A 57,671-nucleotide genomic window follows, 5' to 3' on the forward strand; every position below is an offset into this window, starting at 1 on the left:
TAATTATAGTATAAAAAAAACCGGACAATAAGGTCCGTTTTTTGGCTATCGACCTTGTGCTTGAGTGACACTCCGGCCGCTTCCTTTCCACCGGGTATTCGGAAGATCCTCGGTGAATTTCATGACCGGCGTGGTCTCTACCTGCTCACTGTTCGCACTGACGTTTTTAGTTTACAACCTTTTGCTTTGTTGTAAAATCATCTACTTTCTAAAAAAAGCAGGGAGCCAAATGCTCCTCTGCTTTTCTCATATAATCTGCTTATTTCGTCAGTTCTTCGGTAAGCACCGGTACAATCTGCTTTTTGCGGGAAACAACACCTTTGAGTGTGGCTACGTTGTTGTCCAGTGTTACCTTGAAAGCTGATTCGGCCGCTGTCGCTGCCTTGCCGAGGATCAATGCGGCGGAATCACTGGTCAGAATATTAGTTACTGCAAGAACAAACAAATCAAGATTCTTTGCATCGATTTCTTTGTTGATTGCCGTTTCGAGTTCAACCTGGCGGGAGAGCGCGTCGTCTGTATCCACAACATTGACTTGAGCGATCTCTACAGCATATTTGCCCATTTTGAACGGCTTCACATCGATGGAAATCAATTCTTCGGCTGATTTGTCTGCGATGTTAGTACCGGCTTTAAGCATATCCAATCCGTAAGTTTGCGCATCAATACCGGAAATCGTTTCGAGTTCCTTTGCTGCTTTCACATCTTCTTCTGTGCAGGTCGGAGATTTGAACAGCAGCGTATCGGAAATGATTGACGACAGCATAATTCCGGCAATTGTTTTTGCTACAGGCACCCCGGCTTCTTTGTACAGCTTGTTGATGATTGTCGCCGTACAGCCTACCGGTTCCGCACGATAATAAAGCGGTGCTTTCGTTTCAAAATTAGCTATTCTGTGATGATCGACAACAGAGAGCACATCCACGTTTTCAATGTCGTCAGCGCTTTGTGCGCGTTCGTTATGATCAATCAAATAAACGGCCGGCACTTCATTGGCAACGGTTTTTACCAAGCGTGGTGCTTCAATCTGAAAATGCTTCAGCACATAATCCGTCTCGCCATTCAAATCACCAAGACGGACAGCTTCTACATCTTCACCAAGTTTGTTCTTCAGATCAGCGAACGCGATTGCCGAGCAAATCGCGTCGGTATCAGGACTCTTATGCCCGAAAACAAGCACTTTTCCCATTTTTTCGACCCCTTATAGTTACGTATATTGGCTACTCACAGATATCCCGTTTATAGTCTCTCAACAAAACCATACCTTAACTATCTGAGAATTTCAATAGTCTTCAGGTACACATTGATTTGATCAACGGACAACGAATTCTTTGTAAAGGAACGTCATTTTTACTCACGCCTAAGCATTTTTGTATTGGCAATATACAGGGCGGCGACCAGCACCAGAATGGCGATTGCATACAGCAGAACCGAATGTGGGTTTTCATGACTGACAATGATTAATCGGACAATCGCCGTAACACCGATATAAACAAAGTAACGAAGCGGAAAATGGTAATGTGCCTGAAAGTATTTGATGATCAGCGCGATAAATTCAAAATAGAGAAAGAACACGAGAATACCTTCTAGCAAATGATAGTAGGAGGCGTTCTCACTTAAAAACAGATAAGTGAAAAACTGATAGGTTTCTTTGATTAATGCGACACTTAAAACAGCAGCCAGTGCAAGAAGAACAAGATTTAATGTCCACTGAAGCACCGTTGTAATGATCCAGTCAATTTTTTCCCGATTCAAACGATCACGACCTCCCTTTGAAAAATAGTTACAAATAAATTTTCCTGATCTTTAGATAATATACCGTTATTTGAATTAATGGAATCATGAGTACAACGAAAATCGGATAGATAGGAAAATTTTCTTCAAATAGCGGATAGAAACACATTGCACCGGCACAGACCGGTGCTACTGCCCATATAGCGAGAAAAGCAGCATGCGAGGCCTTAGCCGTAATGGCTCGCTCTCGTTCGTCATCTGATGGCATGATGAGCGGATAGATCCAGAATGACGACTTGTTCTTTCGTTTATTCCATAAATAATCAGCAGCTTCAATAAGTCCTAATACCATTATTGGAAGAAAAAAGATCATGTTCAGCTCGACTGTATAACTGTCCTCATTTCTGCGAATCAGATCCGCCAGCCCGTTTGTCAGTTGAATGAACGGAACCATTGCCAGTCCGAATGAAATAATAGTACAGAATGACATAATTAGGGAAAACCACAGACGTTTCATTCTTCATCCGCTCCTCTCTTCAGTTCGAAAACATCTTCCATGCGAAGCTTAAATACATGACAAATTTGCAGACCGAGAAGGAGTGAAGGGACATAATCTCCTTTTTCTATAGAAGCAATGGTCTGCCGCGTCACGCCGACCTTTTCGCCCAGATCCGACTGTGTCCAATCATAGCGTGCTCTCAATTCCCTGACTCGATTTGATAAATACATAGCATGCGACCCACCCAATGTTTAATTAGCTAAACATAATGTTAATTTTATTTAACATTATAAACAAAGAAAAAACGGCAGTCAAACGTAATGAACCGCATTCGTCTGTGCCGACCGCTTTATTAGTTTTTCTTCAGTTTTCTCGCAATGATATTGCCCAGTGATTGGATAATCTGAACAATAATAATCAAGATAATGATTACTGCATACATTACATCCGGCTGGAACCGTACATAACCGAACTGATAGGCTAAGTCGCCGAGGCCGCCGGCACCGACAAAACCAGCCATCGCCGTTTCACCGATCAATCCGATCACGGCAATCGTCAGACCGAGAATGATTGAAGAACGCGCCTCACGAATGATCACATGCCAAATGATTTTCGGAGTCGAAATACCCATGGACTGATACGCTTCAATAATGCCTTTGCTGACCTCCAGCATGGCAGTCTCCAAAAGTCGGGCAATGTATGGCGCGCAGGCAACTACGAGTGGAACGATAACACCTTTCACGCCAATTGTCGTGCCAACCAGCGTCTTTGTGAACGGGAGCAGGAAAAAGAGCAGGATAATAAACGGAATTGATCGAATGATATTAATTAATGAGTTTACGATTGTAAAAACCGCAGCATTGTCCCATTGCCCACCCTTCCGTGTCAGAACAAGCAGCACACCGAGCGGAAGCCCGATCAAGATTGAAAAGGCAAGTGAGATCAGCGTCATCTGTGTGGTCTGGATAAATCCTTCCCAAATTGCGCTGCCCCATTCATTGATAAAGTCCGCCATTAGTCCTTCACCTCTTCCACAAGTACATCTTGATCATGAAGGAAACCGACCGCTATCTCAACTTGGGTTTTATCGCCCTTCAGATGAACAAGAAGCTTGCCGACCGATTGATTCTTCAATTGATCAATGCCGCCGGCAATAATGCTCGGCAACACATCGTACTGTTTGGCCAGCGTCGCCAGTATGGGATCCTTTGACGATTCTCCAAGGAAGGTCAATTTGACCAGTCTGCCGGATTTAAGCAAATCATCTTTGACTGTGGACGGAATCTGAAACTTGGATTCCGTGCTGATGAACCGCTTGGTCATCGGCTGCTGCGGTCGTGTAAACACATCGACAACAGAACCTTGTTCCACAATTCGTCCGTTCTCCATAACAGCGACACGATCACAAATACGCTGAATAACATTCAACTCGTGTGTAATTAAGAAAATAGTGATTCCAAGCTCCTTATTAACCCTCAGAAGCAATTCAAGAATTGCATCGGTTGTATTCGGATCAAGCGCACTGGTTGCTTCATCACTCAGCAGGACTTCCGGCTCGTGCGCAAGCGCACGGGCAATGGCCACACGCTGCTTCTGGCCGCCGGAAAGCTGACTCGGATATGCGCTCTTGCGATCCGTCAAGCCGACAATTTCTAAGTACTTTTCGGTACGCGCCTTAATTTCTTCATTCGGCACGCCTTCCAGTTTGAGCGGTGTTGCGACATTGTCATAAACATTCGCAGTCTCCAGCAAGTTATATCCTTGAAAAATCATACCGATTTTACGGCGCATCTGTCGCAGTGCTTTTTTTTTCAGTTTCAGAACATCATGCCCGTCGACGAAGACTTCCCCACTGGTTGGGCGTTCAAGCAAATTCACGCAGCGGATCAATGTGCTCTTCCCGGCACCGCTGAAGCCAATGACACCAAAAATTTCACCTTTGTTTACCTCAAGAGAAACATCCTTTAAGGCTTCAATCTTGTTCTTCCCGACGCGAAATGTTTTTGACACATGCTGCAATTTAATCAAAATGTCCCCCTCCTCACCAAGCAGGAACTACAGAACCGCCGAACTGTTTCTTAATGTATGCTTTAACTTCCTTCGACTGATAATATTTCTTCAACTGCTTTACTACTTTGTCATTCTTATTATCAGTACGAACAACAAAATAGTTGGGATATGGATTGTTTACAAGTGGTTCGTGATAAATAGAATCCTTCAATACCGTCAATCCGGCGCCCATTGCAAAATTCGTGTTGATAGCTGATGCTGCCACTTCACCGAGCTGTGCCGGAAGCTGTGCCGCATCCAATTCAACGATCTTCAAATTTTTCGGATTGCTGACGACATCGCGTTTCGTTGCCGTGACGCCGGAACCTTTTTTCAGTTTAATTACACCTGCTTTTTCAAACAGCTGCAGACCTCGAAGTTCGTTTGCCGGATCGTTCGGCACTGCAATTTTATCACCGTTTTTCAAATCTTTAAGACCCTTGATTTTTTTCGAGTAGATCCCCATCGGGAAAGCAACGGTTTTGAAGACATCGGTAATTTTATAGTTTTTGTTTTTAATCTGATCCTTGAGAAATGGGAGTGTCTGATAGCTGTTGGCATCCAGGTCTTTATCGTTCAACGCAATATTCGGTTGGTTATAATCGTTGAATACCTTCAGCTTAATGGTCAGACCATCTTTTTTCGCCAGCTTTGCGACTTGTTCCATGACTTGTTGATGCGGGCCGCCGGTCACGCCGACTGTAATTTCCTTTTCACTCAATTCATTAGAAGATCCGTTGCCGCAGGCGGCCAAAACAAAAACCAAAGAAAATGCAAGTAATGCTGAGATAAATGCAGTAACCTTTTTCACTGATTTTTCCTCCTGTTTGTATATAAGAATACTATGGTTTCTAACCGAAGGCTTTTCCGATCATCCAGTTTCCTAATCTTATTGAAGAAATCGGGAATAATAAAGGCTTCCCTCGAGAAGAGAGAAGCCTGATTCGTCCGTATCTTCTCTTATCTCTCAAAATCCGAATGGATTCTGCAGGAATTGGCACCTAAGCCTTCGCTTGGTTGCCGGGTTTCATCGGGCCAGTCCCTCCGCCGCTCTGGATAAGAACTATTCAATTGGTTAGTGATATGATTGTACCGCGAAATTGTGAATGTGTCAAAGCCCTGTCGTTAAATTCTATATATTTCCATAAGCAGATTGATGTTCTTAATTATTTAGTAAGATCAAACGATAATGATGTTTTTTGGCCCATTTACCGTCAAATTGACGAATGCTGGAGGTGAAAGCAATCCTTCACACGCCAATTCATCAAATCGACAAACCTTTCAGCAAGTCGAAAAATGTAAAAGTCGGCACCTTTTACGCCTGAGCCAATAAATAGTATGAACAACATAATTTTTTAATAAAGTTTATTACTTGGCTGATTCGGCCGTTGTCGCGTAACCTCTTGGGTGACTGCGGTGCCAAGCCCATGCATCCGCAAGTATTTCAGGAATGTTCGTATGCTTTGGGTTCCATCCGAGCACGCGCTTTGCCTTTTCCGGGGAAGCAATCAGTGTGCTCGGATCTCCGGCACGCCGCGGCGCCAATTCGGCCGGGATGGTTTTGCCGGTAACTTTTCTTGCCGCCTCAATAATTTCCTTAACTGAGAATCCTTCACTTGAACCGAGATTGAAGACATCACTTTTACCACCGTCAAAAAGGTAGCGAAGCGCCAGACGATGCGCTGCGATCAGATCCTCAATGTGCACATAATCACGCACGCAGGTGCCGTCCTTGGTCGCATAGTCATCACCGAAAATGAAAATATGATCGCGTTCGCCGGCTGCAGCCTGAAGGACAATTGGAATTAGATGTGTTTCCGGATGGTGATCTTCACCGATTGCACCGGATTTACTTGCCCCAGCAACGTTGAAATAGCGAAGCGCAACAAATCGCATGCCATACGCACGGTCACACCATTTCATCATTTTTTCCATTGTAAGTTTCGTTTCGCCGTATGGATTTGTCGGCTGTGTCGGCATGTCTTCAGTAATCGGTACAATTTCCGCTTCCCCGTAGGTTGCCGCAGTTGATGAAAATACGATGTGCTTTACATTATTATCGTTCATAGCTTCCAAAAGGATCTGCATCCCGTAAACATTATTATTGAAATACTTCAGCGGCTTTTCCACCGATTCACCGACTAAAGAATTCGCGGCGAAATGAATGACGCCCTTAATATTTTCTTTCTTAAACACAGAATCCAAGAATGCTTTGTCACGAATATCTCCTTGATAAAACTTCGCGTCCGGATGAAGCGCCTCTTTGTGACCGGTTTGCAAATTGTCAACAACAACGACATTCTCACCCGCCTCAATGAGCTGATAAACCGCATGAGAACCAATATATCCTGCTCCGCCTAATACTAAAATAGCCATAAACAACCTCTTCTCATTATCTTCTTTGTTACCATTTTCTACCTTATTGAAAAGCCTGACAAGCACTATTTATCCGCATTTCTGAATTGAATGGACACCGACGTCTTCAGCGCTCGCTCCAGATGTTTTTTATGCCTTTGTGCGGCTTGTTCTTCGAAATAAGCGTCATCGTGATAGTAGGCCGTCAACTGAAGCTGTTTTTTCTTCGTCTGTTTGACTGTCAATCGATCAACGACGTGCAATTTTGTACGGTCAAAGTCATGCGCGAGACGCAGTACAGCTCCGAGTGTCTCATACAGCTTCATCTCTTCCTTAGTCGCCATTTTCTGAAACTGTTTCGCGAAATTGCTCAGATTCGAACGATTCTTAAACGAAGCAATCAGAGCTACGGCTAAGCGGTCGCGGTGGCTGATCCCATTGATGTTCATATTAGTCAGCAAATAAAAGGTCTGCGCACTGCTTGACTCATTATTTATGAATTCGCCTAAATAGGCGAGATCTGCGCTATGTGAAAGAAGCCAGGCAATCCGCTTCTCTGAATCATTTCCTTTGAATAAATTCAGTATACCGTCAAAGATCTGAAACGCTAATTTCTTCACATACGCCGTATGGCGGCTGTCTAAATTAAAATTGCGCCGCAGCTGCCGAAGGCTTTCATTCAAGACGTAAGGGATATACTCCTCGTTCCTTTGCTTGAGCACCCATTCATAGAACACGCCCTCGCGCAGTCCCTCTCCGCTCAACATAAACCGTTCTCCGCGATTAAGCTTCACTAATAAATTGATGACTGCCGAGGCAGGCAAAATAATATCTGCCCGGTCTTTTGACAGCCCGTCCATACTTTCACGTTCCTCAAGTGTCATCGATGCCAATTTTTCTTTCAGCTGATTTAAACGCTCACGCGGAATTGTATATTGATGAAGCCCCACCAGTGGATAATGTTCCTGAATCTGGTCAATACGCGCCAGATTTCTGGCAGTTCCCCCGATACCGATAATTGGAAGCTCATTGCCGCACAGCCACTTAAGCGAGGCGAACTCTTTCTTTATATATGCCTCCAAGCGGTCTCCGGCATACGGATCATTATCTTTGTAGAAGGTCTGATACAGAGTTACAGCCCCAAATGAAAAGGAATGCGAATGAATCAACCGGCGTCCTCTGAACATGGTAACCTCTGTGCTGCCGCCGCCAATATCAATTGTGATCCCGTCCTCAACATAAGTTGAATTAATGACCGCAAAATAGCCGTAATAGGCTTCCTTCATTCCTGAAAGGAGTCGGACATTGAGGCCGGTTTCATTAAAAACACAGTTCAGAACGGCTCCGCGATTTTTCGCTTTGCGCATTGCGGCCGTGGCAAAAGCATCAACAATGCTGACATCTTTCTCGCGTTCAATGATAAACCGAAACCTTTTCAGTACATCCAAAAGTATAGACACGCCTTTCGTGCTCAGCTGATCATTTTCATCTATGTAGTTGCTCAATCGTGCTACGGTTTTAAAATTCAGCAATTCTTTCGAAAAAAAGTCCTGATCAACGCCAATAATCACAAGCCGAATCGAATTCGATCCGATGTCAATGATTGCGTGCTTTTGCAAAATGCTCAAAAACATTTCCCTCCCGCCTATCCGTCGATCCGCGCATAAATCATCTTCTTTTATAAACACACCTTTACTCAAAAGTATAACTTAAAAAAGACAAACTGCAAAAGCATGCCCTGTCGTGACAGAAACTATTTTGTTTGGTAAAAGCTAAACGATGACGCTGTGTTACAGGATCATAGATCGGAAAGTTCTTCAAGATCAACACCATTTGTCTTGAGATGATGTTCAATTGATCGAGTCATTTGCTTCAGAATGGAGATACGGGCATACCATTTGCTGTTGGCAGGGATAATATGCCAACACGCCGCGGCCGTGTCGGTTTTGTCAAACATTTCTTCAGCTGCCGTCACATAGTGATCCCATTTTTCACGATTCCGCCAATCTTCAGTCGTAATTTTCCACTTTTTTAGCGGATCGGATTCACGCTTTTTAAATCGTTTGTACTGCTCTGCTTTATCAATGTGCAGCCAGAATTTATCAATCATGTAACGATCATCAGTCAATTCTTTTTCAAATGCGTTGATTTCTTGATAAGCACGTCTCCACTCTTTAGGTTCTGCCAACTGTTCAACCCGCTCAACGAGGACACGTCCGTACCAGGATCGATCGAAAATAGCGATCTGACCGTATTGAGGAATCTTTCTCCAGAATCGCTGCATATAGTGATAACGTTTTTCATGAGGTGCAGGGGCAGCAATTGGCCAAACCCGAACACCGCGCGGATCAAGATTCGCCACGGCTCGCTTAATTGCTCCTCCTTTTCCCGCTGCATCCCAGCCTTCAAAAACAAAAATCACTCCTAATTTATGTTCCATCAAAAGATGCTGCATGGACAGCAGCTTTAATTGATATTTGACCAATTTCTTTTCATAAGTATCCCTGCTGGCGATTCCTTTTTGTAAATTCACTTCATCCAAATGGCCGCTTTTCATGTTTTATCTTCTCCTTTTTTGCAGTTGATTTAGGATATGGTAATCGTCGTCTTTATATCCTTTTTATTCGTATACCACCCGCAGGAACTGACTGAAATGATGCAAGGCATAATTATTTAAAATACGTTCACACTACTTCTTGACGGAGACGTCAAAAACCAAAAAGAAAGCTGGGAGCATCGTGAGTTTTAAAGAGGAAAAAAGCAATAAAGCTTCTAAGCAATTCAATGAAGAATTTGCCGAACCGCTTGATGAACATTCTGTAGAAGAAAGAGAACGTGCGCAACGTACCGGCGACCACGCGGATTCAAACAATCATCATGAAGGCCATGATCATAAAAACGATCAGAGCCGTAATAACAACCGCTAAGCTAAAAAAGAACGGAAACCTTTTTATCGGTTTCCGTTCTTTCTATTTTGCTGCCGTTTAAGGAAGTAGCTGTTTTCACCATTTATTTCAGCAAAATTCTAATTTTTAAAGGAATGAATCGGCGCCGGAATTCTGCCACCCCGTGCGATAAAGTCCGTTGAAGCATTGCGATTAACATCCATGACCGGTGCATACCCCAGTAAGCCGCCAAATTCGACCGTATCGCCAACCATTTTACCAGGAGCAGGAATGACACGAACCGCAGTTGTTTTATTGTTGATCACACCGATTGCCGCCTCATCGGCGATCATTGCAGAAATCGTTTCCGCAGGAGTGTCTCCAGGAATGGCAATCATATCAAGCCCAACAGAACAAACGGCTGTCATGGCTTCGAGCTTTTCTAAATTAAGTGCACCACGCTCCACTGCGTGAATCATTCCGGCATCTTCGGATACAGGAATGAATGCACCGCTCAAGCCGCCGACATGACTGCACGCCATGACGCCGCCCTTCTTCACCGCGTCGTTCAGCAGTGCCAGTGCAGCCGTCGTTCCATGCGTACCAACCGATTCAAGCCCCATTTCTTCAAGAATGTGGGCTACTGAGTCGCCGACTGCCGGTGTCGGTGCCAGAGACAGATCAACAATACCGAATGGAACACCGAGTCGAGTCGAGGCTTCATGTCCGACCAGCTGACCCATCCGTGTAATCTTGAACGCAATTTTTTTAATGGTTTCGGATACGACATCAAACGGCTGACCTTTCACTTTCTCAAGCGCACGCTTTACGACACCGGGGCCGCTTACACCAACGTTAAGCACACAATCTTCTTCACCGACACCGTGAAAAGCACCCGCCATGAATGGATTGTCCTCAACAGCATTCGCAAAAATAACCAGTTTTGCGCATCCCAGGCCTTGCTGATCCCTTGTTCGTTCTGCGGTTTCCTTGACGATACCGCCCATTTGCTTTACCGCATCCATATTGATACCGGAACGCGTTGATCCGACATTAACAGATGAACAGACAAAGTCGGTGACTGCAAGAGCTTCAGGAATAGACCGAATCAGTCTGCGATCACCGGACGTATAGCCCTTCTGAACAAGGGCGCTGAATCCGCCGACAAAATTAACGCCTGTTGTCTTTGCTGCCTTGTCCAAAGTTTGAGCAAAAGCTGTATAATTCTCATCCTGTGAAGCCCCTGCAATCAGTGATATCGGGGTAACGGAAATACGTTTGTGGATAATCGGGATACCGAACTCATCAGAGATTGCTTCCCCTGTCCGTACCAATTTTTCCGCCTGTCGTGTAATTTTATCATAGATTTTCGTTCGTGCTTTTGCTCCGTCGCTGTCAATACAATCCAAAAGCGAAATGCCCATTGTGATCGTACGGATGTCCAATTTTTCTTCCTCGATCATCCGAATTGTTTCAAGTATTTGTGTTGTTTCCATGATTTTCGATATCCTCCGCCTTATAGACTGTGCATTGATGTAAAGATTTCTTCTCGCTGAATTTTAATTTGGACGCCAAGCTCGTTTCCCTTATCGGCAAGTAATTTCTTCATCTCACCGAAACTGTCCCCTGCTTCAGATAAATCAAGAATCATCATCATGGTAAAATAGCCGTTCATAATGGTCTGTGAAACATCGAGAATATTTACATGCAGTTCAGCAAGCTTGCCGCTGACACCAGCAATAATGCCCACTCTATCCTTACCGATTACCGTTAAAATTGCCTTCACTTTTGCCACTCCCTGTTGTTTGTTTGTCTTAATTCATGTTTTTTAATCTTTTTATCAAAACAATCTGAAACATCATGTTGGCACCCATTTGATAGATGCTGGCACTGAAAGCAAGCTTCCATCCCCCGTTTCAAATAGGTGGACCTTCAGCAAACTGAAAAGCCTGTGCTTTTCACAAACGGGTCAATAATTAGTAACGAACATGATCCTTTATTAAAGCCAATATCAAAACAGAGCTTCGACCGTACTGTTTTCAGCCAAACTCTAGTTCATTATCTCAAGAAAATCATTCGATGCAAGCAAATCTTGAACATTGACAAAAAGAATCCATTCTTATAAGATAAGTTATGGTTTTTAAAGCACTTTTGCGGGTGTAGTTTAATGGTAAAATTAGAGCTTCCCAAGCTCTCGTCGTGGGTTCGATTCCCATCACCCGCTTTAACTTCATTTCGCAGCCTATTGAGATTGAGAGCGGGGAAACCGCTCTTTTTTTTTACGAAAAGGAAATCAGATACTGGTCACCTTGCCGAACTTACTTAAATGATCAATGCGATTATAATCAAGAATCTCCCACGAATCGCCGGCCGTCGCAATGTGGCTGATACATGTGTTGAACAGCTTTGTTTTACCGGTTCCGATTTTTCCGCCGGACAGCAGGGCCAGAATAACATTGATCAAGCCGCCGTGCGCGACAAGCAGTACAGGTTGACCGGGAAAGCTTTGTTTTACAGCAGATAATCCGTGAATGACACGTTTCCTGACCAGATCTATAGGCTCCATTCCGGGAATAACGCCATCCGGAAACTGTTCGTCACGTTCCGGAATTGTCAGACCAGATGCTTTTCCATACGCTTTTTCAATAAAATCGGCATTTTCAATTAGAGGCAATTTCCCTACAAATTTATTTATGATCTCGGCAGTTTGTTTTGCGCGAAGCAGCGGACTCGTCACAACAGCCGAAAACTTTACTGACTGCAGAGATTCCCCAACCATTTCTGCCTGTTTTCTTCCCCGTTCATTAAGCGGTATATCTTCGCGCCCCTGCAGTTTTCCCATTGCATTCCAATCGGTTTCCCCATGCCTGACCAGGCAGATTGTCGTCATGATCAAACCTCCAACTTGTTCTTCTGGTTTTCACTGATACAAATTTTGCTCATGCTTCTTTAAGTCTTAATTCTTATTATAGCGAAAAATTATTTCCTGTGCTTTGCGTTTTTAAATCTTTCTATCCATTTATTGGACACGGTACTAGTCAATTCTTCCAATGAAGAGAGCATACACCCTTAAGTTATTCTCATTTGATGAAGGCAGACGAAAGGATCTGCAGACGTCAAAACGGGTACACCATTGAAGAAAAGATAAAAAGACAGCCGCATCGTCAAAAAAACAACTGATGAGCTGCCTCTTTTATCACTACGAGACTATCTCTGTCCTTTTATATACGGAATGCCGTCAGCCTTTGGCGCTTCGGCCCGACCGACAAATCCGGTAAGTACAATCAGGGTCAGAACATAAGGTGCGGTCAGCATGACCACAGAAGGCAAACGATCTAAAAACGGAATTTGCTGACCAGTTATGCTGAGTGCCTGTGCAAATCCGAAGAACATCGACGCACCCATGGCTCCGATTGGATGCCATTTACCGAAAACCAGAGCCGCCAGCGCTAGGAAGCCCTGCCCGGCAATCGTTGACACATTGTAATTGGATGTGATCGTCACGAGATACACGGCACCGCCGATACCGCCGAACACACCACTCAGCGCAACACCGATGTAGCGCATTTTGCTCACACTAATACCGAGTGTGTCCGCGGCCGCAGGATGCTCACCGACCGAACGCAGACGCAAACCAAATGGCGTCTTAAAGATGATAAACCAAACCAAAAGCGAAATAAGGATGGCCAAATAAGATGTGTAGGTCACTTGCTGAAAAAAGATCGGACCAATAATCGGAATCTTAGACAGGCCGGGAATGTTAATTTTATCAATGTTGTGTGTAATATATGGGGTCTGTCCTTTTCCATCATAGATCATTTTCACAAGAAAAATAGTCAGACCGGCAGCCAGGAAATTGAGTGCCACACCGCTGACCGTCTGATCGGCACGAAATGAAATGGAAACAACTGCGTGAATCAGTGAAAAAACTCCTCCGGCAACGGCAGCAATGACAATCGCAAGCCACGGCGAAGCATCTCCTAATCCTGCATGTTCCAAACCCAAAGTAGCAATCGCCGCTGTAAAGGCGCCGACTGCCATCAGGCCTTCCAATCCGATATTGACAACCCCGGAACGTTCGGAGAATACGCCGCCCAATGATGTAAAAATCAGCGGGGCAGCTGTAAGCAGCGTCGAAGGAATAATAATCGTCAAGATTTCAAAAAAGCTCATTATTATTTATGCCCCTTTCTCGATAGACGGCCGAACGCCCACTTGATCACATAACCGGAGCCGACAAAGAAAATAATCAGAGCGATGATGATCTGAATCAGTTCAACAGGTACTCCGGCTTCCGACTGCATCGTCATGCCGCCGGTTTGAAGACCGGCGAACAACGCACCGGAAAGTACGACGCCTAACGGAGTATTCAAGCCGAGCAGCGCCACGGCTATGCCGTTGAAGCCAATACCTGTAAATGCGGAATTAATCGTCATATACTGGTAGGTTCCCAATCCTTCCATTGCCCCTCCAAGTCCGGCGAAGATTCCGGAGAACGTCAGTGAAAGCATAATGTTTCGACTAACGTTCATTCCAGCATACTTTGAGGCATCCGGGCTGAACCCGACAGCCCGCAGCTCATACCCCTTCGTTGTTTTCCACAAACCGAACCACATTGCAAATACAGCAATGATGGCAACGACAAACCCCCAATGCAGTCGTGATCCTTGAGTCAGGTCGGCAAGAAACGTCGAAGCAAGGGAAGCCGCAGCCGGAATCGTTGGTGTGCGTTCACCTTCTGTATATAAGAAATTCTTAATTAAATACGCAGTCGTATATAGGGCAATATAATTCATCATGATGGTTGAAATAACTTCATGTACCTTAAATCGTGCTTTTAGAAGTCCGGGAATAAAGCCCCACAGTGCCCCTGCCGCTCCACCGGCTGTGATCGACATCGGAAGCAAAATAACTTTCGGCAGATGGTCGAAACAGATTGCACAGGCGACTGAAGCAAACCAACCGACGAGCAGCTGTCCTTCAACGCCAATGTTAAAGAGACCGGTGCGAAAGGCAAAAGCAACAGCAATTCCGGCCAACATAAGGGGAATCATTGCCCGAATGGTTTCGCCTCCGTAATAAGGCTGAAGAAAAATAGATTCAACAATTGATTGATAAGCAAGCACGGGATTATAACCAATGATCAGCATAATCACTGCACCGCAAAGCAGCCCAAGAATAACAGAAACGACAGGAATAAGGAGTGTCATCCAATTGATCTTTTTCAATATGCGGCTCACGCCTCACTTCCTCCTTTCTTTCTCCCGGCCATTAATAAGCCGAGTTCATTCTCGTCTGTTTTTTTCGGATCAACAATATCAATAATGTGTCCTTCGTAAATAACAGCGATACGATCGCTAAGGTGAAGAATTTCGTCCAATTCAAAGGATACGAGCAAAACCGCTTTGCCTTTTTTCTTTTCTTCAATCAGCTTGCCGTGAATAAATTCAATCGCACCGATATCTAAGCCTCGGGTAGGCTGAGCCGCAATTAATAATTGCGGGCTCCGGTCTACCTCTCTTGCGACAATCACCTTCTGCTGATTGCCTCCTGACAGTGAACGGGCAAGCGTTCTCTCACTCGGAGTCCGCACATCAAATTCTTGAATTAATTGTTTCGCTTTTTTCGTGATCACTTTGTTATGCAAAATACCTGCTTGAGCGTACGGTTTCTTATAGTACGTTTGCAGCACCATATTCTCACCGACTGAGAAGTCCAGCACAAGTCCGTGCTTCTGCCGATCCTCCGGAATATAACCCAAGCCCGCTTCAATGATTTTTCTCGTTTTTTGATTGGTTACATCATCATTGTTAATTTTAATACTGCCGTCTTTAACCTTTCTCAGACCCGCAATCGCTTCAATCAATTCAGTCTGTCCATTACCGTCCACACCTGCAATACCGAGAATTTCTCCCCCATGAACAGTCAGATTCAAGTCCTTGATCACATCAACCTTTCGCGAATCAAGCACATTGAGATGTTCAATTTCCAGAACTTTTTCTTTCGGATCATAAGGCGCATCATTTACCTGAATATTGACCTTGCGCCCTACCATCATGCTGGCCAAATCATTCGGGTTCGTGTCCGTAATCGCTACCGTATCAATATTCCTCCCGCGGCGAATAACTGTACATCGATCGCAGGCTTCAAATATTTCCTTCAGTTTATGCGTAATTAAAATGATGGACTTCCCCTCACCCACAAGCCGCTTCATAATTTCAATCAGTTCCTTGATTTCAATTGGGGTCAAAACAGCAGTGGGTTCGTCAAAAATCAATATGTCTGATCCTCTGTACAGCGTCTTCAGAATTTCTACACGTTGCTGCATGCCAACTGTAATGTCTTCAACTTTCTGATTTGGATCAACGTCCAATCCGTATTTTTCAGAGAGTTTCTTGACAATCTTTACGGCCTTTGCCATATCGAGAACCCCATGCTTCTTAGGTTCTCTGCCAAGAATAATGTTTTCAGCAACAGTAAACTTGTCAATTAGCATAAAATGCTGATGAACCATGCCTATGCCGAGCCGAGCCGCATCATTGGGATCATTAATCAATTCCTTTTTCCCATGAACATAAATTTCCCCTTGGTCAGGTTGATACAACCCGAACAAAACATTCATCAGCGTCGACTTGCCGGCTCCGTTCTCACCGAACAGCGCATGAATTTCTCCTTCTTGCACCTGAAGGGTGATATCGTCATTGGCCACAATACCAGGAAATTCCTTCCTGATATTCCTCATTTCAATTGCATAGGACATGCCATAAGTCCCCCATCTCCGAATATGTAAAGAAAAACTTAGTGAAGCTAAGTTCCTGATGCCGGCTGAACTTTAGTTTTTCTTATACTAGTCACCACTCATTTCTTATCTACGTAATTTCCTATCTGTATAAAGAAAAGCTTGTTCTAAGACAGGCTTTATATGTCAAAGTCATGTTTGCCTTAATTATAATTGATGGATGAGGCATAGTAACGCCTCATCCATAAGCAATAAATCAAGTAATTACTTCAAGTTTGCAAGGTATTCCTTATATTCCTTATCTGTTGTCGGAACCGTGAGCGATCCGTCAATGATTTTCTTTTTGTAATCATTGACAGTAGAAAGTGCTTTCTTTGAAACATTATCTGTTGTTGGTGCAATACCGACACCGTTTTCTTTAAGCCCGAATTCAAGTACTTTGCCACCAGGGAATTTACCTGCCTTTGTTTGCTTCGTGACATCGTAAATAGCTTGGTCAACACGTTTTACCATGGAAGTCAGAGTTACGTTTTCCGGCATACCTTGATCATGCTGGTCTTTGTCAACACCGATGACCCATACTTTCTTGCCATTCTTCGCGCGGTTCTTCGCCTCAGTAAATACACCGTTACCTGTATTGCCTGCGGATGCGTAAATAATGTCAGCACCCTTTGTATACATCGTTTGGGCGATTGCACGTCCCTTATCCGGTGCATCAAACGCTCCAGCATATTGAGCGTAGATTTCCGCTTTCGGGTTCACCGTCTTCACACCGGCTTTAAAGCCGTTTTCGAATTTCTTAAGCAACGCGGAGTTAACACCGCCGATAAAACCGACTTTATTCGTTTTCGTTGTTAAACCTGCTACGACACCAACTAAGAACGAGCCTTGCTGTTCTTTAAAAGTAATGCTTGCTACATTTTTCAGAGGTTTGTTGTTCTTATCAACAGCTACGGCATCAATAATGCCAAGGTGCGCTTTCGGATTTTGCTGGGCAATCTTCTGGATATCGCTTTGCATCAAGAATCCGATACCATAAACGATATCATAGTTCTGATGAACCATTGTATTCAGGTTCGGTGAATAATCCGATGCCTGAGTTGATTGCAGATATTTAACACCCGATCCTTTTTTAAGACCGTTATCTTTAGCAAAGCTGGTCAAGCCTTCCCAAGCAGACTGATTAAAGGACTTGTCATCAACGCCGCCTGTGTCCGTAACCATTCCTGCTTTGAAAGCGGCCTTCTTCGTTGCACTGCTTCCGCTTGATTTGCTGTTGCCGCATCCCGCAAGAACGGAAGCCAGTACAACAACAAAGGCTACGAGCACTGCCATTCTCTTTTTAAACACTTAAAAACCCCCCGCTAAATCTTTTGAATTTAACTCACAGACTTTACTATAGCTTATATGTGTCGAAAAGGAAATAAAAAACGGAGAAAAAGCGTAAATTTTGTCACTTAATGCAATAATTGTTCGCCTTTACTAGATTATTCCTAATAAAATTTTCATGATTCATGCAATTTCTCCGTTAATTCTTGCTTTGTCCAATTCCTGACTGCATACCAGAAAATAGTATTTTATATTTATTCTAGTTCTTGTACGGAAAAAAATGACTTTTTTGTCGGATTTTCTTACACGGACATTTTCACTTGCAGGCACTTTACTGCAATCTCTTTTTTAAGTTTGTTATAATGATGTTGAAAATCTTCGCTTGGGGGTAACGCTATGGAGCACCTTTTATTCATTGAAACGGGATTCGGCACCGACGTTCACGGACAAGATGTCACAACAGCCGCAGTTCGAGCCGTACGCGATGCGATTCATAGAAATTCAATGCCAGGGATTACTCGATTTCTTCCGGAAAACGATTTAAACAACATGAAAGTCACCATCCGTTTGGCAGTTCCCAGAGATAAAGAATCGTTAGATTTCGAAAAAGTAAAAGCAGAAATTCCTTATGGAACGGTTCACATTGAAGTCATGGACGGAGGCATGGCGGCTCCGAGCGGCATCTTCTTGAAAGAACAAAATGATACGAACGATTTAATGTATATTGTCAACGCTTCGGTAGAAGTTGGTTATTGATTCTGTTTAAAAGAGGCCTGAAAATGCACTATTCCAAGCCTCTTTTTGTTAACGCTTTTTTGATTTTCTGTTGATCAGTGTCAATCCAAATGTAAGAATGGAGAGAATAAGCACAAGAAAATTAAGATCGTAAACCGGTTTAAACGTCGTTTTTTGTTTGTCAATTTCATAAACGCCCAGCGGTTTTACTGATGCATAGCCACCTCCACCACCTCCGTTCGGTCCCGCTTTTTCTCCATGTGTGCTTCCGCCGCCTCCACCGGTAATACGAACTCTGGAAACAGGCACCACCTGCTTGTCGCCTCGATCTATCGGATCGCCGTAAACAATGGACGCACCCTTTGATTTTGAGATGAGCCAAACCAACTTTTCCATAAAGGAAGCATTTTCCACATTTTCCTGTACATTGTGATTCTCTGTTCCTGATTTATCCAATTTACCTACTCCCCCATCATCAATCCGTTTATCAAGAAGTATTTTATCCGACAGAAAAACACTCATTTAACACTGCCCAGTAGAACAATACCCGAAAATCACAATAATTAATGAAAAATTTTTATCCCTGTTCTTGGTACCGTTTCGTGAGCTTACTGCGATGTGCGCTCACCACATCCTCTAAACTTAAATGATACAGATCAGCAAGAATCGCCAAATTTGAGAGCGCATCACCAATTTCTTCAGATAGATTCTGTCTGATCTCGTCCTTCGTTTCGGCAGATTCACCGGGATGATCACGTCCTATTTCATAGGCGCGAACCGCGCGAGACACCTCTCCCATCTCTTCCATTAAAAAACCGACACGTATGTATGGAGGAAGACCCTTCCATCCGCGTTTTTCGTAAAATTGTTTCTCCCATTCCTGCACTTCTTTCAAATTCATGCATTATTCCTCCATCTGTTCTTTCCGTAAAGGATCTTATACTTTTCATGAATCAATTATAGCACACGTGTTCGTTGGACAATAATGGTTATAAGCAATCAAATCAAGAACATATTTTTACGTGAATGTCAGGGCAGAACGAAGATGCAACGGATCGTTGCAAACCAAGCACCTATATATATCTTTACTTGATCAGCATCCAAGGCTAGACTACAAACTACCTAATACAGAAAGGAGCAGGATTATGGATTTGGGAAGCAGGATCAAAGAAGCACGCGAACGATCAAATTGGTCACAGGATGAGTTGGCAGAGAAGATGAATATTTCTCGACAGGCCATTTCAAAATGGGAAACGGGAAAAAGTTATCCCGACATTGAGAAAATTTTGAAGCTCTCAGACATCTTTAATCTGTCCTTGGATGAACTAGTCAAAGGCGATAAAACGTTTCAGGAAAATTTAATTAAAGAAAGCAGGATGACAATGTCAGGATTAACAATTTTAGGCTATGTTTTGGTTGCGCTGGGTGTCATTGTAAGCATTTGGGGGTCTGCTCAATTTCCGTTTAATTTTATGAATAGCGAGTTTATGTCTTTTATCGTTGGAGGATTGGTCTTAATAACCGCCGGTTTGGCAATTATTCACGGCGTCCCGACTTGGCTTTTATTAGGTGCACTATTTTTGACAGCTGTTGCGACCATTATTTATATGGTCGGCATGCATATGGAATTATTTGTGCTGTTGTCAGGAATTGTTGTTATTTTAGGCCTTGGATGGTGGCTGGCAACTCTGATTTTAAAATCATAACTTGAAAAAAATGAAAAAGTGCAGTGAAGAAAGCATCAATCTTTTTTGCACGAGAACAAAATGACTTATTCCAATAATTTTCGGTGTTTTAGAAAAATGTTTTCCACAAGTGTCTTTACACTTGTAAAGTTCGTCATTATAATGGGGACAGATTTGAATAATAAATGATGAACAGGCTCTGTTTTGCAAACACTAAGAGCTGTACTCATTATATTAGGAGGATATTATGTCACTCACGAATCACCCCTCGGAAAAAAAGCTGCTCGGCGTTGCCGGTCTTGCCTGGCTGTTTGACGCGATGGATGTCGGTATGCTGTCGTTCATCATTGCCGCTTTGGCAGCGGATTGGAAATTGAATTCGGTTCAAATGGGTTGGATTGGCAGCATTAGTTCAATCGGTATGGCGGTTGGTGCACTTATTTTTGGATTAATGGCGGACCGGATTGGGCGGAAAAACGTTCTTATTTTAACCCTGCTTTTGTTCTCTGTCGGTGCCGGTCTGTCAGCATTGGCTACGGGAATCACCATTTTTCTTATTCTGCGTTTCTTCATCGGCATGGGCCTTGGCGGCGAGCTTCCTGTCGCTTCAACCCTTGTTTCCGAAAGTGTTGCTAAGGAAAAACGCGGTCGGATTGTTGTCTTGCTCGAAAGCTTTTGGGCAGGTGGCTGGATTATCGCGGCACTGATTTCGTACTTTATTATTCCGCCATTCGGATGGCGTATTGCTTTGCTGATCGGAGCGCTTCCGGCATTCTATGCCATCTATCTCCGCTGGAATATCCATGATTCAGCAAACTATGTTGCGAAGACGATGCACGATAAACCATCGGTTCTGCATAATATCATCGAAGTCTGGTCGAAAAAATATGTGCGTCAAACCGTAATGCTTTGGGTCCTCTGGTTCTGCGTTGTGTTCTCGTATTATGGAATGTTTCTTTGGCTTCCGGGTGTCGTCGCGCTTAAAGGATTCAGTATGGTTAAAAGCTTCGGGTACGTACTGATCATGACACTCGCCCAGCTTCCCGGCTATTTCACTGCCGCATGGTTGATTGAAAAATGGGGGCGCAAGTGGGTGCTGATTGTGTATCTGCTCGGTACAGCCGTTTTCGCCTATTTCTTCGGTTACGCGACGACACTGCCGGTCATTTTGACTTCCGGCATTCTGCTTTCATTCTTTAACCTCGGTGCCTGGGGCGCGTTGTACGCCTATTCACCGGAACAATACCCGGCAGTCATCCGTGGTACCGGTACAGGCATGGCAGCAGCATTCGGACGAATCGGCGGTATTTTCGGACCGCTTCTGGTCGGCTATCTGCTCGTGCAGAAGGTATCCATCGGCGGCATCTTCACGATTTTCTGCATTTCCATTATTGTTGCTATTTTAGCCGTACTCTTTCTCGGCAAAGAGACGAAGAACAAAGAATTGGCGTAAAAAACTTTTTAGCTTTAAAAGAGGCCTCCCATGCATATGGGGAAGCCTCTTTTAATTAATTACGACTGACTTGATAAATCTTTTCCAGCCATTTCTTTCTTTTCTGTTCACTGCTTGTTCGCACGCCGAAAAAAACAAATCGGCGCACCGGCCGAATTCCGCAAAAATGGAAAATCGGCCCTTTAACCGATTGCCATTCCAGACTATGGCGGATCAGCCGCTCATAAAAGCCGGGAGAATCAAGTGTATAGATCACCGTTGCCGATTTTCCCTTCAGCAGTCCGGCCGGAATGTTCTTTTTGTATGTGTATGCAAAACCTGATGCAAACACGCGATCAATAAATCCTTTCAGTATGGCCGGCATACCAAACCACCAGATCGGATAGATAAAAATCAGATGATCTGCCTTTTTGACCAAACGGCGATATGATGCTAATTCCGGATCATTCTTCATTTCCGATCGCTTTTTCTCTTGATTATGCACAAGCACAGGATCAAAGCCTTCCTTATACAAATCAATGACATCATAAGCCTGCCCCTTATCCTTCAATCCACGTACAACCTGCTCATAAATCGCGTGATTAAAGCTTGCCGGATCCGGATGAGCATAGATGACAAGAACAGACATAAGTTTCCGCCCCCTTTTTCAACAGCATACTTGAAAAAACAGTGATGGCATACGGACTTAAGTATAGAACGAAACTACGCCTCAGGACGTATTTATTTTCAACTGTGATTATAGTTGTGCATTGGGAACCATCATCTGCAGTATCAACAGGTTCCTCATGATTGAGTCGTTGATCATAGAAGGCTGCTTGTGCGGTCGTGATATAGGGCATCAGCCACAGATTGCCTATTCCGAGGGTCAAAAGTGTAAGAAGCGCCCAGCCACTTATAACCGTCCATTAATTGGCGGCTTTCCGTGATCGCCTCATTGATCGTACACTCTGGGTGATCCTTTAAAATATAGAAAGTCTGTGAATAAGAATAGGATTTTATGATTCCCGGAACAATCAGCAGCAAAGACCAAAGCAGCGTATACAGGAAAAGCAGGAGAGCCGCACCAAAAAGTCTAACTATTTTTCTCATCGAATCCAAAGATTGGAACATCACACCGATGCCGTACGAATTCCCCCGATAGAGGTCCAGAAATTGCCAACGATACCCTGTCGAAAGCGCAATGTTAAAAATCATAAACACCAATCCTTCAATAGGATAGACCGTAAACAGAGTTGCCAGCGCAGCTGTGTCAGAACCGTGGCTCGCAATGATAATCGAAAAAAGAATAATATTCGTAATCACAATAAAAAAATAAGGTGCAGCGCCGATACACAGAAATTGTATCACTGTTGTCCCAACCGATGAGCCCCATTTTCCGCTCAATACATCTCTTGCCGATTTTCTAATTGAGGCACTAAAGCCCATAGAGAATCTCTCCCTAATTAAAATTGTCCTTGCAGACGCTCCGCATCAATCTTCATTGCTTTTTCCTTAACTTCAGCCGGAATCGTCATTTTTTCCAGTTGATTAATCTTTGAGAACTGAGAATGTATCGTCATTTTCATTGATCCTGAAGCCGTACTCTTTGGTTTAGCAGTAAAGGCAATGTCGAGCGACTTAGGCTGATAGGTCTTCTGATCGACCTCATAAGCGTAGGACATCGATGTAAAGGATAAGAGATCGAGCGAACGATTCAGTGCCTGTTTTTTTGCCTCGCTGAGACTGCTGAGCATCGCTTTCTTAATGAGTGTTTCCATAGACTTCTTATCTCCATGAAACTGAATCCGATAGTTGCTCCCTTTTTCGCTTATTTTCAAATTTTTTTCGGAATTCCTGAGAAGATCCAACTGTGTTGACGGGTCGGTTTGGTTCCAGATCGAGTCCTTAAGCGTTCTTCCCGCATCGCTGTCAAAAGGAACCGATATCCATTTTCCGTTGTCCCCACTTTTAAGATACATAGCATCATTATCTGCATATTGCTCCATATTCGTCGAATTTTTGCCGCTCCCTGTTTCATTGTTGAGCTTAGTTGTTTGATAGAGGAATGGCTGCTTCAGATAAAGCTTGGAGTCAGTCTCCATCTGCTGCGTACTTTTCTGGTCACCCTCTGCCAGTACAATCATCATATTCGTTTTCATTTCCATATTGCTTATTTTTTTCGTTTGCTTCACAACATGGACAAGCGCTGCTGTCGCCGTTCGTTCCGATTTGTGGTTTTTCTTCTCGCTGTCACCGGTTGAGGCACCACAGCCCGCAATGATTAAAAGAACAGAGAGTATTAGCGCAAGAATCACTCTTTTTTTCATATTTTCTTATCCTCCTATGTATGATTCATTGATCATGGATGAAAAAACGTGTAGTCAAATTTATAGTTGTAGGAAAAGAACTACCGATTGGAAATTACAGAACTTCTACTAGCCGACTGAGCTCTGCTCGTTTGAGGAATCTATTTATAGAATCTTACGCAGTTCTCCACGAGGTTTTATTAGAAAACTTGGCTTCACCGAGCCCCTGACAAAGGCGAAGTCTTAGTTGCATTTATACTATGTTCCGTGAATTTTTAATACTTTCTTATAGTACAAAAAAGTCCGTTGGTATGGACGTTAAACGGATTTAATATAATCTTAGTTTAAACCAAATCTTTACCAAATAAAAGAAATTCAGGTGTTTTTTCAAGATAAGCTTTAATGTCTTTTTGCTCAATCTCCGTTCTTTTTTCTTTTTGATTTTTAAATTTTATCGGCTTCTTTATTTCAATAAGCGCATCAATTTTATCTAATAGTATTTTTTTGTCAAAAACAAAAGGTTCTGTTTTTCCCCTATACCTTCCTTAATTTCTATTGTTTTGCGAATTCCATGAGTTCTCAAGTCTAAAAACCTTAATGATTCTGTCTGCTTCATTCCCTGAGACAGTTCGCCTACAGTGCTGAATGATTTACTCCCTGCACGTCCAATCGCGCCAAACGCTCCGGCAGCTTTCAGTCCAGGTACAACGCGTCTAGTACATTAAATACGCCTTCGGTGACGCGTTCTTCCTTACTGAGCTTACGTCCGGAGATTAGGCTGGTACCGGTTGCGGCTTCGGTGACCTGCATCGTCCCATAAGCAACGCCTGCCGCAATACCCGCCGGCGGGCAGACAATGCCGAGGATGATGATCCCGCCGGCTGCCGCTAGATTCACCCAGAGCTCTTTATCGATCTGTTTGTCACGGATCGATTTATAGTCGAAGCTGCGACTGTACTGGATCGCTTCCTTATATTGATTGAACGTGACCTTCTCTGCCTGCTTCGATGCGGTCATGGCTTTGAAGCGCTCGTATTCGCTTTTGATTGAAGCATCCATAAGGGCGTTGTTGCTGAAGAGGTCGTCAAGCGTGATCTCTTTCTTCAGCAGCTTTGCACCGCCGACTGATGCAATTGAGGTTCGCGGCCTGTATTGCTTCACATTGATCGTGTTCTTCGTTGTGATTTTATCGATGGAGAGCTGGGTCATCGCTTCGACATAGGCATCCATCTTCGTATAAAATCGATGATCAATGTGGCGGCTGACCGCATCACCGGCATCACCGTAAACGTGTACAGTTTCTGGTAGTCATGGTCCTAGAAAAAGTTAACAAAAACCAAGTCAACTCTACACTAATCGAAAAATTTTCAAATAAAAATCTGACTATTACTTAGTAATAGTTAAATTATTATTTACTGTTCCAGTAACTTTACTAACTTCATATCTTCTTCCCAAAAAATCATTAGCATAAAGTTTGTTATTTTTCAAACGTATCATTGTATAAACAACGTTATCTCCTAAATTTCGTTTGCCTATTTGCCATTTTATTTGTCCATCGATCGAATAACAATAAATATTATGAAAATCATCATAATCAAGTTTTTTACCATGGGGAATATCTAATAGTATATACAAATTTCCATCTTCTTCTAATAATTGATAGATATTATATTTCAATTTTATTAATACATTTTTATTAATATATACTTTATTTCCTTCATACTTAACATTCATCATTAGTTAGGTCTCCAATCTGTAAGCTTTCCAATTTCCTTAAATTCACCAATCCATTGCTGCTGCAAATCAATTTGAGTACTTCCTCCATGAAATCCAAAATTGGGATTTACTTCTCCAATTCTGACACTATCCCCAACCTTTAGGCTTACTTTCCCAATGTATTTAGGTAACCCAGGTAGCGCAAATTTTTCTTGAATCTCCTGGGCGGATAATCCTTTAATATCTTCTTCCCTCATTACCCATCCACCTTTTAATCCTGAAACATCATTATCATATACCCTAACAAAAGTTGCATCTTTAACTAATTTTACATTTAATACTGGAGTTTTGGGAGTATATGGTGGGTCTACATATCCCCTGTCTTTCCACCAAGCATTAACATCTTCTGCTGATTCAATTTTATTAATAATCACTTTATCATTTAGAGAACCTAACTGTCCCTTAAAATATTCATTACTATCGGAACTGTATTCTTTATTTAATTTGTTGAGTGTCTCCATTTTCTTGCTGCTTAATTTCTTGCCGTTCGTTATTTCATTCTTCACCCCATTAATATTAGTACCTTTCTCAACAACTTTTCGAGCGCTCCCTTTGGGTCTTACCGTCTTGCGAATTGCAGGAGTTTTCAAATCCAACAGTCTTACTTGACCACTCTGTTTCATTCCCTGAGACAGTTCGCCTACAGTGCTGAACGTCTTACTCCCCGATCGCCTGATCGCGCCAAACGCTCCGGCTGCTTTGAGGCCGGGTACCGCGTCCAGCACACCAAATACGCCTTCGGTGACGCGTTCTTCCGTACTGAGTTTTCGCCCGGAGATTAGGCTGGTTCCGGTGACGGCTTCGGTGACCTGCATCGTCCCGTAAGCAACGCCTGCCGCAATACCCGCCGGTGGACAGACGATGCCGAGAATAATGATTCCGCCGGTTGCAGCCAGATTTACCCAAAATTCTTTATCGACCTGTTTGTCACGGATCGATTTATAGTCGAAGCTGCGGCTGTACTGGATCGCTTCCTTATATTGATTGAACGTGACCTTCTCTGCCTGCTTCGATGCGGTCATGGCTTTGAAGCGCTCGTATTCGCTTTTGATTGAAGCATCCATAAGGGCGTTGTTGCTGAAGAGGTCGTCAAGCGTGATCTCTTTCTTTAGCAGCTTTGCACCGCCGACCGATGCAATTGAGGTTCGCGGCCTGTATTGCTTCACATTGATCGTGTTCTTCGTTGTGATTTTATCGATTGAGATCTGTTCCATCGCTTCGACATAGGCATCCATCTTCGTATAAAACGGATGGTCAATGTGACGGCTGACCGCATCGCCGGCATCCCCCGTAAACGTGTACAGTTTCTGGTAATCATGGCGGAGTCTGTCGAGCGATCCGTCCATGCTTTTATAGGAAAAGGAGACGCGACGATCCTCATCCAAGTCATCAACCGCGTTGCGAATATCGCGAAACGTTTGATCCATGGCGCTCATGCGATCGAGAATACCGCTGCTCCAAGCGGACACGTGACTAATCGCTTCGCCCATGTTATTCCAAGCGCCTTTTTGATACAGCACACTGCGTCCCATTACTGCATCGCCCCCTCATCGAAAGAAGCTGCCAGCGCTTTATCCTGCGCCTCCATGGTTTCGGCAATCAGCATCAGCATTTGTGCCGCACGCATGTAAAAATCACCAATATCAAGTAGCCGTTCCAAAGCTTTGTGATAGCTTGCAAACGTATCAACAGCCTCCCCATCCTCATAAAATCCCAGACCCTTTAAACGTTCAATCTGAGGTGCAACTCGGTTCTGAAAGATTTCGAAAACAGCCAGTGCCCGCTCGGCAAAATGCTGCAATTCATCGGGATTCAGCGAGACCTGCCCGCCTCCGTCTTCTTCCATCGCTCTCATTAAACATGCGCCTCTCCTCCATATGGGATGTTCAGCCAGTCAAATAATTCTTTAAAGAGATAAAACAGACTGACTTTTCGTGTCTGCTGACTGATTACGTTTGTTCGATAAAGCTCGTCGTCAATTGGTAAATAAAGAAAATGGCTGTACGGACGAAGAGACTCGGAATTCTCACGCGGCATCCATTCCATTGAAATCAAGTCTGTTTGATCCAGCGGCACCGCCGACCATACTTTTTCTTCTTCTTCACTAAGCTTCCGCAATAAAAATTTATGCTCCGTCTCAGTAGGCTTTCGTCTCAAGAAAGGATGTTCTTTAAAAAGCACAATGACAAAAATACTTTTCGGGATCAGTTCCAATCGATAGCTGCGCCATTGATCTTGTTCCGTCAACACAATCAAATCCTTACCGTCCGGCTTACGAAAAGCGATCATTTGCCGATTGATGCGCACATAAACGGCACTTTGTGCGTAGATTTTCAGTAATTCAATGAGTATATTTGCTTGTTTGGTTAGTGCCCCTGACTCAGTCAAAAGCTTTTTTTTCTGAAGACGCTGTTTTGCCTTTTCAAAAATCTGGTCGTCAAGCATGCTTAGCTGCTCCGGTTCCGGAAGACCGAAAAGATAAGTAATATCCACCGATGTACCGAGAACATAGAGTTCTGCCGGTGATAACCCATCAAGAATGAATGGTTCCTTCATCGTTACAGCCCCTTTATTTTCGATACTTCGTCGGTTTGCGAGAACGTGGCAATCTGTTTCTGCAGCGATTTGAGCGTATCGGTATGTTTGGATGTCATGGTTGTCATTTTGCGCTGATACTGCAGAACAATATCCATATAGGCAAGGAAAGCTTTTTTATTTTTTCCCGACCAGGCAGCGTTCCCAAGCAGGTCATCGTTAAGCGATTTGCCTTTTGCGAGTGCGTTTTTTAGCGCCTCATCAATCTTCTGCACGCATTGAATGGCCTCACCAAGTTCATTACCATTAATTTCAATGTGACTTTTACCCATATACACTCACCTCCTCTTTCGATCTTCCTCCGCAGCTAACTGCTTATAACGCTCATAGGCTTGCTTTGCTTCTCGCTTCGCTGTCTTTGCCTCGGCAAGTTTCTTCATTAAAAGAGTTCGTTTTGCATGAAGCCGCTCGTCAACATGCTCGCGTGATGCACTGAATTCAATTCCCGGAACCTTGGTCTTTGTCACATGTACTTCGGAGTAACTGCTGATCATTCGATTGATTTGAGAAAGGTCACGTTCAGCCTGAGAAACATACATGCTGAGCTGCTGATACAGCTGCTGATATTTACCGCGTTTTCGTTCTTTTGTTGTCACACCCACACCAAAGAAATTGCCAAGTCCATCAAGAAAAGATTCCCCCAATTGGTCGCGCCTCCTTTGCACATGCATTTAAATTTAATGAAACAATCCCAGCCGCTTCGTTTCCTTTTGCACGTTCACTTTTTTCGATTTGTCAGGTGTCAAGAATAGGATTTTAATCACTTTTTCATCCGCGTGAGACCGAACGAATGTCAAACGGCGGACTTCCGATGGTATTTTGTGGTAAGAACCGTTCACATCCGTATTAATTTCATCTGTATTAATGGTTGTGTCCTGTTGTTTAAAACGGTTAGGGGTGACGTCTACTCCGGATTCGCTTCCTCCATAACCGGAGATGAAGAGCGAAGCAGCCAGCACCAAACTTGTGAGTATCAGCCGATTACATGCTTTCCGTCTCATGTTCTTTCTCCTCTCTCACGTGCTGAATGATCGCCCGAATTCCAATTACCGCAAAAACCGGAATGAAGAGCCCGACAATTGCGAGCAAACCTTTATAAAACGGCAGATAATCTGGACCATAAGCAATCGCCATGTAGACATCGGCTGCCGGATTTTGGAACACAAAACGATCCATGCTGTTCCGAAGCAGCGGCAAGGTAAAGAGAACGATCATTGCCGTTACAATCAGCATGCCGACAAGTTCCGAAAGCTGATAGCCCTCGCGAATCCACGCAGACATCACGGCGATCAGTCCAAGGGTAAAGACGCTCCACATAATAGCTGCAGGTCCTTCAAGCCCGTACTGAACAATTCCGTAATAAATGATTGCCGAGGAGGCCACAAGCGCGAGCAATACGGAAATCAATGCATTAGCTGTGAGACTCAGCTTGCGATAGTGGTAGCTGAAAAATCCTGTCAGGACGCTCGCAATCAGAACTGTGAGCAAGGTCAGGAATGGCTGTTGCACGGGGGTCGGCTCATCGGATGCAGATTTCTGATCGGTATTTGGTATGGCCGTATTTGCCATCCCGATTCTCTGTCCCGCAAGACTAACCGGAGCAGTCAGCTGTCGATAGACATTCTGGTTGCGATTGCCTGGTTCACCCGCATTGCCCAAGGTCCGCGCGATCGCTCGGCCAAGCTGTGTGGTTGCGCTTATGTTCTGTCCCCACGAACCGGAGAGCTGATTGGCATCACTCTGCACACCGTTCACCATCGATTGGACATCCTTCGAAGACTTCAGAATAGCCGATTGACTGGCGGAGATGGATTGAAGTGCTTCGTCAATTGTATTCAACTGATCAAATGTATTGCTCTTAAACGAAAGGGCAAAACCGTTATCCACATCATCAAAGATAGGGTCTGGATCTTTTACAACAAGCGGCTTAGCAATGGACGCAACCTGCTGCTGAGCATTATTCATGTTACTTGTCAGTGTATTTTCCACTTTTCCTAGCTCAGACTTTTGATTGTTCAAGGCATCACTGTATTGTTTAATTGCTAAACTATATTTATCTTGTATGGTTTTCTTGGTGCTCGATAAAGTCTGACTCTGATCAATCGTTTGAGCAGTCGTCCGAATTCCATCTAATGATTTAACAGATGAAGTCAGCTGGCCGTTGGAAAGATCGATCCAGTTTGTGACATTGCCCAACGCTGTTTTAATGGCATCCGTGTCTGCTGGTAGAGTTAGTTCAGGGGTCACTAATTTCGGTGCCTGAAGATTAGGTTCCTCTGGTTTTTCCAACTGAAATTCAGGCTTTTCAAGGCTTGGATCGGCAGGCTTTTCAAGTTTTGGATCAACGGGTTCCTTGAGATTCGGATCAGCAGGTGCTGTTGGTTGATTAGGCAGTATCGTAACAACGGTGTGCAGTTCTTTAAGACTGCTATACGTATTGTTTAGTGCTTGTTGATAGGGCTTTAATGTGGTTTCATCATAGTTTTTTGTTGAATCTGGATTCATGAACAAAGATTTTCCATCGTAAACAGCGTCATTATTAATTTTATTTAAATTAGAATCTAACTCCTCATTGAGGTTTGCTAAGCTCCTCGCTAACCCATTGGCTCCACCAATTAATGTTTGAATTTTCCCAATATCGTTTAGAACATCAGGCTCGCCACCCCATTGAGTATTCTGATTTTCAACAGGTTTCGTTGTATGTTCAAGAGTGTCAATGTCACTAATTGTTTGGGTCACTTGACTGTTTTTAACTGTGCTATAAAAAGTATATAAAGAGTCAGATTGTTTATAGAATTTGTCAGCTTGTTGGTATAAACCATCTGCCTGGCTATAATAGTCATTCACCATATCGAATAGGCTTTTTTTATCATTCGTGGTCACATAAGCGTTCTTGTAAAGTTTATTCACCATATCATATAAGCTCGTTTTTTGATCGGTGGTTACATAGGCATTCTGATAAAGGTCATAGGCCGCATTATAGTTATCACTAGCCTGAGTGTAGTAATCATTGACCAAATTAGACAGGCTCGTTTTTTTATCTGATGTTCCGTACGCGTCTTCATAAAGATCATTTATTTGTTTCAAAAGATCTTGACCCTTCCCATAAAGATCTTGAGCCGAGTCACTAAGCGCAATCACTTGGCCAAATACATTTTCCGAATGGTTCATATTATCCGGATTGGTAATTGCACTAATGCTGTTCTTCGATGCATTTAGTTTCTTAACCAGATCCTCAACAGATGTAATCCGTTCATCCAGGTAGTCTCTTGCAATGTCGTTAAATTGATTATTTGCCGTTGTATTTATTCCCAAAAGGCTTGTATTCGCGCCATCGATCAGATTGTTTAATCCGGTTAGTTCATGACCTGAATCTAACGGATTATCAATCGTTACCTCGGTGCTCATCGGATTTTCCATGCCATTATTAAATGCGTTAATTAAATCCTTTAAATTGTTCTGGCTTTGAGCAATCGCATCATCGACAAGCTGCTTGTTTGTATTTCTTGTTTTTTCCAGTGTTTGAATCTGTTGATTCATCTGGTCGCTCAGTTTATTCAAGGCATCCAGCTGCTTGCTGACCTGATTCTTAGTCTCTGTCAGTGTGGTCTGCTGATCGCTAACATTTCCTGATGTCTGTTTTGTTTCATTAAGCAGTTCGTTGATTTGGTTAAGCTGATCATCAAAGACCTGTGCCATATTTCTTGAAGATGGCTTGTAAAAATCAGACATTGCCTGAAGGTACTGTTTATCCTTGTTCAGCACATCTGAAAAATTGCCTCTAATATAACTAAGCTGATCAGAAATAACACGCCAATAAATCTGCGAGAATTGCTGGTTGAGCGTTCCTTTCATCTTTTGAAATTCAGTTTGCACTTTGGCGGATTCTTCTGCCGTCAGCTTTGGATTGGCTTGATAGGAAATTACGGCCGCTTTTGGTTTCTGCTGATTGTACGTAAAAATATTGCGTGTAAAATCGGAAGGAATATAGAAAACGGCTTGATAGTCGCCGTTCTTCAAACCATTATCCGCCGAACTACGGCTTACGGTCTGCCATTCATAATCATCTAGATTCGAGAACAGTGGTGCAATTTGATTGCCGAGATTCAGGCGCTGACCGCTGACATCGGCACCCTGATCTTCATTGACAAGTGCCAAGTGCGCGATTTTTGTCGCGGCAGGCACAAGCGTTTTCGAACCCTTCTTATGCGTTTGCTGCGGCTGTACGGCTGGAGGGGTCAGATAGCGGGGCAGGGCTCCAGAAATGCAGACAATCACAATAAAGACAAGCGCTAGTGACCCCCACTTTTTCAAATGGCTGATCCATTGTTCATTCATGTCGATGAGCTCCTTTTATCGTTCGTTGTTTATGAGTTTGCGAGATCAAGTGTTGGGACATCTGTCCGTGGAATCATCAGCCGGTGATCCTGCCCCTGATGAAGCAGATAGCCAAAGCCGATATCCAGCGTCGGCTCTTTGCTGACATAGGCCAAGGTGAATACGGATTGATCGGTTTTGCGAATCAGCAGCAGGGCATCCTTGGCATTCTTCAGCTCTGCAACGAGCGGATCATACCCCTTCCATTCCAGCTGATTGCCAGAAGCGATCACGCAGAACCCTATTGGCGCAAAACGCTTCATCAAATTAATGAGTCTTGTCTGCATGCGACTATCGATTTTGCGGAGAAACGTATCCAGGCCGTCAATCAGCAAATAATAGGTCGGATACTCAGCCGCAATTTCTGCACGCGGACGGCCGCTTTCCAGCATTTTCGTCTTAACTTCCTGTTCTCGGACCGAAAAGGCAGTTTCCAATTGATCGATATAAAGTTCAATGGTGTCACTCTCGTCAAGATACATCCAGCCATGCTTTTCCGCGGCTTTGGCGAAGACAAGTTCTTCCGAATCACTAATCGCTATCTGTGAATGCTTCCGTCCCATGATCTGTTCCAGAATGAGCCGAATGCTGTTTGTCTTTCCTTTGCGGGAATCGCCGACAATGATGAAGGCATCCATTTTCCTGCGGCTGACGCCGAGCGGTTCAACGGATTCTTCACCAAGCCCGAAATAGATTGTATCCGCATCCATGTTCTTCCGGTTAAGAAGCGTTTGCACGTCCAAACGCTCTGGCAGCATTGGTACACGGTAGATGGATTTACTTTCCGGATAGCTCTGGTTGCAGCGGCGAATTTCCTCGCGCAGCCGCTCAAAATACTCGCTTGCCGTACTTGTGTCGAAAGGCAGATAGGTTTGGATCGTCTCTAACTCATCAATCTTGATCAGTGCCCTCCCCGGGATGGCCTCAACATTTTTCTTCACAGAGCCGCTGAAAATTGTGTAAAATTCTGATTGGTCGGTCATGTAATGCGATAAGCGGATCGGAAGGCTGGACAATAGATTCGGCCGTATACCGTTCGCGCGCGACACGGAAAGAATAAACTGAATACCCAGGCTGCCGCCTTCCCGCGCCCAGCGGACAAAGGACTCTTCAAGTGCATCTGCCGCCTCCTCACGCAGAGCCTCAAAATTATCAACAATAATCTTAAGATAAGGCAGCGGCTGATCTTCCTGCTCATTGAAAAGCGCAATATCAGGAACACCGGCATGCTGCATCAGATCCTTACGCCGCTGAATTTCCTCATTCAGCCACTTTGAAAATTTAGTCATCTTCTCCTTTTCATCCAGCCGGAAGTAATCGCCCGTATGATGCAGCGTCCGGAATGAAAGCAGGCCGCCGCTTCCGAAATCAAAAATATAAAACTGTGTCTGATCCGGTGAATAACGGCGTGCTGCTTCAAGCAAATAGGAGGTTATTGTCGTTGTTTTGCCAAAACCGGAGGCTCCGAATACAGCCATGTTTTTTGCTTTGAGTAAACTGATCGAAACCGGAGTCTGCTCCTGTTTTTCCGGATGATCGGCAAGCCCGATCATGAAGCGGTCGTCTTTTGCTGCTTCGGTGTGAACAATGTGAAGCGGGAGCGGCGCGATCCATGGACTGCGCAGCCGTTTGACGCCCATCTCCTGGCAAAGATCGGCAATTGATGCAACAACCGCCTCCAACTCGCTTTCCTTCTTTGCCTGTACCTCTTTCTTTGCGTGAACTTCTGAGATCGGATAAAATCCGGTATCGCGTACGTAAAATACATCATCTTCGGATGTATAAATCGTTTTTTCATAAGGTGCACCGCTCCAGGCTGATTGAAAGAGCTCGTACATTTCATTGTTGCCGACCTGCAAATAACCGCGGCCCACATGTTTTAATTCGGCGGCATCGCCATTGCCGAGAATGTCGTTGCTGTCGGACTTGTCTTGAACACGCAGCGCGATTTTAAATCGCGAGTTGCTGCGGATCTGATCGTCAACGACACCAGCCGGTTTCTGTGTCGCCAGAATCAGGTGGATGCCGAGACTGCGCCCAATTCGGGCGGTGGTTACTAATTCACGAATGAAATCAGGTTCTTCTTTTTTCAGTTCCGCAAATTCATCGGAAATAATGAACAAATGCGGCAGTGGCTGCTTGACCTTGCCCTGTTTATACAACAATTGATAATCATCAATATGATTAATGTTATTTTCTGAAAAGAGCATCTGACGACGGCGTGATTCGCTTTTCACCGCTGCCAGCGCGCGATCGCTGAAATTCTTTTCATCATTAATGTTGGTCATTGTGCCGAGCAGATGCGGGAGCTTATCAAACAGCTGAGCCATTCCGCCGCCCTTAAAGTCAATCAACAGAAAGGCAATGTCATGCGGATGAAAATTAACGGCCAGAGCGAGTATGTAGGATTGAAGAAATTCACTCTTCCCTGATCCTGTCGTACCCGCTAGCAGACCATGCGGACCATGCGCTTTTTCATGGAGATTGAGTTCCAGCACATCATTTTTACTCCGCAGCCCTACTGGAACCGCGAGCGACTGAATCGGATCATGCTGCGCCCACCGCGTCCGAATGTTCAGGTCGCGCACATCCTCCCCATGCATCATTTCAAGAAAAGTGACACTGCCGGGAATGGAATTCGTGTAGCCGCTTCGATGTTTGAGCGAAGCGAGCCGTCTCGCAAATCGTTCATTGCCTTCCTTATTAAACGGATCAATCGTAAAGGTCCGGCCGTTCGCCACCCGATTCAGAATCGGCACATCGCCCTCGGTTTCATTCACATAGCGGACAACAGACGTTACATTTTCATTCAGATTATCTTTTGTATTGGCAAGAAAAATCGAACTCATGCCGATGTCCGTATAATTCTTATTCAGAAATTCTGTAATTTCATGTTCGTGAATCAGGCTGTCTGAAGCAACGACAAAGACAATGTGAGGGAGAAAAATCTTTTTTTCTTTTTTATCTGTGTGCGTCCGTTCTTTCAAAAGTTCATAAACACCTGAGAGCAGCTGATCACGCGTCTGCTCACTGTAAACCATGCTGCGTCCTTGCGTACTCAAACTGTTAAGATGTGGCAGCCATTTCAGCCACGCCCATTCCGAATATTCCGTTTCATCGAAAAGAAGGATGAAACGCAAATCATGATAACTGTGAAAAAAAGCCAGTTGCAGAATCATTTGCTGCACGGCTTTACGTATGATCGAGTGTTTGCCGACAAGACCAAGCGGACCGTCAAGCAGTTGAATGGTCAGCGGCACATCATGAATGTGACGATAATGGTCTAAAATTGTTTTTGCCTCACGATAAAGTTCATCGAACGAACGATTAGAAAGATCCTGTTCACTGCCTTGGATCTCGTAATCCGGCGACAGCGTGGTGATTCCCAGCCGCAGATCAAGAAAGTCATCATCCCCGCGGCTTCGCTCCCAGATGCGCGGACTCAGCTGGTCGGCAAGCTCCTTCAACTTGCCGCTGTCCGGGAACTGATAGCGGAGCACAAAGCGCTGTTTCTCATACAAACGATTCAATTCTTCACGCTTTTCCCTTAAATAATTTGTATAGTTTTCTTTGCGTTCTTTTCGACGTACTTTCGTTTGTTTTGATTCTCGAACATATTGATACACGGACGTCACCATCGTTGACAGAAACATTACGATTGAGATCAGCATGTAAATGCCGCTCGGCTGAACAATCAGCACGACCGTCATAACAAGCAGCATGATCGCCGGTGGCAGAATCATCATCCACAGGTTGCGTTTGCTGTCACTTTCCAAATCCGACGGCCATGAGAATTTCACCTTCTCAGTAGGGCGTTCATAGATTAGTCTCGGAATTCTCTGATAATCAGGATACTTGTCGGCAAGCATCGTTCTCGGATTCCGTGCGGGGGCAAAGGTTGTTTCATATTGGTTTCCGGCATTCAGGGCAAGCAGTTCCCCCGGTTCCAATGTCCATTCATTCAATCCCCAAAAGAGAACATCTCCGGTTTCAAGTACAGCGCGATCCCGTACCCGTTTCCCGTTCAAATAGACAGGAAATCCCTCAGCTGAGGTGTAAACACGCCATTTCTCTCCTTCTTTGCTCAATAGGAATCCCGGTTGTTTTTTATTGATCGAAAAGGAGAAATCAGCATTTTCAGATTCGGATACCACGATCTGCTGCTCGCGGCCAATGTAATACCCAATGGGCGTCGGTGCTTGTTCTGCCTGCTGCATGACCATTTTTACAGACTCTCTGCCATCCATGTTCTCAGGCAAAGCTGTCGGCAGCTTTGTCGTATCACGATACCAGACTTGATCCTGAGCGTCCCAATTTAATATGATTTTTTCGTTGCATTTCAGTGAAAGAGTGACCGTATCCGACCACTCATTACCGATCAGCACTTCTTTTTTATGAAAAGGCTGCAGATCAACGACTTGTGCATACTCATTCGTAAACAGCCATAACTTTTCCATGTTATTTCCCTCCTCAAGAGGTCTTCATTTGCTCCCCGTTTTCAAATCACTTTTTGCCGGCATCTTTTGTAGATGAATGACTGTCTTTCTGAGATGATGCCTCACCCTTACTCTTTTTCTGATCACCGCTCTCAGATTGGCTGGAATCCTGATCGCCGTTGCTGCTTTGCACACTATCCTCCTGAGTGCTGTTCGAATCTCCATCTGTATTCGTTGACGGCGCACTGCTACCATCAGAGGTATTTGCCGGTTGTGTTTTTTGCAGCTGACCGCTGTATTTCTTCAATTCCGAATCGATGCTTTGCAGCCGCTCCTGTTTCTGCTTGCCATTCATTGACAAGTCTTGCTGGATAGCCGCTTTTTCTTTAATAAGTGCATAAGCGATCAGCGTGCCATCATTAAGTGATCTTGCCGTATCTAACGCACCGGACGCTTGGCCCCGCCCTATTTGAATCCAGTATTGATAATCGAGCGCATTGCTTTGCAGGGTCAGATCCTTGAGAATGTTCGTACGCTGCTCGTCCGTCAGCGCCTCATTTTTCACATAGGAAACGGCCAGCTCATAGCAAACAACCTTTGGCATTTTCCCATAAGCAACCGAACTCAGTGTCGTCGCCACATCACTGTACTGATTTTCCAGAAAGAATTCATGACTCTGCTGAAACAGATTTTCCCGAGGCATCTGAATGATAAAGGCATAAATCGTAAGAATAATAAGAGGAATCAGGACCACGATGCTGCCGAACATGATGCCGTTTCGTACTCTGTTTTGATTTTTTGGAAGACGCACGCTCTGTTTCTCTGTTGCAATCTCCTTTTTGCGTTCCTTCTCCATAAGGGTTGAAAGCGAGTGGAAATCGGTACAGCGAAATAAATCTTTGACTAGCCGATTGGTTTTCACTGCGAAATCGAATTTGACATATGTATCAAAGCTGTTTGACGGATCAAATAAAACAGCAAGAACTGCCTTGACCTGCTGCAGCGCATCTCCATCTTCATAACTGATTGGCGGCAGACTGTCCTTCACCCCATAATGAAGCATTGCAGGCTGAAAACCCGAGGTGAAAAAAAGATTCTCCGGAAAACATACAGGAATTAAACGTGAGGGTCTGCGCGTTTCAAAAAAATGAATAAGATTGCTGGCAAAAATTAATTTTTCTGCCATGACTTCTGAAGACAACTCTGAAAAGTTTCTTAATCCGCTCAGATCGCCTGACCGGATCACAATTTCATCCTCAGTTGTCTCTACAGTTCTGCTGATCCCATCATGAATGCTTTGTAAAACACCTAACTCATCCCCATGCCGCAACGGAATTTTTGCCCGTTGAAAGGTGAGAATGTACTGGCCATCACGGAATTCTGTGTCGGCCTCAAATTTGGATTGAAAAAAACTGTTTGATCGTGCCATATTTTTCTCCTTCACAATACAATCAGTTTGTCGCCATCGGAGATTTTCTTCTCACCAAGCACATCAAAACCGCGGATCGTTTGCCGTTTATTGGCAACTCTTATCCAGCATCCGTCTCTCGGCGGCGTTTGAATACCGGCAATCGTCCATACGGTCCGAATAAGCTGCTTCACCGGTTGGCGGTCTGAAATCCTCAGATCAAGCGACTCTCGCTTATAGTGCATTAGATCTACTGTTACATTGATGTACATTTGATTTCACCACGTTTATTAGTAAACTTGGCTTCGCCAAACCTTGGGCGAAGGCGAACCGCCATCGCGACGGTCTTAGATACTTATCGTATAAAAAGCCGAAACTCAGTTACGAGCTCCGGCATGATTTGACTTACGAATTGATTTGTCCGGCTATTTGCTGATCGGTATCCTCAAGAATTGTTGCGCTCTTCGCTAATTGATGATTCACGTCCTCCAACAGCTGCTGCATCTGCTGAAAGGACGGGCGAAGTCGTTCATATTGATCCCTAAAGGCCCGGCTTGACGCGCCTTCCCAAACCTGAGCAAGCTGATTAATCATTCCATCCAGTCTCCCGATGAGTTCACCGGTATTGGATGATTCTTGTCCGTATTTTGCTGCATAACTGCACAATTCTTCCGGTGTCAATCTGATTTGTCCAGCCATTAAAATGACCTCCTCATTTTTTGCATACCCTACATGCATATGCCGGAATATTCACAAGGCATGGCTGCTTCGACATCATAGACAGGAAGATCTCTATGTCAAGTACGAGAAACATAGAGAGAATTCACTATGCCGAAGCTCTGCATTTATGTGATCCGCCAAAAGCGGGTTCTCCGCTCTATTTAATTAAAAATGACTATATTGGCTACTAAGAAAAAATGTTGAATCATCTGAAGTTGAAGTTGCTTTTCGGAGTAATTAGCCGCAGTTATTTTGTTACAAAAAATACAAATTCATTTCTTGAATCTATTATACAAAAAGGAATAAATTATGAACACGGACCATCTTCCTGAATAATTCTTAATTATTTTGCATTTCAAAGATTTATCGACAACTTATGATAAAATCTACCGGGTCTTTATTACTATCAGTTTTTATGATCGTTCTGACACTGTCTGATCGAAGCAAGTCTAGCATACTGGCAATTTGATAACTGATTAATATGTGCTATCAAGTATTTCTATCAAAATAGAACATGATTTTTGTTAATTTCTCATAGATAATGTTCAATCCACTGCTTCCATTCCTCTTTAGAATTTACACAAATGGAGCACAGACAGTTTTTACTCATTTTCGTAAAAAAGAGATTTAATGGCGTTCGTTCATGAACCACGTATTGGAGTGAAAATGAAACGGTATATATAGGTATATCAAAAATATTGCAAATTTTTTGTTGACCTAACCATCCTCCAGTGTTAAGATAACAACAATTTAAGCAAGATGTGCATTAATTGAGAAAATACGAAAGAGACTGCCATCGAATGTTCCGTGCCGTTTTCATAGTTGAGGAACAGAAACTGCGTTTAAATTATTATTTTCTTTTCTTAATTGCTTCGTTGTATTCTGTTTGCAGAATTTTACAAGTGGAATTTTGAGCTTTCCCGATGAGGCGACACAGAAATCATACATAGTGCAAAGAGGTGATCGGCAATCCTGAGCAGGAGACTAGGCATGTTGTCTTTTGTTTATTCCTGATGCCTGATAGCAAAGACTCTTTCGCGTAGCATTCCAATCTGAAACCCAAGACAATGTGCTGTGAAATTTTTTTAATGTGGATGGCAGCGTTAATAACAAAATTATTTTTTTTGGATTCAATTCATTGTTTTCCTATATGTTTAATTAATTATAAATTCATTGTACAAAGGACCTAAAACATGACAGTTTTTTCTAATTTCGGGGGGTTCCACCTATGAAAATCAAGAAACGCAGTTGGTGCTTTATTACATTGGTTGTGATGGTATCACTGATTCTGACGGCATGCGGCTCAAGCAAAACATCAAGTGCCGGTTCATCGACAAAAAAGGACATTAGGCTATTGAATGTGTCTTATGACCCGACAAGAGAGCTCTATAAAAGTTATAACCAGCTTTTTGCAAGTTATTGGAAAAAGAAAACCGGGCAGAACGTGACCATTCAGCAGTCCCATGGCGGATCGGGTGCTCAGGCACGGGCGGTTATTGATGGTCTGAACGCTGATGTGGTGACTCTGGCACTGGCGGGGGACGTCAATTCCATTGTGAATGGAACACAGAAGATCGCGCCGAACTGGCAAGACAGACTTCCAGATCACTCCGCTCCTTATACATCGACTATCGTCTTTCTAGTAAGGAAAGGGAATCCGAAGCATATCAAAGATTGGGATGATCTGACAAAAAAAGGGGTCGGCATCGTCACACCAAATCCAAAAACATCCGGTGGCGCAAGGTGGAATTTTCTGGCGGCCTGGGCGTATGCGGATAAGAAATACAATGGCGATCAGACAAAGGACAAACAATTCTTGAAAGCTCTGTACAAAAATGTCAAAGTACTTGATTCCGGTGCACGCGGTGCAACAACTTCCTTCACAACTCGTGGTGTCGGTGATGTACTGATCGCCTGGGAAAACGAAGCACTCCTCAGTCTGAATGCTGCCGGTGGAAAAGACAAATATGACATCGTTAATCCTTCAATCAGTATTCTGACCGAACCAACCGTTTCCGTTGTCGATAAAAACGCTCAGAAAAATGGAACGAAAAAAGCAGCGACAGCTTACCTTAAGTACCTGTATACGAAGTCCGCACAAAAAATTATTGCAAAAAATTACTACCGGCCGCGCAATCAAAGCGTTCTGAAAAACTATCGCAATCTATATCCGAATATTCCATTGGTAAAAATTGATGACCCACTGTTTGGAGGCTGGAATAAAGCACAAAAAAAGTTCTTTGATGATGGTGGTATCTTCGATCAAATCTATACTGAAAAACAGTAATGTAAAACGACTGATCATGGGAATCGGAAGGAGCGCAGGCTATGCCTCAACTTCAATTGAAAAAGAAAACTAAAAAGAAAAAAAAACAGATTATCCCGGGGTTCGGGCTGTCGCTGGGCTTTTCCCTGTCTTATCTCTCTTTGTTGGTGCTCATTCCTTTATCTACGATCTTTATTTACACATCGCAGTTAGGCTGGGGCGGATTTTTCCATCAAATCAGTCAGCCCATTGTCATTGCTGCCTATCGGCTGAGTTTTACAACTGCTTTGATTGCGTCGCTAATCAATCTTGTTTTTGGTGTCCTGACAGCCTGGGTGTTGGTTCGTTACTCATTTCCGGGACGCAAACTGATCGACGGCCTTTTAGATCTGCCCTTTGCCTTGCCAACATCTGTAGCGGGCATAACTTTGGCGACACTTTACTCAACAAACGGATGGGTCGGCAGGTTACTGCCTTTTAAAGTGTCTTACACACAGATTGGAATCATTGTCGCTCTGGTTCTGATTGGAATGCCTTTTGTCGTGCGCATTGTCGAACCTGTCCTTCAGAACATGGACAAGGAGAACGAAGAAGCTTCGGCCATCTTAGGTGCGAACCGGTTTCAAACATTGGTCCACGTTGTTTTTCCCAAGATTCGTCCTGCTGCCTTTTCCGGATTCGCACTTGCATTTTCCCGGGCACTTGGAGAATACGGATCAGTTGTTTTTATTGCCGGAAATATGCCTTTCAAAACAGAGATCGCCCCTCTTGTAATCATGCAGAAACTGGAAGGATTTGATTATGATGGAGCAACATCTGTGGCATTGGTCTTGTTGGTCGCTTCTTTTCTCATCTTGTTTCTGATTAATTTTTCACAATGGCTGGTCAAGCGAAGATATGTAAATTGAAAGGGGGAAAACCGGCATGGCAGAACTGTCTTTATCTCGCGAGTCAGGAAGCTCTGTGCGGGCTAGGACAAATGATGAAACCACATTGACAGAACCGAAATGGATCAGGATACTGCTGACTTTGATCACTGTCGCTTTCATTTCTCTTTTCCTGATCCTTCCGCTCATCTATATTTTCTCGGCGGCATTGGCGGACGGCATTGGCATTTACTGGTCTTCGATCACTAATCCTGACGCACTCTCATCCATTTATCTGACGCTTACCGTGCTGCTCATTGTCGTACCAATTAACACCGTATCTGGGATTATGCTAGCCTAGACAACGACAAAATACCGATTTAAAGGCAAAAGTCTGCTCATAACATTGGCCGATCTGCCCTTCTCTATTTCACCTGTTATCGGCGGCCTGATCTTCGTTTTATTGTTCGGGGATCACGGATTTCTAGGAAAATGGCTGATCGGACACAATATTCAGCTGGTATTCAATACAGCAGGTATTGTGATCGCCACACTGTTCGTCACCTATCCTTTTGTGGCGCGTGAATTGATTCCGTTAATGGAAACCCAGGGCAGCCATGAAGAAGAAGCGTCGCTTATTTTAGGGGCGAGTACACTTCGCACCTTCTTTAAAATTACATTACCGAATATAAAATGGGGACTGCTTTATGGAGTAATTCTCTGCAGCGCCCGATCAATCGGTGATTTTGGCGCCGTTTCTGTCGTGTCCGGGCACATCGTCGGGCAGACAAATACGATGCCCCTTCAGGTTGAAGCTTTTTACAATGGCTATCAGATGGAAGCCGCATTCGCGCTGTCATCACTGATGTCCATTGTTGCAATTATCTCACTGGTTTTAAAGAACTATTTTGACTGGAAGAACTCTCGTTCTGTGTAAACCTACGAATAAGGATGATTACTATGAGCATTGAACTAAAGAACATTTCCAAATCATATGGTCCGTATCAAGTTCTAAAAAATATTAATCTGACAATTCAATCAGGTGAGCTCGTTACGCTATTGGGGCCTTCGGGATCTGGAAAAACTTCACTGCTTCGAATTCTCGCTGGGCTGGAATTTGCTGATGAAGGTACTCTTTTAATTCATGGCAAGGATTTAACCGATGCACCGATAAAAAAACGAAAAGCGGGATTTGTCTTCCAGCATTATGCTCTATTCAATACAATGACCATTCGGGAAAACATTGCCTATGGACTGAGGGTCAGACCCAGAAAATTCCGACCTTCAAAAAAAACAATTCAAGATCGGGTAAATCAGCTGCTTCATCTCATCAGGCTTGAGCCATACAGTAACCGGTATCCTTCCCAACTATCCGGGGGACAGCGTCAACGTGTCGCTCTTGCACGAGCGCTTGCCATCGAGCCTCACATCTTATTACTCGATGAACCCTTCGGCGCACTTGACGCAAAGGTTCGGAAGGAACTGCGGCAATGGCTGAGGCAACTCCATCAGCAGGTTAAAATGACCAGTTTGCTCGTAACTCACGATCAGGAGGAAGCATTTGAAGTATCCGACCGTGTCGTTATCATCAATAAAGGAAAAGTCGAGCAGATTGGCACACCTACTGAAGTCTATGAAAATCCGGCAAATGCTTTTGTCTATGATTTTATCGGCAATGTGAATCAGGTACGTGGAAAGATCAACGACGGACTGTTCGTCAACGGTAACTTCAGAATACCCGTCGACACTCTCGATCGTTCTGATGGGATCGCGTATATCCGGCCGGATCAATTTACAATCAAAGCAGCCAATAATGGGCCGTCTGATTGTACATTGTCAGCTACGGTCACCCATATCCATCCAGTCGGATCTGTCATTAAGCTTGAATTAGAAAGGCAGGATGAAACTCAGAGCATCGAGGTAGAAGTGACAAAACGAGAGTTCGATGAACTTTCATTGACCAAAAATCAGCATGTCTTTTTGGAACCCAGACAGGTTAAAGTATTTGCCGCTGATTAATCAGAAATCCTGTATTTTGAAAAATTCAAACGACCAGAATTTATTATTTTGATCACCTATTGTGTTTGCAGCACCAAAACAAAGAATACAGGCGGGAGGCACTACGCATTGACACAGAATCTTCTGAGCTATGATCATTGGTCCGAAAAACTGCTGCCTGAATTTCCGTCCGATCAACCCTACAAGGAAACTGCACAGGTACTGCAGTGGACCTTTGAGACATTCGGCGGTCGGGTTGCCTATTCTTGCAGCTTCGGTGTTGAAGGAATCGTTCTGATTGATCTGATTAGTAAAATTAAGCGTAACGCAACAATCATTTTTTTGGACACGAATTTTCATTTCAACGAAACGTATGAACTCGTCGATCGCATTGAGGAACGTTACCCGCAACTGAATATTATTCGACAGAAACCGGATCTGACACCTGAAGAACAGGCCGCGAAATATGGGGAGGACTTATGGACACGCCGTCCTGATCTTTGCTGCCAGTTTAGAAAAGTAGATCCTCTGGCAGAGCGATTGAAGGATTATGATGCTTGGATTTCCGGTCTGCGGCATGAGCAGTCACCGACAAGAAGAAACGTCCGGTTTATTAATAAGGACGAAAAGTTCAATTCAATCAAGATTTGTCCGTTGATCCACTGGACATGGCAAGATGTTTGGGACTATGTCAGAATTCATCAATTACCCTACAACCCACTTCACGATCAGAATTATCCAAGCATTGGCTGTGCCTGCTGCACCTCCCCGATCAGACCCGGTGAAGATCAGCGTGCAGGACGATGGAGCGCGTTCGATAAAACGGAGTGCGGTCTCCATCTGAAAAACAGGATTAATGATGCCTGACTCATATCTACTTAAAGGAGGAAATTAATATGGCTGGTTTACCTCATGGCGGAATACTGATTAACCGCCAGGACTTTGATAAAGATGTTGGTGACATTCCGTGCTCGATTCCCATCGACCGTGTTTCATTAAGCGATCTAGAGTTAATCGCTAATGGTACCTATAGTCCACTAACCGGTTTTATTGATGAAGAAAATTATCATTCTGTTGTTGAACATATGCGTCTTGCAAACGGACTCGCTTGGACAATTCCAATCACACTTCCGGTGAAGGAAGCCGTCGCCAACCGTGTATCTGCGGGCGACCTCGTGAAATTAGCCTACCACGGCACAGTCTTTGGCACACTGAAGATAACCGGCAAGTTCCGTCCTAATAAAAAATGGGAGGCGGAACACGTCTATTTGACAACTGATTTGGAGCACCCAGGTGTTAAAAGACTTTTTGACCGTGGCGATATCTACTTGTCCGGTCCGGTGGAATTGATCCGGCGTTCGGAGCGACCGGAAGAATATTCCGGTGATTTTCTTGATCCCGCGCAGACGAGACAGCTATTCGATCAAAAGGAATGGCGGACCATTGTCGGTTTCCAGACACGGAACCCGATCCACCGTGCTCATGAATACATTCAGAAAACAGCCCTTGAAACGACCGACGGACTTTTTATCAATCCACTTGTAGGTGAAACAAAGAAGGACGATATTCCGGGAGACATTCGAATGCGCAGTTATCATGTGCTCATTGACAATTACTATGTCAAAGATAGGACGGCATTTGCCGTCTTCCCTGCCGCCATGCGCTACGCTGGGCCAAGAGAAGCTGTATTTCACGCGATTTGCCGGAAAAATTTTGGCTGCACGCATTTTATCGTCGGACGCGATCACGCCGGCGTCAAAAATTACTATGGAACCTATGATGCGCAGAAAATTTTTTCGACGTTTACGCGTGATGAGCTGGATATTCAGATTCTGTTTTTTGAGAACAGCTATTATTGTCAAAGGTGCGGCGGAATGGCTTCCAATAAGACTTGCCCGCATTCCGCATCCTTTCATGTCGCTTTATCCGGCACAAAAGTTCGTGAAATGTTGCGAACCGGGGTTCGCCCACCTGAAACCTTCAGCAGACCTGAGGTCGTCAATACATTGATTGAAGGATTGAGTGAAAAGAAGAGAAATTCCGAAACGATTCAGCATTAGGAGGCAACGAACATGATAGAAAAAACAAATGTTGTCTGGCATCAGACAACAATTACAAAGCAAGATAGGGAAAAACAGAGCGGTCAAAAAGGTGTGGTCATTTGGTTCACCGGGCTTTCCGGCTCTGGAAAATCAACACTGGCCAATCGATTGGAGGCTGCCCTTTTTGCCGGCGGTCATCGAACTTATCTGCTTGACGGTGACAATATACGCAGCGGGCTGAATCGTGATCTAGGATTCTCAGATATTGATCGTCGGGAGAACATTCGCCGTATCAGTGAGGTGGCAAAATTGTTTGTCGACAGCAATACCATTGTACTGACCGCTTTCATCTCTCCTTTTCGGGAAGATCGCATCGCAGCCAGGCAAAAGGTTGAGGCCGGAGAGTTTATTGAAGTCTATGTCAAATGCGATCTAAGTATTTGTGAATCTCGAGATCCAAAAGGACTATATAAAAAAGCTCGTTCAGGGGTCATTCCGTCATTCACCGGTATTGATTCCCCTTATGAGGCTCCGAATGCTCCGGAACTGATTGTTAACACCGAAAACCAAGATCCGGAGGCAAGTACCGAACAAATCATCCGCTTTCTTAAGGAAAAAAAGATTATTCATTGACAGTGGTCCGGGTTGTGGCTCGATTTTCTGGTGCACACATCTTTTGTGAAGACCGTCTCACTCAAGAAACAGAAGCGATTCCAAAAAGAAAATCAACTTGTACCGTGACTGCTCGCTTGAGCCATATCTTATTCCCAACATAAGGCAATAGAAAAAACGATAATTTTGTTTCTTTTGCGCTTCAATCTATCGACATTTTACGGATCATTGCCTTTTCGATGCTTACTCTCATCCCATAAAAATGGCACCAATCGCAAGAGCACCGGCGATCACAAAAGCAGGATGAATTCGGAAACGCTGCATCAGTACGAAGCTGGCCGCGGCGATCAGGATCAGCGGCAGCCAGCCTGACGACTGAAGAGAGGTCGCAAAGAAGTTGTAAGCCATCATACCTAGCATAACCACAATAATCGGACGGATCAATAGGGTCAGCCACTTGACTTTTGGAGAATCCTTGAATCGCTCGAGCAACTTTAGAAGCGCGATGAGCAGAATCAGCGACGGAGCGATGGTTGCAAACAGGGCGACAAGCGCACCGGGTATGCCGGCCACTTCATAGCCGATATAGCCGGCCATTTTTGTAGCGATTGGCCCGGGCAGTGCATTTCCAAAAGCTAAAATATTACTGAACTCTGACACCGTCATCCAGTGGTAGTGACCGACTACCTCGTTCTCAATAAGTGGAATGGATGCAGGTCCGCCACCGTAACCTAGAATTCCCGGAATAAAAAATGCTAGAAAAATTTTCCATAAAATCATTGGTGCTCACCTGCTTTTTTTGAAGGCTTAAGCAGGACGAGCAGTAACGTCAATGCAATCAAAATTGCCGGATGAACATGCAGGACTTCCATCAAGACAAAGCTCATCCCAACCAGAATCAAACTGATGATCCATCCCAAGCCCTTTTTGGCATTCTTCATAAAGCTCCAAGTAAGCTGTGCCATGAGCACGCCAACCACCGGTAATACAGCTTGTGTCATGCCGCGTACCCATCGCTGATCCTGAAATCGCGCAAGCACCCCGAGCAATGCGATCATCAGAACCACCGTTGGCAGGACTACCGCCGCAAGCGCGACGAGCAGCCCGGAAAGCCCTTTAATGCGCCAGCCGACATATCCTGCGAGCTTTGTGTTTATCGGTCCGGGCAACGCATTTGCCAGCGCAACCATATCACCGAATTCTTCTAAACTCATCCAGTGATATCTTTTGACTACCTCTGTTTCAATGAGCGGTATTCCTGATGGTCCGCCGCCGAAGCTGACGATTCCGGAGCGGAAAAATGCAACAAATAAATTCCAATGCAGTGCTAAAGAAGATTTTTGGATCGATCTCTTTTCGCCTTCCTGATTCATTCAAACAAACTCCCAACTTCATTCATTATGTACCCTTTGTTTTGCTTTATCACCACGCGGCAACCAGTCCATCTGCCCGTGATTCTGTCCCACCGGCCAATATCCCCGTGTTTAGATCACGCCAAATGATCTGCCCGCGACCGAAGCTCCCCGTATCCAATGCCGTGCGAATATCATGCCCACGGCGCGCCAATGCCTGCGCCAGAGCATTTGGAAAGTCCGGTTCGACCAGTACAGTCTTATTTTCAATCCACTGCCATCTCGGTGCATCAAGTGCCGCCTGAGGATGGAGGTGCTTATCAATCAACCGGCTGATCACCTGCAGATGGCCCTGCGGCTGCATATACCCGCCCATCACACCAAATGGGCCGATCGGTGTGCTGTTCTGTGTCAGAAAGCCGGGAATAATCGTGTGATACGTTTTCTTGCCGGGTGCGAGACCGTTCGCATCTTTTGGATTCAGAGAAAATGTATACCCGCGATTCTGCATTGAAATTCCCGTACCCGGAATGACAATGCCCGAACCAAAGCCCATAAAGTTGCTTTGAATAAAAGAAACCATGTTTCCTTCTCCGTCTGCTGCCGCAAGATACACGGTGCCGCCCTTAGGCAATCGGCCGGGCTTGGGGATCATTGCCGCCTGTCCTATTTGATTCGCACGCAGCGCAGCATACGATTCCGAAAGCAGCTGCTCCGCCTCATTGCTCATTTCACGCGGATCGGTGATATAGGCTTTGCCATCGGAAAAAGCGAGCTTGAGTGCCTCAATTTGCTTATGATAGGTACCAATTAGATCCTCATTACTTAAATCAAACTGTTTGAGAATATTTAGTCCAAGCAGCGCGACCAGTCCCTGACCATTCGGAGGAAGCTCCCATACGTCATATCCATGATAGTTAACTGAAAGCGGCTCGACCCACTGTGGACAGTAGCGTGAAAGATCGCTTTTGCGGATAAATCCTCCATGTGCGCTTGAAAAGCTGTCGATCTGATCGGCCAGCTCACCTTTATAGAAAGCTTCCGCATTGGAATCGGCAATCGCCTTTAAGCTTCGCGCATGGTCCGCAGATTTCCAAATGGCACCTGCTTTCGGTGCTTGTCCGTCAGGAGCGAAGGTGTCAAACCACGGCACAAACAGCGATCCTTGAACTTTTTTCTTATATTCATCAAAGGCAATCTGCCAATTTTTTGCAACAATCGGTGAAACGGGGAAGCCCTGCTCTGCGTAGTCAATCGCAGGCTGCAATGTTTCTTTTAAAGAAAGGCGTCCAAAACGTCTGGAACATTCCGCCCAAGCAGCAGGAGCACCGGGAACCATGACCGGTTCCAGACCATGTGCCGGTATCGCATCAAAACCACGTGCACGGATCGCGTCAATGGAAATGCTTGCCGGAGCAACTCCGCTGGCATTAAGCCCGTGAAGCCTGCCCTTTGTCCAGATCATCGCAAAGGCATCGCTGCCGATTCCGTTTGAGGTGGGCTCAACAACAGTCAGGCAAGCCGCAGTGGCAATGGCGGCATCAATCGCATTCCCGCCTTTTTTTATCATGTCGAGTCCTGCCTGTGCAGCCAAGGGCTGTGCGGTCGCCACCATTCCTCGTTTTGCAAATACTGAATTTCGTGGCTGAGAAAACGGTGAAAAGTGATAATCAAACATCATCGCTGCACCCCTTTATCTGCGTACTATTCTTTTATATATTACTCCAGCTTTGTAAATTTAGTATATGCTTCGTTTGTCGATTCTCTTATTTTATCAATCATTCAACTGATCCACTGGTTATTTTGCACAAAAAAACGACTCCGATCAGGAGCCGTCTTCGTACTTATTTCAGTTTTCCGAGTTCAATGAGCTTTTATCGATTGATGACCCTTTGCTTGAATCGCTTTTTGACTTTGTGTTCGATTTGCTTTGGTCCTTCGTCTTTCCACTCTCTTGTTTCGGTGTTTCCGTGCTGCCTTCATCTTTCACTTTCTCAGATGCTGAAGGATTGGTAGTCGTCATCTGCGCGCCGACCGACACTGCTTTCACGTCAGAAGCGCTCTTGTTCATGTAGTTTTCCGGACTGACCGGAATTCCATTTTTGCGAATTTCGAAATGCAGGTGAATGCCCATAGCTTTGTTCAATGCTTCTGTTCCTGCAGTACCGATTTTCTCGCCCTGTGCCACTTCCTGACCAACGGCAACGTCCACTGATCCAAGACTCTGATACATCGTTTCAACACCGTTCTTGTGCTTCAATGTAACCTTGTAGCCCAATGTGTCGTCCTTTGCTGCTTCCGTGACTTTCCCGCCCATCGCCGCAGTTACCGTAAACGATTTTTCATTATTCGCGCCAATGTTAATACCTGTATTTTGGACATACGAATTGTTATAGTTTACGAGAGCGGCTTGCTGTTCCTGTTCGGTTCCTTTAACGTCATAGAAAGGCTGGACTACTGTTGTGTCCTCTGCCTTCGCCGGCCATTCAAACACTTCATCACCGGCATTCTGTACATGAGGCGTCGGCTGATCTTGATTGAATACCGTGCGGTTCTCATCTTCACTCGCCTTATTTGCACCATTCATTTGAAAGAGCAGCACCCCGGTAAGGATAAGCGATGCGGCGCATAAATATAAAGCGGGATAGAACCAGCGCCGTTTTGCTAGTTTTCGCAGACCGGACAGCTCTTTTTCCTGCGACTTTTTCTGATCCTTGTTATCTGTCAAATTGTATCACCTCAGCAACATTCTGATCAGAATGCGGCTGATCTATACATATAAAAGACGAATTTATGTCCTTTTTCATTGAAAATTTATGAAATTAACAAAAAGAGCATCAATAAACTGCTATTTTCTAAGAATATCCTTATTGAAAATCTATAGAGCATAGGATTCCCGATCAATCCGTTTTCGAAAAAAGAAACCCTTTAAGCATAAATCACTTGACGTCTGTGATTTTTCGAAAAAATTTCAGACACCTGATTTCAAGTGCCTGAAAATGAAACTATTTTTTTGCGATCTGTTTTTGAGCCTTTGACTTAACGGTCATCTTGCTGATCTGTGTTCCTTGATAGAAATAGGTAAGAATTTGTTTGGCTGTTTTGCCTTCTCGAGCCATTCCTTCAGCTCCATACTGACTCATCCCGACGTCATGACCGTTGCCAATGGTCACCGCTTTGACTTGATTCCCGTTTTGCGTTAATTGAAAATCTGTTGAACTGAGCTTTAGTTTTTCTCGAACCTGTCTGCCAGTAAACGTTTTGCCGGCAATTTCAATGCGAGCGATATGGCCGGTATCCGTCTTGCTGATTACTTTTCCTAAAAAGCCTCGGTCAGCGCCCAGAGTAATTCCAAGTGCCTGCTCGACGGACTGAATCGTCATTTTTTTTTCATTTCTGTACTTTGGCGACAGCTTATCCCATGGACTTGCAACTGATTTTAAGTATGGGACATCATTTTCCCAATAATTATCGGCATCCTCTGTTTGCCCGTTACTCGTTGAAAAGAACATCGGTATGATCAGCTTTCCGTTGTACGTGATCACTTGATTCTGCGTTTGCGCAACTGCGGTTTTTACTTTTTTCAGTTTCCATTCATAGTCCTTTCCCCAAATCTGCTTCAGCTCCTGGGTACTATGATAGACTTGATTTTGTACCGTATCCGTAACGTGAGCATCCGGATTATCAATAATCCGCGCCATAATATAAGTGCGTGCCGCAATCGCCTGAGCTTTTAAGGCTTCGATACGAAATTTAGCCGGCATTTCCGATCCGACAACACCGATCAGGTAGTCATCCAGAGCTACTTGATCCGTCTGTTTTTTCTTGGACCGGTCAACAGAGACTTGAATCACATTTTGTTGCGCCGCTTTTTTGCTGCGATTGATGCTTTGATGCTGCTGTCCGCCCTCGGCCTTCTGTGTAAACGGAATAACAACTGCTGCGGGAATGATGATAATGACAAGCGCAAAGATAAAGAGGAGTACGGCGGCTTTCTTCATTAGACAATTGCCTCCAGGAGAATGAGATAATAAAGTTTATGTTTCTCCTTTTCAAGATAGAACAGGCTGTTCTTGCATAGTTCGTGTCAATCGGCATATAATTTTCTGAAGATTTTTATATGGATTTATATATCTGAAAATTTAAAAAGAATAATTTATTTACAAACAAAATAACTCGGCCAATTGACCGAGCTACAGGAAAAATTTTATCAATAATAATTAAGCAAATTTGGGATTGATGCTCAAAGCGCCGCGTAAATCATCAGCAGCGGCAACAGGCTGTTCTTCCTCACTGCTGCTCACGCGTTCTATATCGGCACCAAGTGCCCGCAATTTGCCTGCAAGATCCACGTAACCACGATCAATATGATGCAGCCGATTGACTTTGGTATAACCCTTGGCAACAAGCCCGGCGATAACAAGCGCCGCTCCGGCACGAAGATCTGTAGCGGCAACCTCGGCACCTTGCAGCTCACATGGACCACTGATCACTGCAGAACGTCCATCAATTTTGATCATCGCATTCATTCTGCGAAATTCTTCAACATGCATGAAGCGATTTTCAAACACTGTCTCCGTAATAACAGAGGTACCGTTTGCTCTGAGCAGCAATGCCATCATTTGCGCCTGAAGATCTGTGGGAAAGCCGGGATGCGGCATCGTCTTAACATCGACCGCTTGCAAGTGATCGGTTCCAATAACACGAACTCCTTCCGCCCCTTCTTCAACAATGACACCCATGTCACGCATCTTGGCAATTAAAGGGCGAAGATCTTCAATATCTGCGTCCTCAATCAACACATTACCTCCTGTAACGGCGGCAGCAATCATGTAGGTTCCTGCTTCAATCCGATCGGGAAGGATCGCGTGTTCCGCGCCGTGCAGCTTTTCAACACCTTCAATTGTGATTCTGCCTGTTCCGGCGCCTTTGATCTTTGCGCCCATCGCATTGAGATATTGAACTAGATTTACAATTTCCGGTTCACATGCAGCATTCTCAAGTACGGTCTCGCCTTCAGCTAGCGAGGCAGCCATGATTATGTTTTCCGTTGCACCAACGCTTGGAAAATCTAAATAAATAACTGTGCCCTTTAATTTTCCCTTGACACTTGCTTCAATGGATCCGTTTCCAATCGTGACTTGTGCACCCATTGCTTCGAAACCCTTAAGATGCTGATCAATAGGTCGAGAGCCGATCGCACATCCGCCGGGAAGCGCAATTTTCGCATGCCCGACTCGAGCCAGAAGCGGGCCCATGACTAAAAAAGACGCCCGCATTTTCCTAACATAATCAAATGGCGCTTCCGTAAATAAATCGGCCACCGCATTAACCATAATGGTTTTATTCTCATAATTTACCGATGTATTTAAATAACGCAAAACTTCATTGATTGTGTATACATCCGCCAATTCCGGTACATTATATATTTTGCTCGTACCTTCAGAGGCAAGCATTGATGCGGCAATAACAGGAAGAACAGCGTTCTTTGCACCTTCAATCTTCACAGAGCCCGAAAGCCGTTTCCCTCCATGAACGATAATTTTTTCCAAACTTTTCCCCTCCGCGTCCATTTATCTCTTCGCTCGATCCGGAACATTCTTCCGTGCCGCGTATTTTGCTAAATCAAACCATAGCGGGGAATACACCTGTTAGTATTCCACCGTAATGATCGGTGAGCCAAGGACAATAATGGTCCGGTCCCCATCATTTCTCAAGGCTGCCTGAATATTCATCTTTTTGTTCGCTGTATAAATGGCATTGTTCCATGTCTTAGTATATGCGGAAATTGATACAAAGGTTTTTTCTTGCAGTCGTTCAACAGGAGTGGCCGAAAAAAGCTTAAGATATCGCATTCCTTCGTCAATTAAGGCAAGTTTCATTTTAGCACTGTGATAAGCCTTTACACAAGTGTAGATGTGCTCTTGTCCGTTGAAAATTTGTTTCATTTCCGTACGCATATACTTTACGATTTGGGACCATTGAATCTGCTTAAAGCATTCGCCGTTTACACGATAAAGTATGACGGCCTGGAAATGTTTTCCATGTGGATAAGCCATATAACTGATGCTCATCCGTACATTCTCAGGCTGTATCTTCTTTGTACCTTCCCAGCCGATGGCGCCTTCATTCGGGCTTAACTGTTTCCACGTGTAGTCCTTGAATTTCTTTTCAAGCCGGGCAGCTTTGCTGTCAAAATACTTATGTGTAACCTCTGATGCTTGAATCTCACGCGCGTACACCGACCAGCTTGATACATGCGCTTGATTCTTTTCTAACGCATGGGCAAAAAGTCCGATTTGATTAAGTTCGTCAAATTGATGTGTCCCATGCTCTGCAGAAACCTGATTTTGATTAAATGCTGTAAACAATTGGAATGCCAAGAAAAAAAAGCAAATGAGATATAAAATCCGTTTCATTTCCGTCCGCCCCCCTCTTGTTTTCAGTATTACCTGAATCAAGAGGAAGGCATACGTGGAACTTTTCGTCAAAAACAGACCTCATCCGCGCAGTTCAAGATCACCCGTAAATTTGTGGAAGCATTAAAGACCAAACGACATAATCAAGAAAAAACTTCGCTACCGGATAGCTGATGGAAATAGCCAGTATGACATAAAAGACTCTTGCCTGCATGCTCTTCGGATGATGAAATGCCGCCTCTAATTTTAAGCTTTGCAAAGCCCACCAGGTGAGGGCTAAAAAAGAAAGATGAACGAAAATGCTGATCATTGCCTGAAAACCCGAATTAATGATCAATAAAAGCCACCGCCTGTTTTGTTTCTGATTACATTTAATGAACGGCCCGAGTCGTTCCATAGGTGTTTATGTATTGCTCTTTTTTCTTAAGCCCATTTCGTCTAGTATAAATAATTCGTAGAGGTTTAAGAAATACTGCGTCCATCCCCTTATTTGTAATAAAACGGTAATACATTTTTAATGTAATGATAATATTTAACTGCCTGTGATCATTTTATCGCGGATTATGAAAAATAACCACTTTTATCTTTATATTTTACAAAAAAAATTAAAGATGTCCCAAAAACTGGATGGTGTAAGCATAATTGATCGTTCTGAACCGTTTCTGGACCAAAAAAAATTTGGCACGAAGCCAAGTTTTGACCACCGCTCGCGACGGTCTCGGATCAATAAAAAAATTTTTTCATTGATCCTCGGTCATATTTTATTACGCAAAATCCCGTCAATTGGAATTTCCCCGCCCTTTTTCATTCCATTACTTTTATCTGTGAACAGTCCGATCACTGACGATATAAGGAGAATAAGTCCCGCAATCAGGAACACTCGATCGAATGCGCCGGCAATTTTGTCGTTCTTGATGTCCTTCACCTGTTTTAAAGTCCGCTGAAGGGCTTCTGCCTGTGCACCACGTGCAACGCCTACTCTCAGCTGCGTACCCCCTTGTTCAAGCTTGTTTCCTGCTGCACTAAGCTGTTGTCCCGCCTGAACGATATTCGCATTGTTTTTATCTTGGTGTGCTATCTGTTGCAGCTTTGCCGCAAACTGATTCGCATTCGTTACAGCCGGATCCGTGCCTGCTTCATATAAACGGAGCATTCCGGTCAGTTCAATGACCTGTTGATGGTGCTGTTCCTTCGCCGTGCCTTTAACAACTTGTTCATCGGAAATTGCTAGGTCAAGCTGTTTTTGATAAACCTTTGCTATCTGTTTAGCCATCGGATCATTTCGAATCATCGTAAAAAGTGTCTGATCCACACCATGGACATAATCATTCATGAATTTATTGTAGGCGTGCAGCTCTTTCTGCATGTCGCGCGTACCATCGTAGATGCCCGCCAGTTTTTGATCTGCCGGGCGTGGTGCGTCAGAAGAATGTGTAAGCGCATGGCGAAGATCGTCTTTCATTTTGTGCTCATAGCGCGCCTGCGCTTTAGTTCCCGAGTGTGCGGTGATTTGATCCAAATCACGGAGCGCAAGCTGCTTGACTGACGGGGTAACGGCTAATTGTTTGATCGTGTGCGTTATCTCTTGTTTGATTGCTACTTTTGCATGGGATATCTGGAGATCAAGTATACTCACAAGCAATGCAATGGCGACACAGGTGCCTATTTGTCTGGCCGCATTACTGACACCTGAACCAATCCCGCTTTTCTCCTCAGGCAGATGTTTAATCGCAGAAACCATCGACAGACACGAAAAACCGAAGCCGGCTCCAAATAAAATCATATACATAATCATCGTCAATCTTGACGTATCAACAGTCAGCGTAGACAACCACAACAGTGCGATTCCCATGATCACCAGTCCTAAAAAGGTAACCGGACGAAAGCCGAACCGCGCGGAAATGACATTGCCCAGCGGCATCGCAATGATGACAGTCAGTGACGTCATCATCACAATGAAAGAGGCCTGCAATGGATGATCACCTAATACATTCTGAAGAAAAAAGTTAAAGATTAATGATGTGGCAATAATCCCGAATCCTGAGAACAGGTAAACCACTGAAGAGGCGGTGAACGTCCATTCACGAAAAAGATGAAATTCGATCATTGGGGCAGTACTTTTCATTTCAACAACGATAAAGAGCATAAGACTGATAAACGCTCCAAGAAAAAGAATAGCAATTGTTCCAGAGCTCCAGCCATAGTCATTCCCCCTCAACAAACCAAACGTCAGTAAAAACAAGGCGACAGACAAGAGCAGCACGCCGGCAAAATCGACGCGTTTTGAGATCGTTGAGTCATACGATTCATTTGTAAAGAAAATGATTAGTCCGATTGCAATGATCGTGAACGGTATATTAATAAAAAACACACCTGCCAATTAAAAAAATGGAGCAGGACACCGCCAAGCGGCGGCCCACTCGCAGCAGCCAATCCGGTCACCGCACCTAAAGTACTCGTAATTATACCCATTTTCTTTTTTCCAAAAAGAGCAATACCCATGGGAACAGCGACAGGCATCAGAATTGCTCCGCCCAGTCCCTGAAAAAAGCGGAAAACAATCAGCATCAGTAATGACTGTGACAGTCCGCAAAGCGCAGAACTGCCGCCAAATAAAATTAATCCGATGATCATTACCTTCTTCCTGCCAAACTGATCGGCCAGTTTCGCAGCAGTGATTGTAAATACAGATAGAGCCAGCACATAAATCGTGCTGATCCAGCTTGTATCGTTTAAACTGGAGTGAAAATAATCAGTAATATCCGGTAAAGCAATATTTATGATCGTACTGTCTAAAATGCCCATGAACATCGCAATAGCCAGTGCAATAAACCCAAGAATAGATTTTTTCTTCATTATTTACCTCCAGTTAATTAAATATGAAATCACATTCATATTATACACTTGTTTTATCCTAAGTAAATAAAAATATGAAATATTATTCACATTGACAGTTATTTGTTTGATTATTATGATTGGAGTAAGGTACGACTTTGGAGGTATATGTATGGTACAAAAAAGAAGCACCCGTATCCCGCAGCAGAAAAGATCGATTG

53 protein-coding genes, 1 tRNA gene, 3 pseudogenes and 1 riboswitch (1 of these 58 running past the window's edge) are annotated in these 57,671 nt (G+C 44.2%); of the genes and pseudogenes, 13 read left to right on the forward strand and 44 right to left on the reverse strand.

The features are described 5' to 3' along the window. Positions 1–259: 259 nt before the first annotated feature. From NIE88_RS17985 to NIE88_RS18030, 10 genes are all read right to left on the reverse strand, one after another. Positions 260–1,189 carry a manganese-dependent inorganic pyrophosphatase gene (locus tag NIE88_RS17985; protein ID WP_253064272.1) on the reverse strand — a complete coding sequence of 310 codons (930 nt, stop codon included), beginning with the start codon at positions 1,187–1,189 and terminating at the stop codon, positions 260–262. Positions 1,190–1,350: 161 nt separating this feature from the next. After that, positions 1,351–1,755 (reverse strand): phosphate-starvation-inducible protein PsiE, encoded by a 405-nt coding sequence (psiE, locus tag NIE88_RS17990; protein WP_253064274.1) that lies wholly within the window; start codon positions 1,753–1,755, stop codon positions 1,351–1,353. Between the two features lie 28 nt (positions 1,756–1,783). Continuing rightward, positions 1,784–2,251, reverse strand: coding sequence for a hypothetical protein (locus NIE88_RS17995; RefSeq protein WP_253064276.1), 468 nt, complete (start codon positions 2,249–2,251; stop codon positions 1,784–1,786). Then, positions 2,248–2,463 carry a helix-turn-helix transcriptional regulator gene (locus tag NIE88_RS18000; RefSeq protein ID WP_253064278.1) on the reverse strand — a complete coding sequence of 72 codons (216 nt, stop codon included), beginning with the start codon at positions 2,461–2,463 and terminating at the stop codon, positions 2,248–2,250. Before NIE88_RS18000 ends, NIE88_RS17995 begins: the two co-directional genes overlap by 4 nt. A 122-nt stretch (positions 2,464–2,585) precedes the next feature. Continuing rightward, positions 2,586–3,248 carry a methionine ABC transporter permease gene (locus tag NIE88_RS18005; protein WP_253064280.1) on the reverse strand — a complete coding sequence of 221 codons (663 nt, stop codon included), beginning with the start codon at positions 3,246–3,248 and terminating at the stop codon, positions 2,586–2,588. Next, entirely contained in the window at positions 3,248–4,261 is a 1,014-nt protein-coding gene (locus tag NIE88_RS18010; protein ID WP_253064282.1) for a methionine ABC transporter ATP-binding protein, read from the reverse strand. Before NIE88_RS18010 ends, NIE88_RS18005 begins: the two co-directional genes overlap by 1 nt. 13 nt (positions 4,262–4,274) lie before the next feature. Next, on the reverse strand, positions 4,275–5,093 hold the full coding sequence (locus NIE88_RS18015) for a MetQ/NlpA family ABC transporter substrate-binding protein (protein ID WP_253064284.1): 819 nt from the start codon (positions 5,091–5,093) through the stop codon (positions 4,275–4,277). Between the two features lie 146 nt (positions 5,094–5,239). Continuing rightward, a riboswitch (SAM riboswitch) is annotated at positions 5,240–5,345 on the reverse strand. Positions 5,346–5,650: 305 nt separating this feature from the next. Continuing rightward, the gene (gene galE / locus NIE88_RS18020; protein WP_253064286.1) at positions 5,651–6,658 is read right to left on the reverse strand and encodes a UDP-glucose 4-epimerase GalE; all 1,008 of its coding nucleotides are present in this window, start codon (positions 6,656–6,658) and stop codon (positions 5,651–5,653) included. Positions 6,659–6,723: 65 nt separating this feature from the next. Beyond that, entirely contained in the window at positions 6,724–8,265 is a 1,542-nt protein-coding gene (locus NIE88_RS18025) for a Ppx/GppA phosphatase family protein (protein WP_253064292.1), read from the reverse strand. A 170-nt stretch (positions 8,266–8,435) separates the two neighbouring features. Then, on the reverse strand, positions 8,436–9,194 hold the full coding sequence (locus NIE88_RS18030) for a polyphosphate kinase 2 family protein (RefSeq protein ID WP_253064293.1): 759 nt from the start codon (positions 9,192–9,194) through the stop codon (positions 8,436–8,438). 181 nt (positions 9,195–9,375) lie between these two features. On the opposite strand from NIE88_RS18030, the gene NIE88_RS18035 reads away from it, so the two are divergent. Then, on the forward strand, positions 9,376–9,564 hold the full coding sequence (locus tag NIE88_RS18035; RefSeq protein ID WP_253064294.1) for a hypothetical protein: 189 nt from the start codon (positions 9,376–9,378) through the stop codon (positions 9,562–9,564). 98 nt (positions 9,565–9,662) lie between these two features. Here NIE88_RS18035 and NIE88_RS18040 read toward each other — a convergent pair whose 3' ends face one another. Together NIE88_RS18040 and NIE88_RS18045 are read right to left on the reverse strand one after the other, a co-directional pair. Further along, entirely contained in the window at positions 9,663–11,018 is a 1,356-nt protein-coding gene (locus tag NIE88_RS18040; protein WP_253064295.1) for a PFL family protein, read from the reverse strand. 20 nt (positions 11,019–11,038) lie between these two features. After that, positions 11,039–11,308, reverse strand: a complete 270-nt coding sequence (locus NIE88_RS18045) for an ACT domain-containing protein (RefSeq protein ID WP_253064296.1) — start codon at positions 11,306–11,308, stop codon at positions 11,039–11,041. A gap of 367 nt (positions 11,309–11,675) precedes the next feature. Here NIE88_RS18045 and NIE88_RS18050 point away from each other — a divergent pair. After that, positions 11,676–11,746 (forward strand) — tRNA-Gly (locus NIE88_RS18050). 69 nt (positions 11,747–11,815) lie between these two features. Here NIE88_RS18050 and NIE88_RS18055 read toward each other — a convergent pair. The 5 genes from NIE88_RS18055 to NIE88_RS18075 form a co-directional block, all read right to left on the reverse strand. Beyond that, a complete protein-coding gene (locus tag NIE88_RS18055; RefSeq protein WP_253064298.1) occupies positions 11,816–12,412 on the reverse strand; it encodes a histidine phosphatase family protein in 597 nt (198 codons plus the stop codon). A 317-nt stretch (positions 12,413–12,729) separates the two neighbouring features. Next, positions 12,730–13,695: an ABC transporter permease gene (locus tag NIE88_RS18060; RefSeq protein WP_253064300.1), complete on the reverse strand. Its 966-nt coding sequence runs from the start codon at positions 13,693–13,695 to the stop codon at positions 12,730–12,732. Positions 13,696–13,697: 2 nt separating this feature from the next. After that, positions 13,698–14,762, reverse strand: a complete 1,065-nt coding sequence (locus NIE88_RS18065) for an ABC transporter permease (RefSeq protein ID WP_309247055.1) — start codon at positions 14,760–14,762, stop codon at positions 13,698–13,700. Then, on the reverse strand, positions 14,759–16,282 hold the full coding sequence (locus NIE88_RS18070; protein WP_253064302.1) for an ABC transporter ATP-binding protein: 1,524 nt from the start codon (positions 16,280–16,282) through the stop codon (positions 14,759–14,761). Before NIE88_RS18070 ends, NIE88_RS18065 begins: the two co-directional genes overlap by 4 nt. A 243-nt stretch (positions 16,283–16,525) precedes the next feature. Further along, on the reverse strand, positions 16,526–17,596 hold the full coding sequence (locus NIE88_RS18075; protein ID WP_290446591.1) for a BMP family lipoprotein: 1,071 nt from the start codon (positions 17,594–17,596) through the stop codon (positions 16,526–16,528). A gap of 390 nt (positions 17,597–17,986) precedes the next feature. Between NIE88_RS18075 and NIE88_RS18080 the strand changes: the two genes are divergently transcribed. Beyond that, positions 17,987–18,346, forward strand: coding sequence for a Lin0512 family protein (locus tag NIE88_RS18080; RefSeq protein WP_253064306.1), 360 nt, complete (start codon positions 17,987–17,989; stop codon positions 18,344–18,346). 48 nt (positions 18,347–18,394) lie between these two features. Here NIE88_RS18080 and NIE88_RS18085 read toward each other — a convergent pair whose 3' ends face one another. Together NIE88_RS18085 and NIE88_RS18090 are read right to left on the reverse strand one after the other, a co-directional pair. Beyond that, positions 18,395–18,847, reverse strand: a complete 453-nt coding sequence (locus NIE88_RS18085; RefSeq protein WP_253064308.1) for a spore germination protein GerW family protein — start codon at positions 18,845–18,847, stop codon at positions 18,395–18,397. A gap of 55 nt (positions 18,848–18,902) precedes the next feature. Further along, positions 18,903–19,226 carry a MazG nucleotide pyrophosphohydrolase domain-containing protein gene (locus tag NIE88_RS18090; protein ID WP_253064310.1) on the reverse strand — a complete coding sequence of 108 codons (324 nt, stop codon included), beginning with the start codon at positions 19,224–19,226 and terminating at the stop codon, positions 18,903–18,905. Positions 19,227–19,470: 244 nt separating this feature from the next. On the opposite strand from NIE88_RS18090, the pseudogene NIE88_RS22880 reads away from it, so the two are divergent. Both NIE88_RS22880 and niaP read left to right on the forward strand, forming a co-directional pair. Next, a pseudogene (locus NIE88_RS22880) lies at positions 19,471–19,660 on the forward strand (helix-turn-helix domain-containing protein); the annotation flags it as partial. Positions 19,661–20,257: 597 nt separating this feature from the next. Next, positions 20,258–21,463, forward strand: coding sequence for an MFS transporter (gene niaP / locus NIE88_RS18100; protein WP_253064312.1), 1,206 nt, complete (start codon positions 20,258–20,260; stop codon positions 21,461–21,463). Between the two features lie 55 nt (positions 21,464–21,518). On the opposite strand, the gene NIE88_RS18105 is transcribed toward niaP, so the two are convergent. From NIE88_RS18105 to NIE88_RS18180, 16 genes are all read right to left on the reverse strand, one after another. After that, positions 21,519–22,091, reverse strand: coding sequence for an NAD(P)H-dependent oxidoreductase (locus NIE88_RS18105; RefSeq protein WP_253064313.1), 573 nt, complete (start codon positions 22,089–22,091; stop codon positions 21,519–21,521). Positions 22,092–22,264: 173 nt separating this feature from the next. Further along, positions 22,265–22,888, reverse strand: a complete 624-nt coding sequence (locus tag NIE88_RS18110; protein WP_253064314.1) for a DUF975 family protein — start codon at positions 22,886–22,888, stop codon at positions 22,265–22,267. 17 nt (positions 22,889–22,905) lie between these two features. Continuing rightward, a complete protein-coding gene (locus NIE88_RS18115; RefSeq protein WP_253064315.1) occupies positions 22,906–23,769 on the reverse strand; it encodes a DUF6612 family protein in 864 nt (287 codons plus the stop codon). A 672-nt stretch (positions 23,770–24,441) separates the two neighbouring features. After that, positions 24,442–24,957 carry a hypothetical protein gene (locus tag NIE88_RS18120; RefSeq protein WP_253064316.1) on the reverse strand — a complete coding sequence of 172 codons (516 nt, stop codon included), beginning with the start codon at positions 24,955–24,957 and terminating at the stop codon, positions 24,442–24,444. A gap of 177 nt (positions 24,958–25,134) precedes the next feature. Beyond that, positions 25,135–25,485, reverse strand: coding sequence for a DUF7957 family protein (locus NIE88_RS18125; protein ID WP_253064317.1), 351 nt, complete (start codon positions 25,483–25,485; stop codon positions 25,135–25,137). Then, positions 25,485–27,056, reverse strand: coding sequence for a hypothetical protein (locus tag NIE88_RS18130; RefSeq protein ID WP_253064318.1), 1,572 nt, complete (start codon positions 27,054–27,056; stop codon positions 25,485–25,487). Before NIE88_RS18130 ends, NIE88_RS18125 begins: the two co-directional genes overlap by 1 nt. Further along, on the reverse strand, positions 27,056–27,379 hold the full coding sequence (locus tag NIE88_RS18135) for a hypothetical protein (RefSeq protein ID WP_253064320.1): 324 nt from the start codon (positions 27,377–27,379) through the stop codon (positions 27,056–27,058). The genes NIE88_RS18130 and NIE88_RS18135 overlap by 1 nt, the downstream gene beginning before the upstream one ends. Then, entirely contained in the window at positions 27,379–28,080 is a 702-nt protein-coding gene (locus NIE88_RS18140) for a DUF5081 family protein (RefSeq protein ID WP_253064322.1), read from the reverse strand. Before NIE88_RS18140 ends, NIE88_RS18135 begins: the two co-directional genes overlap by 1 nt. A gap of 2 nt (positions 28,081–28,082) precedes the next feature. Continuing rightward, the gene (locus NIE88_RS18145; protein WP_253064324.1) at positions 28,083–28,391 is read right to left on the reverse strand and encodes a WXG100 family type VII secretion target; all 309 of its coding nucleotides are present in this window, start codon (positions 28,389–28,391) and stop codon (positions 28,083–28,085) included. A 6-nt stretch (positions 28,392–28,397) separates the two neighbouring features. Next, on the reverse strand, positions 28,398–28,763 hold the full coding sequence (locus NIE88_RS18150) for a hypothetical protein (RefSeq protein ID WP_253064326.1): 366 nt from the start codon (positions 28,761–28,763) through the stop codon (positions 28,398–28,400). 33 nt (positions 28,764–28,796) lie between these two features. Continuing rightward, positions 28,797–29,120, reverse strand: a complete 324-nt coding sequence (locus tag NIE88_RS18155) for a type VII secretion EssA family protein (protein WP_253064328.1) — start codon at positions 29,118–29,120, stop codon at positions 28,797–28,799. Beyond that, positions 29,101–32,457: a type VII secretion protein EsaA gene (gene esaA, locus NIE88_RS18160; protein WP_253064330.1), complete on the reverse strand. Its 3,357-nt coding sequence runs from the start codon at positions 32,455–32,457 to the stop codon at positions 29,101–29,103. The genes NIE88_RS18155 and esaA overlap by 20 nt, the downstream gene beginning before the upstream one ends. A 29-nt stretch (positions 32,458–32,486) precedes the next feature. Beyond that, positions 32,487–36,953 carry a type VII secretion protein EssC gene (gene essC / locus NIE88_RS18165; protein WP_253064332.1) on the reverse strand — a complete coding sequence of 1,489 codons (4,467 nt, stop codon included), beginning with the start codon at positions 36,951–36,953 and terminating at the stop codon, positions 32,487–32,489. A gap of 46 nt (positions 36,954–36,999) precedes the next feature. After that, a complete protein-coding gene (essB, locus tag NIE88_RS18170; RefSeq protein ID WP_253064334.1) occupies positions 37,000–38,361 on the reverse strand; it encodes a type VII secretion protein EssB in 1,362 nt (453 codons plus the stop codon). Positions 38,362–38,372: 11 nt separating this feature from the next. After that, positions 38,373–38,612: an ESX secretion system protein YukD gene (yukD, locus tag NIE88_RS18175; protein ID WP_253064336.1), complete on the reverse strand. Its 240-nt coding sequence runs from the start codon at positions 38,610–38,612 to the stop codon at positions 38,373–38,375. Between the two features lie 133 nt (positions 38,613–38,745). Continuing rightward, positions 38,746–39,039, reverse strand: coding sequence for a WXG100 family type VII secretion target (locus tag NIE88_RS18180; RefSeq protein ID WP_253064338.1), 294 nt, complete (start codon positions 39,037–39,039; stop codon positions 38,746–38,748). A 1,249-nt stretch (positions 39,040–40,288) separates the two neighbouring features. Here NIE88_RS18180 and NIE88_RS18185 point away from each other — a divergent pair. From NIE88_RS18185 to cysC, 7 genes and pseudogenes are all read left to right on the forward strand, one after another. Next, positions 40,289–41,347, forward strand: a complete 1,059-nt coding sequence (locus NIE88_RS18185; protein WP_253064339.1) for a sulfate ABC transporter substrate-binding protein — start codon at positions 40,289–40,291, stop codon at positions 41,345–41,347. 41 nt (positions 41,348–41,388) lie between these two features. Continuing rightward, positions 41,389–42,234 carry a sulfate ABC transporter permease subunit CysT gene (gene cysT, locus NIE88_RS18190; protein WP_253064341.1) on the forward strand — a complete coding sequence of 282 codons (846 nt, stop codon included), beginning with the start codon at positions 41,389–41,391 and terminating at the stop codon, positions 42,232–42,234. A 16-nt stretch (positions 42,235–42,250) separates the two neighbouring features. Next, positions 42,251–43,129: pseudogene (gene cysW, locus NIE88_RS18195) on the forward strand (sulfate ABC transporter permease subunit CysW). A gap of 23 nt (positions 43,130–43,152) precedes the next feature. Further along, the gene (locus tag NIE88_RS18200; protein WP_253064343.1) at positions 43,153–44,211 is read left to right on the forward strand and encodes a sulfate/molybdate ABC transporter ATP-binding protein; all 1,059 of its coding nucleotides are present in this window, start codon (positions 43,153–43,155) and stop codon (positions 44,209–44,211) included. 108 nt (positions 44,212–44,319) lie between these two features. After that, the gene (locus NIE88_RS18205; RefSeq protein WP_373689459.1) at positions 44,320–45,057 is read left to right on the forward strand and encodes a phosphoadenylyl-sulfate reductase; all 738 of its coding nucleotides are present in this window, start codon (positions 44,320–44,322) and stop codon (positions 45,055–45,057) included. A gap of 29 nt (positions 45,058–45,086) precedes the next feature. Beyond that, the gene (sat, locus tag NIE88_RS18210; protein ID WP_253064345.1) at positions 45,087–46,250 is read left to right on the forward strand and encodes a sulfate adenylyltransferase; all 1,164 of its coding nucleotides are present in this window, start codon (positions 45,087–45,089) and stop codon (positions 46,248–46,250) included. 12 nt (positions 46,251–46,262) lie between these two features. After that, the gene (gene cysC / locus NIE88_RS18215; RefSeq protein WP_290446587.1) at positions 46,263–46,865 is read left to right on the forward strand and encodes an adenylyl-sulfate kinase; all 603 of its coding nucleotides are present in this window, start codon (positions 46,263–46,265) and stop codon (positions 46,863–46,865) included. A 228-nt stretch (positions 46,866–47,093) separates the two neighbouring features. Here the strand turns inward: cysC and NIE88_RS18220 are convergent, their stop codons facing one another. The 9 genes and pseudogenes from NIE88_RS18220 to NIE88_RS18260 all read right to left on the reverse strand — a co-directional run bounded on the left by NIE88_RS18220 (position 47,094) and on the right by NIE88_RS18260 (position 57,471). Further along, a complete protein-coding gene (locus tag NIE88_RS18220) occupies positions 47,094–47,624 on the reverse strand; it encodes a chromate transporter (RefSeq protein ID WP_253064347.1) in 531 nt (176 codons plus the stop codon). After that, positions 47,621–48,217, reverse strand: a complete 597-nt coding sequence (locus NIE88_RS18225; protein ID WP_253064349.1) for a chromate transporter — start codon at positions 48,215–48,217, stop codon at positions 47,621–47,623. Before NIE88_RS18225 ends, NIE88_RS18220 begins: the two co-directional genes overlap by 4 nt. A gap of 49 nt (positions 48,218–48,266) precedes the next feature. Further along, complete coding sequence (locus NIE88_RS18230) at positions 48,267–49,877, reverse strand: gamma-glutamyltransferase family protein (RefSeq protein WP_373689460.1); 1,611 nt, start codon at positions 49,875–49,877, stop codon at positions 48,267–48,269. 168 nt (positions 49,878–50,045) lie between these two features. Then, positions 50,046–50,924 carry a M23 family metallopeptidase gene (locus NIE88_RS18235; RefSeq protein ID WP_253064350.1) on the reverse strand — a complete coding sequence of 293 codons (879 nt, stop codon included), beginning with the start codon at positions 50,922–50,924 and terminating at the stop codon, positions 50,046–50,048. Between the two features lie 277 nt (positions 50,925–51,201). Further along, on the reverse strand, positions 51,202–52,197 hold the full coding sequence (gene spoIID, locus NIE88_RS18240) for a stage II sporulation protein D (protein WP_253064352.1): 996 nt from the start codon (positions 52,195–52,197) through the stop codon (positions 51,202–51,204). A gap of 219 nt (positions 52,198–52,416) precedes the next feature. Further along, positions 52,417–53,748 (reverse strand): UDP-N-acetylglucosamine 1-carboxyvinyltransferase, encoded by a 1,332-nt coding sequence (murA, locus tag NIE88_RS18245; RefSeq protein ID WP_253064363.1) that lies wholly within the window; start codon positions 53,746–53,748, stop codon positions 52,417–52,419. A gap of 99 nt (positions 53,749–53,847) precedes the next feature. Further along, positions 53,848–54,615, reverse strand: a complete 768-nt coding sequence (locus NIE88_RS18250) for a YwmB family TATA-box binding protein (protein ID WP_253064364.1) — start codon at positions 54,613–54,615, stop codon at positions 53,848–53,850. 100 nt (positions 54,616–54,715) lie between these two features. Then, complete coding sequence (locus NIE88_RS18255) at positions 54,716–54,952, reverse strand: DUF1146 family protein (RefSeq protein ID WP_253064365.1); 237 nt, start codon at positions 54,950–54,952, stop codon at positions 54,716–54,718. Between the two features lie 417 nt (positions 54,953–55,369). Next, positions 55,370–57,471, reverse strand: a pseudogene (locus NIE88_RS18260) (MFS transporter). Positions 57,472–57,622: 151 nt separating this feature from the next. Between NIE88_RS18260 and NIE88_RS18270 the strand changes: the two are divergent. After that, positions 57,623–57,671, forward strand: partial view of a TetR/AcrR family transcriptional regulator gene (locus NIE88_RS18270; RefSeq protein ID WP_253064368.1) — the beginning only. It continues 587 nt past the right edge of the window; only the first 49 of its 636 coding nucleotides appear in the window; its start codon is at positions 57,623–57,625; the stop codon falls past the right edge of the window.

The sequence above is a fragment of the Sporolactobacillus shoreicorticis genome (assembly GCF_024125445.1).
GTDB lineage: Bacteria > Bacillota > Bacilli > Bacillales > Sporolactobacillaceae > Sporolactobacillus > Sporolactobacillus shoreicorticis.

Excerpts from the sequence above, each read along its gene's own strand:
- NIE88_RS17985 (WP_253064272.1), bottom strand. The coding sequence starts at position 1,189 with ATGGGAAAAGTGCTTGTTTTCGGGCATAAGAGTCCTGATACCGACGCG.
- NIE88_RS17995 (WP_253064276.1), bottom strand. The coding sequence starts at position 2,251 with ATGAAACGTCTGTGGTTTTCCCTAATTATGTCATTCTGTACTATTATT.
- NIE88_RS18000 (WP_253064278.1), bottom strand. The coding sequence starts at position 2,463 with ATGTATTTATCAAATCGAGTCAGGGAATTGAGAGCACGCTATGATTGG.
- NIE88_RS18005 (WP_253064280.1), bottom strand. The coding sequence starts at position 3,248 with ATGGCGGACTTTATCAATGAATGGGGCAGCGCAATTTGGGAAGGATTT.
- galE (WP_253064286.1), bottom strand. The coding sequence starts at position 6,658 with ATGGCTATTTTAGTATTAGGCGGAGCAGGATATATTGGTTCTCATGCG.
- NIE88_RS18030 (WP_253064293.1), bottom strand. The coding sequence starts at position 9,194 with ATGAAAAGCGGCCATTTGGATGAAGTGAATTTACAAAAAGGAATCGCC.
- NIE88_RS18040 (WP_253064295.1), bottom strand. The coding sequence starts at position 11,018 with ATGGAAACAACACAAATACTTGAAACAATTCGGATGATCGAGGAAGAA.
- NIE88_RS18055 (WP_253064298.1), bottom strand. The coding sequence starts at position 12,412 with ATGACGACAATCTGCCTGGTCAGGCATGGGGAAACCGATTGGAATGCA.
- NIE88_RS18060 (WP_253064300.1), bottom strand. The coding sequence starts at position 13,695 with ATGAGCTTTTTTGAAATCTTGACGATTATTATTCCTTCGACGCTGCTT.
- NIE88_RS18070 (WP_253064302.1), bottom strand. The coding sequence starts at position 16,282 with ATGTCCTATGCAATTGAAATGAGGAATATCAGGAAGGAATTTCCTGGT.
- NIE88_RS18075 (WP_290446591.1), bottom strand. The coding sequence starts at position 17,596 with ATGGCAGTGCTCGTAGCCTTTGTTGTTGTACTGGCTTCCGTTCTTGCG.
- NIE88_RS18080 (WP_253064306.1), top strand. The coding sequence starts at position 17,987 with ATGGAGCACCTTTTATTCATTGAAACGGGATTCGGCACCGACGTTCAC.
- NIE88_RS18085 (WP_253064308.1), bottom strand. The coding sequence starts at position 18,847 with ATGAGTGTTTTTCTGTCGGATAAAATACTTCTTGATAAACGGATTGAT.
- NIE88_RS18090 (WP_253064310.1), bottom strand. The coding sequence starts at position 19,226 with ATGAATTTGAAAGAAGTGCAGGAATGGGAGAAACAATTTTACGAAAAA.
- niaP (WP_253064312.1), top strand. The coding sequence starts at position 20,258 with ATGTCACTCACGAATCACCCCTCGGAAAAAAAGCTGCTCGGCGTTGCC.
- NIE88_RS18105 (WP_253064313.1), bottom strand. The coding sequence starts at position 22,091 with ATGTCTGTTCTTGTCATCTATGCTCATCCGGATCCGGCAAGCTTTAAT.
- NIE88_RS18110 (WP_253064314.1), bottom strand. The coding sequence starts at position 22,888 with ATGGGCTTTAGTGCCTCAATTAGAAAATCGGCAAGAGATGTATTGAGC.
- NIE88_RS18115 (WP_253064315.1), bottom strand. The coding sequence starts at position 23,769 with ATGAAAAAAAGAGTGATTCTTGCGCTAATACTCTCTGTTCTTTTAATC.
- NIE88_RS18120 (WP_253064316.1), bottom strand. The coding sequence starts at position 24,957 with ATGACCCAGCTCTCCATCGATAAAATCACAACGAAGAACACGATCAAT.
- NIE88_RS18125 (WP_253064317.1), bottom strand. The coding sequence starts at position 25,485 with ATGATGAATGTTAAGTATGAAGGAAATAAAGTATATATTAATAAAAAT.
- NIE88_RS18130 (WP_253064318.1), bottom strand. The coding sequence starts at position 27,056 with ATGGGACGCAGTGTGCTGTATCAAAAAGGCGCTTGGAATAACATGGGC.
- NIE88_RS18135 (WP_253064320.1), bottom strand. The coding sequence starts at position 27,379 with ATGAGAGCGATGGAAGAAGACGGAGGCGGGCAGGTCTCGCTGAATCCC.
- NIE88_RS18140 (WP_253064322.1), bottom strand. The coding sequence starts at position 28,080 with ATGAAGGAACCATTCATTCTTGATGGGTTATCACCGGCAGAACTCTAT.
- NIE88_RS18145 (WP_253064324.1), bottom strand. The coding sequence starts at position 28,391 with ATGGGTAAAAGTCACATTGAAATTAATGGTAATGAACTTGGTGAGGCC.
- NIE88_RS18155 (WP_253064328.1), bottom strand. The coding sequence starts at position 29,120 with ATGAGACGGAAAGCATGTAATCGGCTGATACTCACAAGTTTGGTGCTG.
- esaA (WP_253064330.1), bottom strand. The coding sequence starts at position 32,457 with ATGAATGAACAATGGATCAGCCATTTGAAAAAGTGGGGGTCACTAGCG.
- essC (WP_253064332.1), bottom strand. The coding sequence starts at position 36,953 with ATGGAAAAGTTATGGCTGTTTACGAATGAGTATGCACAAGTCGTTGAT.
- essB (WP_253064334.1), bottom strand. The coding sequence starts at position 38,361 with ATGGCACGATCAAACAGTTTTTTTCAATCCAAATTTGAGGCCGACACA.
- yukD (WP_253064336.1), bottom strand. The coding sequence starts at position 38,612 with ATGTACATCAATGTAACAGTAGATCTAATGCACTATAAGCGAGAGTCG.
- NIE88_RS18180 (WP_253064338.1), bottom strand. The coding sequence starts at position 39,039 with ATGGCTGGACAAATCAGATTGACACCGGAAGAATTGTGCAGTTATGCA.
- NIE88_RS18185 (WP_253064339.1), top strand. The coding sequence starts at position 40,289 with ATGAAAATCAAGAAACGCAGTTGGTGCTTTATTACATTGGTTGTGATG.
- cysT (WP_253064341.1), top strand. The coding sequence starts at position 41,389 with ATGCCTCAACTTCAATTGAAAAAGAAAACTAAAAAGAAAAAAAAACAG.
- NIE88_RS18200 (WP_253064343.1), top strand. The coding sequence starts at position 43,153 with ATGAGCATTGAACTAAAGAACATTTCCAAATCATATGGTCCGTATCAA.
- sat (WP_253064345.1), top strand. The coding sequence starts at position 45,087 with ATGGCTGGTTTACCTCATGGCGGAATACTGATTAACCGCCAGGACTTT.
- cysC (WP_290446587.1), top strand. The coding sequence starts at position 46,263 with ATGATAGAAAAAACAAATGTTGTCTGGCATCAGACAACAATTACAAAG.
- NIE88_RS18220 (WP_253064347.1), bottom strand. The coding sequence starts at position 47,624 with ATGATTTTATGGAAAATTTTTCTAGCATTTTTTATTCCGGGAATTCTA.
- NIE88_RS18225 (WP_253064349.1), bottom strand. The coding sequence starts at position 48,217 with ATGAATCAGGAAGGCGAAAAGAGATCGATCCAAAAATCTTCTTTAGCA.
- NIE88_RS18230 (WP_373689460.1), bottom strand. The coding sequence starts at position 49,877 with ATGATGTTTGATTATCACTTTTCACCGTTTTCTCAGCCACGAAATTCA.
- spoIID (WP_253064352.1), bottom strand. The coding sequence starts at position 52,197 with ATGAAGAAAGCCGCCGTACTCCTCTTTATCTTTGCGCTTGTCATTATC.
- NIE88_RS18250 (WP_253064364.1), bottom strand. The coding sequence starts at position 54,615 with ATGAAACGGATTTTATATCTCATTTGCTTTTTTTTCTTGGCATTCCAA.